The sequence below is a fragment of the uncultured Plantibacter sp. genome, from assembly GCF_963518075.1.
Lineage (GTDB): Bacteria > Actinomycetota > Actinomycetes > Actinomycetales > Microbacteriaceae > Plantibacter > Plantibacter flavus_A.
On record NZ_CAUQHZ010000003.1, the window covers coordinates 1 to 57170 of the forward strand.

The window sequence follows — 57170 nt, forward strand, 5'->3', positions numbered from 1 at the left end:
CCTTGAGTGAGACGTTACCGATGAGCTCGCGGTCGAGACGGTCCTTGACCATGCGTGCGGTGAGCTTGTGGCCCTTGACCTTGCCCATGAGCGGCGAGGTGTTGGTACCGATCGTCATCGAGATGGCCGGGTCGTCGACCGTGATGGCCGGCAGCGCGCGGACGTCCTCGGGGTCGGCCAGGGTGTCGCCGATCATGATGTCGGCGAAACCGGCGACGGCGACGATGTCGCCGGGGCCGGCGCTCTCGGCCGGGTAGCGGTCGAGCGCCTTCGTGATCATGAGCTCGGTGACGCGGACGTTGTGGACGTCGCCGTCGTGGCGGACCCAGGCGACCGTCTGGCCCTTCTTCAACGTGCCGTTGAAGATGCGCAGGAGCGCGAGGCGACCGAGGAACGGCGAGGCGTCGAGGTTCGTGACATGCGCCTGGAGCGGGTGCTCGTCGTCGTACTGCGGAGCCGGGATGTGCTCGAGGATGGCCTCGAAGAGTGGCTCGAGGTTCTCGCTGTCGGGCAGCTCGCCGTTGGCGGGCTTGGTGGACGACGCACGGCCGGCCTTACCCGAGGCGTACACGACCGGGACGTCGAGGATGGCGTCGAGGTCGAGGTCGGGGACGTCGTCGGCCATGTCGCTGGCGAGTCCGATGAGGAGGTCCTGGCTCTCGACGACGACCTCGTCGATGCGCGCATCGGGACGGTCGGTCTTGTTGACCAGGAGGATGACGGGCAGCTTGGCCTCGAGCGCCTTGCGGAGCACGAAGCGGGTCTGCGGGAGGGGGCCCTCGGACGCGTCGACGAGGAGGACGACGCCGTCGACCATGGACAGGCCGCGCTCGACCTCTCCACCGAAGTCGGCGTGACCCGGGGTGTCGATGACGTTGATCGTGATCGGGCCGTCGGTGGCGTGTTCGCCCTTGTACGAGATCGCCGTGTTCTTGGCGAGGATGGTGATGCCCTTTTCGCGCTCGAGCTCATTCGAGTCCATGGCGCGTTCTTCGAGGTGGGCGTGTTCGGCGAAAGAGTTGGTCTGTCGCAGCATGGCGTCGACGAGGGTCGTCTTGCCGTGGTCAACGTGGGCCACGATCGCGACATTGCGCAGATCGGAACGAGTGGCGAGCGCCATAAAAGGGTGGCTTCCTTCAAGTGGATGGGATTCGGGCACGATGGTGCCGACGGACCATCATACCGCAGGAGTTCTGGCCGGGGGCTGAACGGCGACGGGCACCGGCGGTTTCCCGCCGATGCCCGTCGAGGCTGCGTTCAGATCGAACGCGTGCTGATGCTTACTTCTTCCAGCCCACGTTCTTCCAGTCGATGGTCTCGAACTGGGTCGGCCCGTAGTTCACGAGGCCGGTCTTGACGCCGTAGGTGTACGGCACCGGGAACAGCGGCAGCGTGGTCGCGAGGGCGACGATCTTCTTGTCGATCTCCTTCGCGATCTCGAGGCGCTTGTCGGGGTCGAGCTCCGCGTTGGCGCTCGCCCAGAGCTCGCCGAGCGAATCGTCGGTGACGCCAGGGAAGTTCTGCCCGGAGTCGGCCGGGTAGAAGATCGACTCGGTGCTCGAGATCGGGAACGCGGTGCCCTGCCACGCGAAGCTCACGGCGTCGAAGTCGCGGGTCTCGGTGGTGACGTACTTCGTGAAGAAGTCGTCGGACGGGACGGTGTCGATCTGGAGGTCGAAGCCGGACTCCTTCACCATGGCCTGGACCTGCTGCGAGGTCTCGGCCGAGACCGGGTTGTCGGAGTCGATGACGTAGCGGACGGTCAGCTTCTTGCCGTCCTTCTCGCGGATGCCACCGCTGCCTTCCTTCCAACCGGCGTCGTCGAGCTGCTTCTTGGCGGCGTCGATGTCGTAGCCGAGCACCTTGGAGGCGTCGTCCTCGTAGCCGTCCTGGCCGGGAAGGAAGATGAGGTTGTTCAGCAGGTCGGTCGGTGCGTCGATCGCTGCGAGGCGGGCCTCGGCGATGGTCTGACGGTTGATCGACTTGGCGAACGCCTGGCGGACCTCGGGGTCGCTCAGGACCTCGGACGTGCCGTTCAGGGTGATGTGGTTGTACGTCGTTCCACGCGAACGCTGGATCTCGGCGTCACTGCGCTTCTTGGCCGTCTCGTAGTTGTCGGCGTTCGAGCCGATGCTGAAGACGTCGATCTCACTGTTCGAGAACGCCTGCGCGAGACCCGAGCGGGACACCTGCTTGAAGATGATGTTGTCGAGCTTCGGCTTGTCGCCCCACCACTTCGGGTTGGGCTCGAAGGTCACGACCGCGCCGGTCTGGTCGATCTTGCTGACGATGTACGGACCGCCGGAGACGTAGGTCGTGCCGTCGGCCGCATAGGGTCCGGTCGCCCAGAGGGTGTTGAAGGACTCCGGCGTCGCGCCGAGCCACTTCGGCCAGATGTTGCCGAGGATCGACGGCCAGTCCGCGTTCTTGTTCTTGAACGTGATGAGGACGTCCTGCGGGCTGTCGCCGGCGGTGACGGACTCGATGTCCTTCCACACGTTCGTGGCGGTAGGCGCGTAGGCGGGGTCGACGCCGTTCAGCGACTTCCAGGTCGCGGCGAAATCGTCGACGCTCATGGCGGTGCCGTCCGACCAGACGGCGTCCGGGTTGATCTTGATCTCGACGACCTGCGGGTCCTCGGTCTTCAGCTCGACGGAGGTCGCGAAGTCGGGGTTCGCCTCCCAGGTGCCGTCCTCCTTGATGTTGATGAACGACGGTGTGTACAGGTTGCTGAGGAACTGGTCGTCGACGGTGCCACTGTCGAGGTTGTAGAGGTTCCAGTTCGCGGGGATCGCGTCGACGGCGAGGTTGAGCGAACCGCCCTGGGCGATCTGGTCGGCGTCGGCGCGCTCCCAGCCGGTGCCGGACAGCTCGGCGGGCTTCGACGTCGAGCCGCCACCGCCTGAACCGCCTCCGGTGCAAGCCGTCAATGCGAGGGCGACGATCGAGACGCCGGCGAGGATCATCCCGCCGCGCCGCTTCGATCCCTGTGTTCTGGAACTCATCGAGATCCACCTTTCGTGACGTGTAACTGCGCAAGGCCGCACCGATGCGGAGCGGAAGGCGCGCAGGCCAATGTGGACCATCTTGCACCCGCTCCGGGGATCCCCCACAAGTGGGGATGAATTGTTACCGTTTCGATTTATCGGCAACACGTGCCGGAAACATACGTTTCGTTTCCTGAGAACACGCGTCGTTTTCTGATTCCAGACACTTGGGGGTTACAGTGTCTCCACCCCCACGAGGGGAGCACAGCTGACGGGACGACGCGGTCCCGCACAACGACTTCGCAAGGCTGGTACATGATCGGGTTCATTGCACGGCGGTTGGTCAACTACCTGTTCCTCTCCGCGATCGCCACCATGCTGGGCTACGTGCTCGTGAGCATGACGCTCCAGCCGTCGGCCCGGTTCCTCGGGAAGAACCCGCCCATCCCCCAGGCGTCCATCGATGCGGCGCTGGACAAGATGGGCGTGAACCCGAAGGTCCCGCTGCTCGAACGCCTCTGGGACTGGGTCACGCAACTGGTGACCACCGGCTCCCTCGGGATCAGCACGCGCGGCACCCAGGTCACCGCCGACATCTTCGAGCGCTCGGGCACGAGCCTCCGCCTCCTCGTCATCGGCACCATCCTCGGCGCGGTCATCGGCGTCGCCCTCGGCGTGTGGGGCGCGGTCCGCCAATACCGGGCCAGTGACCAGATCATCACCTACGCCTCGTTCACGATCCTCGCGATGCCCGTCTTCGTCATCGGCGTCGTGCTCATGATCCTCGCGACGTCCCTCAACCAGGCGGTCGGCACGAACGTCATCAACTTCACCGGCGAGTACACCGCCGGCCTCCAGGGCGGGTTCTGGACACAGTTCGGCGACCGGGCGATGCATCTGCTGTTGCCCACGATCACCCTCACCGTCGGCGCCGTCGCCTCGTACTCGCGGTACCAGCGCAGCGCCATGCTCGACGTGATGAGCGCCGACTACATCCGGACCGCGCGCTCGAAGGGCCGGACCCGCGGTTCCGCGATCATCCGGCACGGTGTCCGCGTCGCGCTCATCCCGATGTCGACGTTCTTCGCCTACTCCTTCGGGCTCATCCTCACCGGCGCGAGTGTGACGGAGAACGTCTTCAGCTGGCACGGCATGGGCGAGTACCTCCTCACGAGCGTCTCGAACTCGGACATCAACGCCGCCGCTGGGACCATCCTGTTCACCTCCATCCTCGTCCTGATCGCCGGAACGCTCTCCGACGTGATCTATGCGGCGCTCGACCCGAGAGTGCGGGTGTAACGACATGGCACTGACCGACCCCTCGACCCTCACCGTCGGCGACCCGGAGAAGATGGCGGACGCCCCCAAGCGTCCGCAGTCCCGCGGGCGCACGATCCTGCGGAAGGTGCTCGCCACGAAGCGCGCCCGCATCGGTGGCGGTGTCCTCCTCTTCATCATCCTCTGGGCGTTCATCGGCCCGCTGCTCTCCCCCTGGTCGTTCACCGACCAGGACGGCCTCGCCTTCAGCCAGCCGCCCTCGCTCGACCACTGGTTCGGTACCAACAACATCGGCCAGGACGTGTACGCACAGACGCTCGTCGGGCTGCAGAAGTCCATCGTCATCGGTCTGATCGTCGGCCCGGGCGCTGCGATCATCGCCGGACTCGTCGGGGCCATCGCCGGCTACGTCGGAGGCGTCTGGGACAAGGCGATCGTGTGGCTCATCGACCTCCTCCTCGTCATCCCCGGCTTCTTCCTCCTCGTGCTCCTGAGCCCGGCGTTCAAGTCGCTGTCCTGGCTCGCCCTCGTCGTCTTCCTCGTCCTGTTCGGCTGGATGGTGCTCGCGCGCGTCATCCGTGGGCAGACGATGTCGCTCCGCGAACGCGAGTACGTCAAGGCGGCCCGGTTCATGGGCGTCCCCGGGTTCACGATCATCCGTCGCCACATCATCCCGAACGTCGCGAGCCTCCTCATCATCGACGCGACGCTCGGCATCGGCGCGGCGATCCTGTCGGAGACGACCCTGAGCTTCTTCGGCTTCGGCGTGCAGGCGCCCGACGTCTCGCTCGGCACCCTGCTCGCCGCCGGTGCGAGTGCGGCCGTGACTCGGCCCTGGCTGTTCGTCTTCCCCGCAGCGATCCTCGTCATCACCGTGCTCGCCTCCAGCCTCCTCGGCGACGCCCTGCGCGACGCCATCGACCCGACCTCAGGAGCCAACCGTGACTGACCCCCAGGCGACCGCGCCGCTCCTCAAGGTCGACGACCTCACCGTCACCTTCCCCAACGCCGGCACGCCCGTGCATGCCGTCCGCGGTGTCTCCTACGAGGTGCGGCGTGGAGAGTTCCTCGGCATCGTCGGCGAGTCGGGCTCCGGCAAGAGCGTCTCCTCGATGGCCGTCATGGGGCTGCTCCCCACCAACGCGCAGGTGAGCGGCAGCATCCGCTACGACGGCGTCGAGCTGCTCGGCCAATCGGATAAGGAGCTGTCGAAGATCCGCGGGCGGGACATCGCCATGATCTTCCAGGATCCGCTCTCGGCGCTCACGCCCGTCTACACGATCGGTCAGCAGATCGCCGAAGGCCTCCGCCTCCACGACTCCGCGCTCTCGCAGCGCGCAGCAGAGACCCGGGCCGTCGAACTCTTGAAGATCGTCGGCATTCCGAACGCGGAGCGGCGTGCGAAGTCGTTCCCGCACGAGTTCTCCGGTGGCATGCGTCAGCGGGCCATGATCGCGATCGCCATCGCCAACGACCCGCAGCTGATCATCGCCGACGAGCCGACCACCGCACTCGACGTCACCATCCAGGCGCAGATCCTCGAGGTGCTCCAGAAGGCGAAGGACATCACCGGCGCCGCCGTGGTGCTCATCACGCACGACCTCGGTGTCGTCGCCGGCAACGCCGACCGGGTGGCCGTGATGTACGCGGGCCGGATCGTCGAGACGGCGCCCGTGGTCCCGCTGTTCCGCGAACCGCTCATGCCGTACACGATCGGTCTGTTGCGCTCCATGCCGAACATGGCGGCGAACCAGCAAGAGCGACTCGTCCCGCTCGAAGGACGCCCACCGCTGTTGACGACCGTGCCGACCGGCTGCCCCTTCGCCCCGCGCTGCCCGATCGCCGTGGCCGCGTGCCTCGAGGGCGAACCGGCGTTGCTCCCCGTCCTCGACGGGCCCGTCGAGGACCCGACGACCTCGGTCGATCACACCGCCGCGTGCATCCGCGCCGGCGAGATCGCCGACGGATCGCTGCGCCGCCCGGAGATCTTCCCTCGGCCGGACGAGGTGCCGGAGGAGCTCGTCGCGGAGGTCGCCCCGGAGACCGTCCTCGACGTCCGTGACCTGACCCGCGCCTTCCCGCTCACGAAGGGCGTCGTGTTCCGTCGCAACATCGGCACGGTCCGCGCGGTCGACGGGGTCTCGTTCAGTGTCCAGCGCGGGCGCACCCTCGGCCTGGTCGGCGAGTCCGGGTGCGGGAAGACGACGACGATCATGGAGATCCTCGAACTCGCCAGGACGCAGGGCGGCAGCATCCACGTGAACGGGGTCGACACCGCGACGCTGTCGAAGCCCGACCGCCGGAAGCTGCGCAGCGACATCCAGGTGGTGTTCCAGGACCCGATGGCCTCACTCGATCCGCGCATGACGATCGAGGACATCATCGGTGAACCGTTGACCGTCCACGGGGTCTCCCCCGCCGAGATCCGCTCCCGCGTCGGGGCCATGCTCGAACTCGTCGGCTTGGAGCCGTCCTTCGCCGGCCGATACCCGCACGAGTTCTCGGGTGGACAGCGACAGCGCATCGGCATCGCTCGGGCGCTCGTCGTCGAACCGAAGATCCTCGTGCTCGACGAGCCGGTCTCCGCGCTCGACGTCTCCGTCCAGGCCGGCGTCATCAATCTGCTCGAAGACCTCAAGCAGCGGCTCGGACTCTCGTACCTCTTCGTCGCCCACGACCTCGCCGTCGTCCGCCACATCGCCGACGACGTGGCGGTCATGTACCTCGGACGCATCGTCGAGTATGGACCGAGCGCCACGATCTTCGACGACCCGAAGCACCCGTACACGCAGGCGCTCCTGTCCGCGGTGCCGGTCCCGGACCCCGAGATCGAACGCAGTCGGCGGCGCATCCTGCTGAACGGCGACCTCCCCTCCCCCAGCGACGACCGGGTCGGCTGCAGTTTCCGGAGCCGGTGCCCGTTGTTCCAGCTGCTGCCGGCCGACAAGCAGGCGGTCTGCGAACGCGACGATCCACGAGAGCGCCCGGTCGACGGACGGCTCGTCGCGTGCCACCATGCGGAGAGCGACCGGCTCGTCACCGCCTGATCGAGCCGAGCGGCGCCCGAGGGTCGGCGGCCTGGAAGGATGGTGGACGTGAACGAAGCGACGAACGCCGGCAATCGGACCACCCTGCGGAGCACGAGCGGCTTCTGGATCCTCGGGGTCACCGCCATCCTCATGGTCTTCTTCATCATCGACGCCGTGAGCCGTGGAGCCTGGGGCTTCGCGGTCCAGGCGCTCCCGTGGGAGGTCCTCGTCGTGTGGCTGGTCTACCTCGTCCTCGTCCGTCCGTGCATCATCATCGAACCGTCGCAGCTGACGGTCGTGAACGTCGGGCGTATCCACGACATCCCCTGGTCGCGCATGGAGGAGGCGACGAGCCGCTACCAGCTCACGGTGCTCCTGCGGGACGGGCGGAAGATCACCAGCTGGGGCGCACCGAGCGCTGGGCTCGACCGCCCGTCGCTGATCGGCGGACGTGCCGGACGAAGCGGGGTCGACCATCAGGACCGCGCTGCAGGCGTCCGCCGACCCGGTCGTGCCGGAAACGAGGGTCCGACTGCCGTCGACCTCATCGACCGTGCCCACGAACGCTGGGGTCGGATCGACCCGAAGGACGACCGCCTCGCCACCTCTCGCTGGGACGTCGTCGCCCTGGGCGTCACGGCGGCACTCCTCGCCTGGGGCGTCGCCTCTGCGCTCCTCGTCTAGCGACCGGCGGACACCTCCCGCAACGCCGAAGGGCGGTGCCCCGGATCGCTCCGTGGCACCGCCCTTCGGCGTTCTGCGCGGGTTACAGCGCGAGCTCGATCCCGGCGCCGGGGATGGCGTCGAGGAGTTCGCGTGTGTACTGCTGCTTCGGGTTCTCGAAGACGTCGTCCGTGGTCGACGCCTCGACGATCTTCCCTTTCTGCATGACCGCGACGTTGTCGGCGATCACGCGCACGACCGCGAGGTCGTGGGTGATGAAGAGGTACGTCAGCTGCAGCTCCGACTGGAGGTCGGCGAGCAACTGCAGGATCTGCGCCTGGACGAGGACGTCGAGCGCGGACACCGCTTCGTCGAGGACGACGATCTCCGGCTTCAACGCGAGTGCGCGGGCGATCGCGATGCGCTGACGCTGTCCACCGGAGAGCTCGTTCGGGTACCGGGTCGCGACCGCCTGCGGCAGCGAGACCTGATCGAGGAGCTCCAGCACGCGCGCACGGCGGGAGGCCTTGTCGCCCACCTTGTGCGTGACGAGCGGTTCAGCGATCGTGTTCCCGATGTTCCGTAGCGGGTCGAGGGAGCCGTAGGGGTCCTGGAAGACCGGCTGCATCTTGCGGCGCAGCGCGAGGAGGCCCTTGCGATCGAGCCCCTCCATCACCTTGCCACCGATGCGGATACTGCCCGAGGTCGGAGTCTCCAGTTGGAGCAGCAGCTTCGCGACCGTGGACTTGCCCGAACCGGACTCGCCGACGAGCGCCATGGTGGTGCCCTTCGGGATCTGGAACGAGACACCGTCGACAGCCTTCAGCTCGCTCGCCTGACCTTTCTGTCCACGGATCTTGTACACCTTCTCCAAGTCGTCGACGACGATCGCCGGCTCGACCTTCGCGAGATCGAGCTGCGCGGCGGCACGGTGCTCCGCTGCCACGATGAGGTCGATCCCCTCGGAACCGGCCGGGGCCTCGTGCTCGAGCGTCTCCAGCGACCCGGTCGCGGACTGGATACGACGGGATGCGAGGCTCGGCGCCGCAGCGACAAGACGCTGGGTGTACGGGTGCACCGGGTTCTGCAGGATCTCGACCGACGGACCGGCCTCGACGATCTGCCCCTTGTACATGACGATGAGCTTCTCAGCGCGCTCGGCGGCGAGGCCGAGATCGTGCGTGATGAAGAGCAGCGCCGTGCCGCTGTCGCGGGTCAGGCTTTCGAGGTGGTCGAGGATCTTCCGCTGCACCGTGACGTCGAGCGCCGAGGTGGGCTCGTCCGCGATGAGCAGCTTCGGGCTCGAGGACAGACCGATACCGATGAGCACGCGCTGACGCATGCCGCCGGAGAACTGGTGCGGGAACTGCTTCAGGCGACGGTCGGCGTCGGACAGACCGGCCTGCTGGAGGACCTCGATCGCCTTGGCGCGAACGGCCTGCTTGCCCTGGGCGATGCCGTTGGCACGGATGGCCTCCTCGACCTGGAACCCGATGTTCCACACCGGGTTCAGGTTGGACATCGGGTCCTGGGGCACGAAACCGATCAGGCGTCCGCGGACGTCCTCGATCTCCTTGCGCGAGAGCTTGGAGAGGTCACGACCCTCGAAGAGGATCTCGCCGCCCGTGATCTTGCCGGTCCCGGGGAGCAGGTTGATGATGGCGTGCGCCGTCGTCGACTTCCCGGAACCCGATTCACCGACGATCGCGACCGTCTCACCGGGCATCATGGTGAAACTCGTCTTACGGATGGCCTGGACGGTGCCGCTCTGCGTCCGGAACCCGACCTCGAGGTCCTTGACCTCGAGGAGCGGCTGCCCGGTGCGTGCGCCGGCCGATGGGGTGTGGCTGCTCAACGGAGTGCCCTCGCCTTCGGGTCGAGTGCATCGCGCAGGACCTCGCCGAGCATGATGAAGCTGAGCACGGTGAGCGAGAGCGCGATGGACGGGTAGATGAGCACTTGCGGAGCGGTCCGGAGGTCGCGCTGGGCCTGCGAGATGTCCGCGCCCCACGAGATCGATTCCGAGCCGAGTCCGACGCCGAGGAACGAGAGCGTGGCTTCTGCGACGATGGCCGAGGCCAACGACAGCGTGATCACGACGATGACCGGGGCGATCGAGTTCGGCAGGACGTGGCGCACGAGGATCCGGAACCGCGAGACGCCGAGAGCGATGGAGGCCTGCACGTAGTCCGCGTTCTTCACTCGCAGGACCTCAGCACGAAGCACTCTCGCGACGCTCGGCCAGACGAACAGTCCGACCGCGAGGGAGATGGTCCAGACACTGCGATATGCGGCGAGAGCCGACATGACGACGACCGCGGCGAGGATGTACGGGATCGAGAAGAAGATGTCGCCGATGCGCGAGAGCACCGAGTCGACCCAGCCGCCGTAGAAGCCGGACAACGCACCGAAGCTGATGCCGAGCACGCAGACGATCGCGGTCACGATGAGCCCGACCGCGAGCGAGGTGTTGGCACCGAAGATGACCCGCGAGTAGATGTCGCAGCCCTGCTTCGTGAAGCCGAGCGGGTGTGCGAGCGACGGATCGCCGAGGCTGTTGTCGAGATTGCAGCTCCGTGGATCGACGTGTGAGAACAGGCCGGGCAACAGCGACACGACGACGACGAGCACGATGAGTACGGCCGAGATCCAGAACATCGGCTGACGGCGCATGTACGCCCAGGCGTCGGTCCAGAGGTTACTCGGCTTCTCGTCGACCTTGACAGCATCGATCACCGCAAGCGGCGTCTCCTCCAGCGGGGCGACGAAGTGCGTGGATGAACGCTTCATCTGTGGTTCCTGATCATGACTTGACATAGCGGATCCTCGGGTCGAGCACGGCGTACAGCAGGTCGACCAGCAGGTTGACGAGCAGATAGACGAGCACCATCACGGTCACGAAGGACACGACGGTGGGCCCTTCCCCGCGGATGATCGCCTGGTAGAGCGTGCGACCGACACCGGGCACGTTGAAGATGCCCTCGGTGACCGTCGCTCCGACGATGAGCACACCGAAGTCGACGGCCAGGTAGGTGACGACCGGGATCAGCGAGTTACGGAGGATGTGCACCGGGATGATGCGACGACGGCTGAGGCCCTTCGAGGCCGCGGTGCGCACGAAGTCGAGCGACTGGGTCTCGATCACGGCGCCGCGGGTCAGGCGGGTGATCTGCGCGAAGCTGATCGTCGCGAGTACGAGCGCCGGAAGTAACAGGTCCTGTATCGGCGCACCGGCACCGACGGTCACCCTGAACCAACCGAGTTGGATGCCGAAGACGAACTGCGCGATGAACGCCACCACGAAGACCGGCAGCGAGATGAGGATGAGGCTGACGACCAGGAAGGACGCATCGAAGATACCGCCCTTGCGGAGTCCCGAGACGAGCCCGATCGTGATGCCGGCGACCATCTCGAAGAAGACGGCGAGGACAGCGAGGCGGAGCGTGACCGGGAAGGTCTGCGCGAGGATCTCGGAGACCGGCTGCCCGGAGAACGAGGTACCGAGGTCGCCGGTGAGGATGCCGCCGAGGTACAGGAAGTACTGCACGATGAACGGCTTGTCGAGGTTGTACTCCGCGCGCAACTGTTCGAGGACGGCCGGGCTGGGGGTCCGGTCACCGAAGAGCGCGAGGATGGGATCGCCCGGGAGGGCGAACACCATGAAGTAGATGAGGAAGGTCGTACCGAGCAGGACCGGGATGGCCTGCAGGATACGGCGGAGGATGTAATTGCCCAAAGCGGGACTCCTGAACTCGTGAAAACTGGGTGGGCCCGGAAGAACCGGACCCACCCAGTTGTGCCGTCTACAAGATTACTTGGTGATCTCGTAGTAGAGGGGCACGGAGTTCCAACCGAACTCGACGTTCTGGACGCCTTCGCCGAAACCACCGCTCACGTTCTGGTACCAGAGCGGAATGGCGGGCAGGTCCTTGAACAGGACCTCCTGGGCCTCCTGGAACTTCTTGTTCGCGGCATCCAGGTCGGACTCGCTCGCACCCTCGCTCAGCAGCTTGTCGAACTCGGGGCTCGAGTAGTCGCCGTCGTTGGAGGAAGCGCCGGTCGCGTACAGCGGGCCGAGGAAGTTGTACAGACCCGGGTAGTCGGCCTGCCATCCGCTGCGGAACGCGGTCTGGATCTGACGGCTCGTGATGCTCTCGCGGAAGTCACCGAAGACGGCGACCGGAACACCGGAGGACTCGATGCCGAGCGTGTTCTTGATGTTGTTCGTCACCGCGTCGACCCAGGCCTGGTGCGGTCCGTCGGCGTTGTAGGCGATCTGGAAGGAGCCGTCCCACGGGGAGATGGCGTCAGCCTCGGCCCAGAGTTCCTTGGCCTTCTTGTCGTCGTTGGTCAGCACCTCGTTGCCGGGGATGTCCTTCGAGTAGCCGTCGATGACGGGCGAGGTGAAGTCGGTCGCCGGGGTGCGGGTGCCCTCGAAGATGACGTCGGTGATCTGCTTGCGGTTGATCGCGTAGGAGATCGCCTGACGACGCAGCTGACCCTCTTCGCCGCTGAAGTGCGGGAGGCGGGACGGGATGGTGAAGGACTGGAACACGGCAGCGGGCTGGTTCACAGCGCGGTCACCCAGGTCGTCCTGGAAGGTGGAGATGGCCGAGTCGGGGATCTGGTCCAGGACGTCGAGGTTGCCACCGAGCAGGTCGGCGTACGCCGCGTCGAAGCTGGCGTAGAAGTTGATCGTCACGCCGCCGTTCTTCGGCTTGCGGCCACCGTTGTACTCGTCGTTGGTGACAAGCGCGATGGACTCATTGTGCTTCCAGGCCTTTTCGCCGTCGAGCTTGTAGGGGCCGTTGCCGATCGGGTTCTGACCGAACTCGGCCGTGACCTTGCCAGCCTCGTCGAACGCCGACTTGGGCAGCGGGTAGAACGAGGAGTATCCGAGGCGCAGCGGGAAGTCAGAGCGAGCCTCGTTGAGCTCGACCGTGAAGGTCGTGTCGTCGACGACGTTGAGGCCGGTGAGGGGCTGGTCGGCGTCGTAGCTGAAGCCCTTGATGTCCTCGAAGAAGTAGCTGTTCTTGCGAGCGTTCGAGAGGAGCGCGGCGTCCTGCCAAGCGTTCACGAACGACTCGGCGTCGACCGGGTCACCGTTGGTGAACTTCTGGTCCGGCTTGATCTTGATCGTGAAGGTGATCGAGTCGTCGGTCTCGATCGACTCAGCCAGGTCGTTGACCGGCTTGCCCTTGGCGTCGTAGTAGACGAGGCCCGCGAAGATCTCGTCGAGGATCTTTCCGCCACCGACCTCGTTGGTGTCGCTGGGGATGAGGCCCGACTCCGGCTCGGAGCCGTTGGTCGTGATGATGGATGATGCGCTGCTGGTGCTCTCGCTGCTGGAACCGCCACCGGAACATCCGGTGAGGACGAGAGCCCCGGCTGCGATGATGGCGGCGGCAGAGCCGAACCGACTGAACTTCACAGTTCCTCCTTGGGGAAAGGGCAAGCAAAACCAGCGCATCGTGTGCGCTGGATCGCTCTTTGAATACTCTGACGATAAGCAGAAGCAGGACGGCGAGCAAACTGGGACGCCAAACGTTACACAGCGGTAACCCAATCGACGGATTGTTGCTCCGGAGTGCTTTTTCGTGCACGGATCCCGCCTGCCACGCACGAGAACGGTCGTGATCGCAAAACTCGTGCGGTCGCATCCACCTTCTGGATACGAATCGTAAGCCGTTTTGCTCCCGGCATCAGCCGAGTGGACGCGCAGATGCTATGCGGTGCGCTCGGAGCCACCAGCCAGCAGAATGGACCGGTGAGCGAGCAGAACACCACCGAGCGGGGACCAAACCTCCCCGAGGGCGCCGGAGACAGCCGTCGGTGGTGGGAGATCGGCATCGTGCTCGCGCTGAGCCTCGGGGCGTCGGCGGTGTACTCGATCATCTCGCTCATCGCGAAGCTCACCGCGGGGCCACCGCTCTCCGATCAGTCGGCGGCGATCAACACCACGCAGGCCACCCGGGAGTGGCTCGACTTCAGCTACCAGTTCCTCGGGCTGTTCTTCCAGCTCGCGCCGGTCGCCCTCGTCATCTACCTGCTCTGGCAGCCCGGACGCACCGGCTTCGCGCGGATGGGACTCGACCTCCGCTCCCCCGGACGCGACCTCGGCCGCGGTCTGCTCCTCGTCGCCGCGATCGGTGTCCCGGGCATCGGTGTGTACGCGTTGGGACGCGCCCTCGGCGTCACGGTCGCGGTCTCGACGTTCCCCGACACCATGTACTGGTGGACGATCCCGATGCTCGTCTTCTCCGCACTCCGCGCCGGCCTCCAGGAGGAGGTCATCATCATCGGCTACCTGTACACCAGGCTCCGCGAAATCGGGTGGGGGTGGTGGACGATCATCCTGTCGACCGCCGTCCTTCGCGGGAGCTATCACCTGTACCAGGGCATCGGGCCCTTCTTCGGCAACGTCGCCATGGGGATCGCGTTCGGCTGGTGCTACAAGCGCTGGGGTCGGGTGATGCCGTTGGTCGTGGCACACACGGTCATCGACATCATCTCGTTCGCGGGCTTCCCGCTCGCCGTGGCCTGGTGGCCGGAGATCTTCGCGGCGACGAAGTCGTCCTGACGACCCGTTCGCCGATCTGTCGGCGAGAATGAGCACTCCCTCGCCCACGAATGGGCGAGGGAGTGCTCATGGACCGGCTAGGCGAAGGCCTCGGGCGGCGGGCAGGCGCACACGAGGTTGCGGTCGCCGTAGGCCTGGTCGATGCGACGCACCGGCGGCCAGTACTTCGTGCGCACGAGCGTGTGCACGGGGTAGACGGCGAGCTCGCGCGAATACGCGTGCGTCCACTCCCCCTCGATGACCGACTGGGCCGTGTGCGGCGCCCCGACGAGCGGGTTGTCGTCGGCAGGCCACTCGCCCGCCGCGACGGCGTCCGCTTCCGCCTTGATCGCGATCATCGCGTCGACGAAGCGATCGACCTCCGTGAGGTCCTCGCTCTCGGTCGGCTCGACCATGAGCGTCCCCGCGACGGGGAACGACATCGTCGGCGCGTGGAAGCCGTAGTCGACGAGGCGCTTCGCCACGTCGTCGACGGAGATCCCGGTCGCCTCCTTGAGCGGACGGAGGTCGAGGATGCACTCGTGCGCCACGAGGTCGCTGTCGCCCGTGTACAGGACGGGATAGTGGTCGCGCAGTCGCGCAGCGATGTAGTTCGCCGCGAGCACCGCGGCCCCGGTCGCCTCGCGGAGCCCCTCCGAACCCATCATGCGGACGTACGCCCACGAGATCGGCAGGATGCTCGGGCTGCCGTAGGGAGCCGCCGAGATCGGACCGCCGGCGTGCACGACCGTCCCGCCGCCGAGCAGCGGGTGCTCGGCGCGCTGCGCCAGCGGGTGACCGGGCAGGAACGGCGCGAGGTGCGCCTTCGCCGCGACCGGCCCGACACCGGGGCCGCCACCGCCGTGCGGGATGCAGAACGTCTTGTGCAGGTTCAAGTGCGAGACGTCGCCGCCGAACTCCCCGAACCGCGCGTACCCGAGCAACGCGTTGAGGTTCGCACCGTCGACGTAGACCTGGCCGCCGGCGTCGTGCACGGCCTGGGTGATCGTCTTCACCTCGTGCTCGTACACGCCGTGGGTGGACGGGTAGGTGATCATGAGCGCGGCGAGGGACTCGGCGTTGGCCTCGATCTTCGCCCGGAGGTCGTCGAGGTCGACGTTGCCCTGCTCGTCGCACGCCACGACGACGACCCGCATGCCGGCGAGGACGGCCGAGGCCGCGTTCGTGCCGTGCGCGCTCGACGGGATGAGGCAGACCGTCCGCTGCTCGTCGCCGTTCGCGCGGTGGTAGCCGCGGATGGCGAGGAGACCGGCGAGCTCACCCTGGCTGCCGGCGTTCGGCTGGAGCGACACGGAGTCGTAACCGGTGACCTCGGCCAGCCAGGTCTCGAGCTGGTCGACGAGTTCGAGCGAGCCTGCGACATCCTCGCGCGGGGCGAACGGGTGCAGCCCGGCGAACTCGGGCCAGGTGACGGCCTCCATCTCGGTGGCGGCGTTGAGCTTCATCGTGCACGAACCGAGCGGGATCATCCCGCGGTCGAGCGCGTAGTCGCGGTCGGCCAGCTGCTTGAGGTACCGCATCATGGCGGTCTCCGAGTGGTGCGTGTTGAACACCGGGTGCGTGAGGTACTCGGTCTCGCGGGCGAGCGCGGCCGGGTACTCCGACACGGCGCTCGGTCCGAACGCCGAGGCGGACGACCCTTCGTCGAAGACGTATGCCGACGGCTCTCCGACGGTGGCGGTCCCAGCGGTCGTGAGCACCTCGACGAGCGTCGGGACGACGCTCTCGACCGCGCTCACCTCGTCGAAGCTCATCGAGACGGTCGTCTCGTCGACGGCCCACAGCAGGAGGCCGCGGTCGTGCGCGCCCGCCACCACCGCCGCGCTGTCGGCGACCCGCACCTGCAGGGTGTCGAAGTAGTGCTCCGTGAGCACCTCGACACCCGCCGACTCCAGCAGACGGGCTGCACTCGCGGTGGTCGCGTGCACCGACTGTGCGATCCGCTTGAGCCCGTCGGGCCCGTGGTACACGGCGTACATCGCGGCCATGACGGCCAAGAGGACCTGGGCCGTGCAGATGTTGCTCGTGGCCTTCTCGCGGCGGATGTGCTGCTCACGCGTCTGCAGCGTGAGCCGGTACGCGGGGTGACCCGCCGCGTCCTGGCTGACGCCGACGAGGCGACCGGGCATCTGGCGTTCGAGGCCCTTGCGGACCGCGAGGTACCCTGCATGCGGCCCGCCGAAGCCCATCGGCACACCGAAGCGCTGGCTCGTCCCGACCGCGATGTCCGCGCCGAGGGAACCGGGCGAGGAGATGAGCGTGAGGGCGAGGAGGTCGGCCGCGACGACCGACACGCCGCCGGCCGCCTTGACCGCCGCGAGGACCGCCGACGGATCCCATACGAGCCCGGAGGCGCCGGGGTACTGCACGAAGACGCCGAACGCCGCCGGGAGGTCCTCGGCCGAGGTGGTCGACAACGGCAGTTCGACGAGGTCGATGCCGACCGCTTCGGCGCGACTCCGGAGGAGCGCCTTCGTCTGCGGGTACGCGTCGGCGTCGACGATGAACGTCGCGTCGGCGAGCTTCGAGGCCCGGCGCGCGAGGAGCATGCCTTCGACGACCGCGGTGCTCTCGTCGAGCATCGAGGCGTTGGCCGTGTCGAGACCGGTGAGGTCGGCGACCATCGTCTGGAAGTTGATGAGCGCCTCGAGGCGGCCCTGCGAGATCTCGGGCTGGTACGGCGTGTAGGCCGTGTACCAGGAGGGGTTCTCGAGCACGTTCCGCTTGATGACCGCCGGCGTGATCGTGTCGAAGTAGCCGAGACCGATGAGGCTCCGGTTCACCGTGTTGCGGCCGGCGAGCTCTCGGAGTTCGGCGAGCGCCGCCCGCTCGGTCGCGGCGTCGGGGATGCTCGACGAGGCGAGTTCGGCGGCAGTGATCGCGGACGGGACGGCCGCGGCGAGCAGGGCGTCGACGCTGTCGTATCCGACGGCGGCGAGCATCGTCGCCTGGGCTGCGGTGTCGGTTCCGATATGCCGTTCTGCGAAGCGGTCCGCCATCACTCGCCCACCAGCGCGGCGTAGTCGTCCCAGCTGAGGAGCGTGTCGGGCAGCGCGTCGTACCGGACGGAGACGAGCCAGCCGGCACCGAACGGGTCGCTGTTGACGAGCGACGGGTCGTCGACGACGGCGTCGTTGGCCTCGACGACCTCGCCGTCGAGCGGGGCGAAGAGCTCGCCGACGGACTTCGTGGACTCGATCTCGCCGACCACGGTGCTGGCCGAGAGCGCCGCGCCGACGGCGGGGAGGTCCACGAAGACGACGTCACCGAGCTTCTCGGCGGCGTAGTCGGTGATCCCGATGACGGCGAGATCGCCCTCGACGCGGATCCACTCGTGCTCGGCGGTGTACTTGAGGGTGGTCTTGTCGGCCATGGGTTACTTCTCTCTCGAATAGAAGGGGAGCGTGGTGACGGTCGCGGGGATCCGCGTGCCGCGGACGTCGATGTCGAGCACGGTGCCCGGCTCGGCGTGGTCGGGGTGTACGTAGGCCATGGCGATCGGGTGCCCGAGGGTGGGCGACAGTGCCCCGCTCGTCACCTCGCCGACCGTCGTGTCGCCGGCGAGGACGCGGTAACCGGCACGACCGGCGCGACGCCCCTCGGAGACGAGGGCGACGAGGACCGGTGCACCGTCCGCCGGGCCTGCCTCGACGGCGTCGCGTCCGACGAACGTGCCGTGCTTCCCGAGCGCGACGACGCGACCGAGTCCGGCCTGGACCGGCAGCATGTCCGGACCGAGCTCGTGGCCGTAGAGCGGCATGCCGGCTTCGAGGCGGAGCGTGTCGCGACTGGCGAGGCCGGCGGGGACCAGCCCGAGCGGTGTCCCGGCGGCGACGATGGCGTTCCACAGCTCGACGGCGTCGGCCGCGTCGACGTACAGCTCGAACCCGTCCTCGCCGGTGTAGCCGGTGCGCCCGATGAAGACCGTGCCGTTCTCGAAAGAGGCACCGGTCGCGCGGTAGTACTTCACCTCGTCGAGGGAGGGCAGCTCGTCCAGGATGTGGAGCCCCTCGGTCGCCTGGAGGATGGCGCGGGAGGCGGGCCCCTGGACGGCGATGAGCGCGATCTCGTCGCTGCGGTCCATGACGACCACGTGCTCGAATGCCGCGGCGCGCTCGGTGAGCGCTGCGACGACGGCGTCGTGGTTGCCCGCGTTCGCGACGACGAGGTACTCGTGCTCGCCGTTGCGGTAGACGACGAGGTCGTCGACGATGCCGCCGGCCTCGTTCAGCAGCAGGGAGTACTTGGCCTGGAGCAGGTCGATGGCGGACAGCTTGCCCGCGAGCGCCTGGTCGAGGAAGTCGGCTGCGTCGTCGCCCACGACCTGGATCTCGGCCATGTGGGAGATGTCGAAAATGCCGGCGGCGGTGCGGACGGCGTGGTGCTCGGCGAGATCGCTCGAGTACCGTACGGGCATCTGCCATCCGGCGAAGTCCGTGAAACTCGCGCCGGCGGCTTCGTGGACGGCATGGAGCGGGCTGGTTCGTTCGAGGTCGGTCACGAGTTCTCCGGGGTCGCGTGGTGCGCTGCGGACACCAGACGGTGCCCGTTGGGAACTCCCCCTCTGTCATTGGCCTGAGAGCTTCACGAGTGCCGCTGCTGCGGACACTGCTTTCACCGTCGGCGAGCGCACCACGAACGTGCGCTGCTTTCCAGAGTGGCCAGTCCGATGCGGTACAGGACCTGAGAGATTGGCGGGGAGGCTTGCTCCTTCGGTGCCGGCGTACCGGCTCTCCCGCATCGTGTTCGCGGCCCGATGTTCGATTGAGCCGCCAGCATATCGCGAGTGGTCGCCTCGGCGCAGGACCTTGTTCGAGTCAGGTGTACACTAAGCCTGTATCGAGTACAGGTCATTTCTACCTGAAGTGCCGCCCGTGCTCCGGAACCCGGAGACCCCATGCAGCGATCCACGACTCCCGTGGAGCAGACGGACCCGCAGGTCGGCCTCGCGGTCTCGACCGTCATCTTCACGCTCCGGGCCGACGACGGGTTCGGCGCGACCGATCCGGCACCCGGCATCTGGCTCCCGCTCGTCCGGCGCATCCGTGAGCCCTACGACGGCCTCTGGGCGCTGCCGGGTGGTCCGCTCGGTGCCGCGGAATCCCTCGCGGACGCGGCCTCGTCGACCCTGGAGACGACCACCTCCCTCCGTCCGCGGTACTTGGAGCAGCTCTACGCGTTCGGCGACCTCGACCGCTCCCCCGCCGAGCGGGTCGTCTCGATCGTCTACTGGGCGCTCGTCGGGTCCGACGAGGCGAAGCGCACGCGGCTCGGCCAGAACGTCCGCTGGTTCCCGGCCGACGCACTCCCCCCGTTGGCGTTCGACCACCGCGACATCGTCGAGTACGCCCTGTGGCGGCTCCGCAACAAGCTGGAGTACAGCCACATCGCGCACGCCTTCCTCGGGGAGACCTTCACCCTCTCCGAACTCCGGGAGGTGCACGAGGCGGTGTTGCAGAAGCAACTCGACCCCGCGAACTTCCGACGCCAGGTCGAGTCCTCCGGTCTCGTCCTGCAGACCGACGAACTCCGTACCGGTGGGCGCCACCGCCCGGCGCGGCTCTACCGGTGGACCCAGCCCGTCAACCGACCGGAGACCCCGTCGCCCGGCCGGTCGACGAGCCGCAGGCCCACGACGTCCACCCCGACCACCACCCGTCAGCAGTCCGAGGAGCCAGCATGACCATCACCGCATCCGTCGACGACACCATCCAGCAGATCACCGAGGGTGCGTCCGACGGCGCGACCTGCGCGCCCGAACTCGCGGCCGGGCCCTGGGTGTTCGACCTGCAACCGCCGAGCTACGGCCCTGGAGCGTCGATGGGCGACGTCATCCCGACCGGTTCGCCTCGGCAAGGCCAGCTCCCGGCCGCCTACCGCGACGCCTCGAACGATGAGCTCCACCGCCGCATCGTGGCCGCGAAGCAGACGCTCGGAGACCGCGTCGTGATCCTCGGACACTTCTACCAGCGCGACGAGGTGGTCCAGCACGCCGACTACATCGGCGACTCCTTCCAGCTCGCGAACGCGGCCAAGGCCCGCACCGAGGCCGAGGCGATCGTGTTCTGCGGCGTGCACTTCATGGCCGAGACCGCCGACCTGCTGTCCGGTCCTGAGCAGGCCGTGATCCTCCCGAACCTCGCCGCCGGATGCTCGATGGCCGACATGGCGGACATCGACCAGGTCGAGGAGGCGTGGGAGGCCCTCGAGGCGCTCTACGGGACCGAGCCGGACGCCGACGGCCGGGTACCGGTCATCCCCGTCACCTACATGAACTCCTCGGCGGCGCTCAAGGGCTTCTGCGGTCGGCACGGCGGGATCGTCTGCACGTCCAGCAACGCGGAGACGGTCTTGCGGTGGGCCTTCGAGCGGGGACAGCGGGTGCTGTTCTTCCCGGATCAGCACCTGGGTCGGAACACCGCCAAGAAGCTGGGGGTGCCACTCGAGCACATGCCGATGTGGAACCCGAACCGCCCGCTCGGCGGTAACGAGGCGACCGACCTCGAGCAGGCCGAGGTCATCCTGTGGCACGGCTTCTGCTCGGTGCACAAGCGATTCACCGTCGATCAGATCGACCGCGCCCGGGCGCAGCACCCCGGCGTCCGGGTCATCGTGCACCCCGAGTGCCCGATGGCGGTCGTCGACGCGGCAGACGAAGCGGGGTCGACGGACTACATCCAGAAGGCCATCGCGGCGGCGCCGGACGGCACCACGTTCGCGATCGGCACCGAGATCAACATGGTGCAGCGCCTCGCCGCGCAGTACCCGCAGCACACCATCTTCTGCCTCGACGATGTGATCTGCCCCTGCTCGACGATGTACCGCATCCACCCCGGCTACCTGGCCTGGGTGCTCGAGGGACTCGTCGCGGGCGAGGTGCTCAACCGCATCACCGTGTCCGACGACGTGGCCGTCCCGGCGCGGCTGTCGCTCGAGCGCATGCTCGCCGCGAAGCCGCCGGTCGCCACCGGAACCCAGGCCGGCTGACATGGCGACGGTGCTCGTGGTCGGGAGCGGGATCGCCGGTCTCGTGGCCGCGATCCACGCGAGCGAACGGCACGACGTGGTGGTCGTCACCAAGGACGTCCTCGGCCAGAGCAATACGCGCTATGCCCAGGGTGGGATCGCCGGGGTCATGTTCGACGACGACCGCGTCGAGGACCACGTCCGGGACACGCTGCTGGCCGGCGCGGGGCTGTGCGACGAAGAGGCCGTGCGGGTGCTCTGCACCGAGGGGCCCGAACGGATCCGCGAGCTCATCGACTTCGGTGTGGCGTTCGACCGCGACGGCGACGCCTTCGCGAAGGGCCTCGAAGCGGCCCACTCCTACCCCCGGGTGCTGCACGCCGGCGGCGATGCGACCGGCGCGGCGATCGAGACGGCGCTCGTCGAGACGCTCGCAGCCCGGCGGGTCACCGTGCTGGAGCACACCGTCCTCGTCGACCTGGTGGTCACGGCAGGGACGGTCACCGGTGTGCACCTCCGGTCCTCCGAGCGCGGTGCGTTCACCGTCGACGCCGACCAGGTGATCCTCGCCACCGGCGGTGTCGGACAGCTCTACCCGTTCACGACCAACCCGGCGGTGGCGACCGGCGACGGCGCCGCTGCAGCACTCCGTGCCGGGGCGGTGCTGGCCGACGTGGAATTCGTCCAGTTCCACCCGACCGCACTCGCCGCACCCGGCAGTTTCCTCGTCTCCGAGGCCGTCCGCGGCGAGGGGGCCGTCCTCCGGGACGCGAACGGTGAACGCTTCATGCGGGCGCTCCACCCCGACGCCGAGCTGGCGCCCCGCGACGTGGTCGCCCGTGGGATCGCGCGGACCATGGCAGCGCAGGGTGGCGCGCCGGTGACGCTCGACGCCACCGCGCTCGGTGCGGACCGCCTCGCCGCGCGCTTCCCGGGGATCCACGAGCATCTCCGAGCCTCCGGCGTGGACTGGTCGCGCTCACCGGTCGCCGTCGCCCCGGCCGCACATTATTGGATGGGCGGCATCGCCACGGACCTCGACGGCCGGACAACCCTGCCCGGGCTCCTCGCCGTGGGCGAGGTCGCACGCACAGGCGTCCATGGTGCCAACCGCCTCGCCTCCAACTCGCTCCTCGAGGGTGCCGTCTTCGCGGCCCGCGCCGTCGCGGCGATCGATGCGGAACCGGGTCCGATCGCCGGTCGCCCGAGGCTCGGCGGTCAGCGGGTCGTCCTGGATCCCCGTGCGGCCGATGACGATCCCGGGCTCCGAGCGGATCCTATCGAGCCTTTCAGCCGGTCGGCGCTCCACGCCGTGATGTGGCGGGATGCCGGGCTGGTCCGTGACGCGCGTGGTCTCGAGCTCGCGCGCCGGACCCTGGACCGGTGGTCGACCGAACTCGACGACGTCGTCACCGCACCGCGGTCGGTCGGGGCCGCCGAGGACCGCAACCTCCTGCTGCTCGCCCGGGCCGTGGTCGCCGCTGCCCTCGCCCGCACCGAGTCGCGCGGTGCCCACGCCAGGGACGACCATCCCGGTGTCGATCCCGATCGGGCGTCGCCCATCGCGATCGTCCTCGCCACCTCGGGCGCCGCGTCCCAGCCCACCACCCACCCATCCGTGAACGGAACCGTGCTCGCACCATGCTGACCCCACACCTCATCGACACCACCGTCACCGCGGCCCTCGTCGAGGACGCCCCGTGGGGTGACCTCACGGCGGCGACCCTCATCCCGGAGGACGCCACGGCCTCGGCCTCCCTGGCCGCTCGAGAGGCGGGCGTCTTCAGCGGCTCGGCCGTGTTCGAAGCGGCGTTCCGACTGACCGACCCACGCATCACGGTCGCGTTCCTCGTCGCCGACGGCGAACGGTTCGCCGCGGGCGACACCATCGCCATGGTGTCGGGTCCGGCGCGTGCCGTCCTGACCGCCGAGCGCGTCGCCCTGAACTTCGTCCAGCGGATGAGCGGCATCGCGACCATCACCGCGGCTTACGTCGACGCCGTGTCGGACACCCGCGCCCGCATCGTCGACACCCGGAAGACGACCCCGGGCCTGCGCGTCTTCGAGCGCCATGCGGTGCGATCGGGCGGCGGACACAACCACCGCCATTCGCTCTCCGACGCGGTCATGGTCAAGGACAACCACCTGGCGGTCCTCCTCGAGCGCGGGCTGACGGTCACCGAGGCGCTGCTGCGGGCCCGCGAGGAGCTCCCGCACACGACGACCATCGAGGTCGAGGTCGACCGCCTGGACCAGATCGAGGCGGTACTCGCGGCGGGCGTCGACACGATCATGCTCGACAACTTCACCGTGGACGAGCTCCGCGAGGGCGTCGCGCTGATCGCCGGCCGCGCCATCGTCGAGGCGAGCGGGAACGTGACGCTGTCAACGGTGCGGGCCATCGCGGAGACCGGAGTGGACGTCATCTCCTCCGGTGCCCTCACGCACAGTGTCCGGTCCCTCGACCTCGGACTCGACGTCTCGGTCGACTGAGATGCTCTACCTCGACAACGCGGCGACGACGCCGGTGCGCCCGGAGGTGCTCGAGGCGATGTGGCCGTACCTGACGAGCACCTTCGGCAACCCGTCGAGCCATCACACCGTCGGCGAGGCGGCGGCCGGGGCGTTGCGGGACGCCCGGCGACGCGTCGCGACCGTGCTGGGCGTCCGACCTGGCGACGTGGTGTTCACCTCGGGTGGCACCGAAGCGGACAACCTCGCGGTCAAGGGCATCACTCTGGCGGCCCTCGATCGCGGACGCCATGTCGTCACCTCGGCGATCGAGCACGAGGCGGTCGCGGAATCGGTCGCATACCTCACGCGGTTCCACGGGGTCGAGGCGACCATCCTCCCGGTGGACGGGACCGGCCTGGTCGACCCGGCCGAACTCGCCGCGGCACTCCGGCCGGACACGGTGCTCGTCTCGGTGATGGCGGCCAACAACGAGATCGGCACGGTCCAGGACCTGTCGGCACTCGGGGCCGTCACGCGCGCCGCAGGCGTCCCGTTCCACACCGACGCCGTGCAGGCGGCAGGGTGGCTTCCCCTCGGACTCGACCGCCTCGGCGTGGACGCGCTGAGCCTCGCCGGTCACAAGCTCGGGGCGCCGAAGGGGGTCGGACTGCTCGCCGTTCGCGGGTCGCTGCCCCTGGAACCGCTGCTGCACGGTGGGGGGCAGGAACGCGGGCGCCGGAGCGGGACCGAACAGGTGGCCGCCGCCGTCGGGCTCGCGACGGCGCTGGAGCTCGCCGAGCGTGATCGGGTGGAAGCGGTCGACCGTGTCAGTGGATTGCGTGACGAGTTCATCGCGAGGGTCCTGAACGAGGTCCCGCGCGCTCGGTTGACGGGCCACCCCGAACGACGGCTGCCGGGTATCGCGTCGTTCGTGTTCCCCGGGACCTCGGGCGAGGCGGTCCTCCTCGAACTCGAACGGCGCGGCGTCGTCTCCTCGAGCGGCTCCGCGTGCGCCGCCGGCAGCGACGAGCCGTCGCCGGTCCTCCTCGCGATCGGCATCGCTCCGGAGGTCGCGCAGACCGCTGTGCGCCTCAGTTGGACCGCCGCCGTCACCGCGGCCGATCTGGACCGGACGGCGAGCGCCGTCGTCGCCTCGGTGGAGGCCGTCGCGGGCCTGCGCTGAACCCCACGACGACCGAGCGGACGGATCCGGCCGCGCGCTCGGTGCCGGGTGTCCGATGCCGGGTGTCTGGCGGCGCCCACCGACGGAGGCTGGGCTACGGTGGGATCCATGAGCACCGAGCAGGACGCGGCAGACCGCGCACGACGTCGACACGACAATGAGGACGCTGACGCCGTCACCCGGTTCCTCGCCGAACGTGACCCGGAGTACGACCTCCACACGGAGCGTCTGGTCGACCCCGAGGAGGTCATCCTCAAGGACTGGCTGCCGCACGCGACCCCGACCGACGGTGGCGCCCCAGCACCCTGAACGCGCCGTCGCACGCGCTAGCCGCCGACGCAGCGGAACACAAGTGGTTGCCGCGCAGGCATCGGTGCACGACGCTTGAATTGTGACCGACAGTCGGGATCAGAGACGGAGTTGACGATGGGATTCCTGGACAACGCCAAGGACGCTGCTGAGGCGACAGGCAAGAAGATCGGCGAGGCCGTCGACGACACCAAGGAGCGCATCAGCGACAAGCTGGACGAGGCCAAGGCCGACGCCAAGGTGAAGCAGGCGGAGGCCGACGTGAAGAAGGCCGAGGCCGAGCGCGACACCACCGAGGCCAAGAACGACTACAAGGAGCAGCTGCGCGACTGACGCGCCCCCTGAACGACGAGGACCCCGCCCGGCGAACGCCGCGGGGTCCTCGCTCATGTCCGGCGAGGGTCTCCACCGACGGCCCGGATGACGATCACCACTAGCGCTCGGTGACCTGCCCGGCCTCGACGACCCACCGCCGTTCGATCCGGACGGTGTCGAGCATGCGGCGGTCGTGCGTGACGAGCAGGAGTGTCCCGTCGTAGCCCTCGAGCGCCTCCTCGAGCTGTTCGATGGCCGCGAGGTCGAGGTGGTTCGTCGGCTCGTCCAAGACCAGCAGGTTGATCCCGGTGGCTTGGAGCACCGCGAGCCCGGCGCGGGTGCGCTCCCCCGGCGACAGCTCGTCGACGGGCCGGTTCACGTGGTCGGCCTTCAACCCGAACTTCGCCAGCAGCGTCCTGACCTCTCCCGGACTGAGGTCGGGCACGATCGCCTCGAAGCGGTCGGCGAGCGGCTCCGAGCCGACGAGCAAGGAGCGGGCCTGATCGATCTCGCCGATCCGCACACTGGAGCCGAGGCTCGCGCTGCCCGCATCGGGTTCGCGGCGACCGAGCAGCGTCGCGAGCAGGGTGGACTTGCCGGCGCCGTTGGGCCCCGTGATGCCGATGCGATCGCCCACGTTCACCTGGAGGGACAGGGGGCCGAGCTGGAAGTCGCCCTGCCGGACGACGGCCTCGGAGAGCGTGGCGACGACCGTGCTCGAGCGCGGTGCGCTGCCGATCGTGAACTGCAGCTGCCACTCCTTGCGCGGTTCCTCCACCTCGTCCAGCCGGGCGATGCGGCTCTCCATCTGCCGGACCTTCTGGGCCTGCTTCTCCGAGGACTCCGCCGAGGCCTTCCGCCGGATCTTGTCGTTGTCGGGTGCCTTCTTCATCGCGTTCCGCACGCCCTGGCTGGACCACTCCCGCTGCACCCGGGCACGACCGATGAGGTCGGCCTTCTTGTCGGCAAACTCGTCGTAGGCGTCGCGGGCGTGCCGCCTGGCGACCTCGCGCTCCTCGAGGTAGGCCTCGTATCCGCCCCCGAAGACACGGTTGCTCTGCTGCGCGAGGTCGAGTTCGAGGACGCGGGTGACGCAGCGGGCGAGGAATTCACGGTCGTGGCTGACGAGCACCACACCCCCGCGCAATCCCTGCACGAAGCGTTCGAGCCGCTCCAGACCGTCGAGGTCGAGGTCGTTGGTCGGTTCGTCGAGGAGGACGATGTCGAATCGCGACAGCAGCAGCGCCGCCAGTCCGACGCGAGCGGCCTGCCCGCCCGACAGTGAGGTCATCATCGTGGTCGTGACATCCGCGTCCAGGTCCAGCCCGAGGTCGGCGAGGACCGCGGGGATCCGCTCCTCGAGGTCGGCCGCCCCGCTCGCCAACCAGCGGTCGAGGGCGGCCGAATAGACGTCCGCGGGGTCCGTGCCTGCCTGCGGGGGTTCGGCGAGCGCGGCGGCGGCCGCGTCCATCGCCTCGGTCGCCGCAGCACAGCCGGTGCGCCGGGCGATGTAGGCGGCGACGCTCTCGCCGACGACGCGCTCGTGTTCCTGCGGGAGCGCGCCCACGAAGGCGTCTGAGGGCGACAGCGTGATCGTGCCGGCCTGCGGTTCGAGCGAGCCGCCGAGGAGCTGCAGCAGCGTCGACTTCCCCGCTCCGTTCATCCCGACGACGCCGATGACGTCGCCCGGCGCCACCGTCAGATCGAGGCCGTCGAACAGGGTGCGATGGCCGTGTCCTCCGGCCAGGCCTTGGGCCACGAGCGTTGCAGTCATGCAGCAATCGTCTCATTCAGAGGAGGCCTCGCCGAACGTTCATTTCGCGCCACGAGTCGGCGGAGTAGCGTATCGCATCAAGATAACGATTGGCTACGTCAGGAGCGCTAGCTGATCTAGCGACCCCCGAAGGTGGTACACAGAGAAGAGTTGCGGTTGATGTCGCCATTCTCGTTGGCTTCGCGCCCCTCCCACACGGAACGGGCCCTCATGCGCCTCGAACTCTCTCCACACGACCGAAGCCGTCAACTTGGTCGCACTCGCCCACGGCTCTTCGCCGCAGCGGCAGTCGTCACCGTCGGGCTCCTGGCCATCGGTGCCGGACCGGCGAACGCCGCGACCACGATCGACGGCCCGATCAACCTGGGCACGGCAGCCGACTACGGCGTCCTCGCCGCATCGGCCGTCACCAACACCGGCGCCACCACGATCAACGGCGACCTCGGGCTCAGCCCGGAGAGCTCCGTGACGGGCTTCCCGCCGGGCATCGTCAACGGCGTTCAGAACGTGACGAACGAGCCGGCCGCCCTCGCCAAGAACGATCTCCTCACCGCGATGGGTGTCGCTTCCAGTCTCACCCCGACCACGCAGGGCCTCGGCGACCTCACCGGCCTGAACCTCACCCCAGGCGTCTACTCCGGCGGCGTGATCTCCCTGTCCGGGAACCTGACGCTCACCGGTACGGCGGAGTCGGTCTGGGTCTTCCAGGCGGCGAGCAGGCTGGACACCTCCACCGGTGCGTCGATCATCCTCGCCGGCGGCGCGAGCGCCTGCAACGTGTTCTGGCGCGTCGGCAGCTCGGCCACGCTGAACGGCGGCGCTCCCTTCGTCGGCACGGTCCTCGCCGACACGTCCATCTCCACGGGATCTGGCACGGTCGTCGAAGGACGTCTCCTCGCGTCCACCGGCGCCGTGACGCTCATCAACACCGTCATCAACCGGCCGACCGGCTGCGACGACGGCAGCGGCTCCGAGGTCACGACGAGCCCGGAGATCACCTCCGCTCCGCTCCCCGGCGGCACCGTCGGCACGACGTACGACAGCACGGTCACCTCGACCGGCAGCCCCGACGCGACGTACACCGTCACCTCGGGTGGCCTGCCCCCGGGACTCGTCCTCGACAGCGTGACCGGTGGCGTGACCGGTACGCCGACGACGCCCGGGACCTATACGGTGACCATCACCGCGAGCAACGGCACCGCACCCGACGACTCCATCGAATCGACGATCGTCATCACGGAGGCCGTCCCGCCGGGCACTCCGCAGGTCCCCGGTCAGCCGGCGGTTCCGGCCGGAGACATCACGAGGCTCCCCGACACCGGGTTCCAGGGATCCACGCTCGCGATCGTGGCCGGCTCCCTGCTCGGCCTCGGCCTGCTCGCGGGTATCGCCTCGGTGATCGTGCGACGTCGTCGACGCGACCAGCTGGGTGGCTGACGCGACACTGGTCGGCAGCCTGACGCCGTGACCGTAGGCTGAGGGCATGGACCACAAGCAGCTGCGCTCCTTCGTCGCCTCCGCGGAGACCCTCCACTTCGCGAAGGCGGCCAAGGCGCTCGGTGTGCCGAGGAGCACCGTCGTCGCCGACGTCCGGAAGCTCGAGGAGAGCGTCGGAGCGGAACTGTTCGCCCGTGACGTGGAGTCCACGCAGCTGACGGACGCCGGCTACGCGTTCCTCATCGAGGCGCGTCGCCAACTCGACGCCTCTGCGGCAGCGGCAGCGAAGTCGGCTCCCGCGCCGGGTGGTAAGGCCAAGGCGAACAAGGGCAAGGGTCGCGCGCCCAAGGTCAAGGGCGAGCCGCTCCCGTACAAGAAGCGCCAGGGTCGCTGAGCGGTACGCGCCGTCGGCGGTCCTGCGTCTCCGACGCGGACTCGACGACCCGCACCGATTCGCCTCGCCGCTCCGCGTCGGCTCGGGCCGTCCGTGCGATCGACACGAGGGTCTCGACAGGGGTCGGCGCGGCCGAATCCACCACGACGCCGAGGTTCGCAGCACCGGCGAAACCGTCGAGCTGTTGCGTCACGGCCTCCCGGTAGCCGGCGGCGATCGGTGCCGCGAGGTCGTGCAGACCGGAGAGGCCGGTCGGCCCCGGTTCGACCGACGTGGCCACGAGGATCGTCCCGCTCCACACGCGGGTGCAGACGGACCCGGCCGGCAACTCCCGGAAGACCGCGGCGGCGAGCAGCGCCTCCAGCTCCCCCGCCGTCGCCATCCCGTAGGCGCGGCGGAGGTCGCCGTAGCCGTCGATGGCCACGACGAGGATCGTGAGACGACGATCGGACTGTTGCCCGTCGCGGAGTCGGGTCGCCTCGGCGATGAACGCGCGGCGCCCCACCGCGCGGACGCCCACCCGCTCCGAGGAGAGGCGCTGCTTGCGCTCCCAGGAACGCAGGAGGACGAGGCCAACGGCGACCGCGACGACGAACACGAGGTTCATGTAGGTCACGATGGGCGTGCTGAACAGCCGCTCGAAGATCTCCGAGTGAGGACCCGCCGCGAGGTAGACCGCGAGGCGCACGGCGGTGAACACGGCGTGCAGGATCATGACGACGACGAGCACCAGCGACGCCGGCGCCGTCCGCATGCGCCCCCGCCGTGCCTCGTACGCGACGAGCAACGACAGCATGATGAGCGAGATGAGCCGGGCGATGGTGCCGGCCCACTCCGGGTCGTCGGTGGGGTCGAGGACGGCGGAGATCGCCGTCACCCCGACGAAGAGGGTGCCGAGCAGCACGAGGCTGCGTCGACCGTTGAACAGCCGGCACCCGACCCACAGGGCGGCGATCGAGGCGACCATGGCGGCGTTGGCGACGGCGACGATCCACACCGAGTCGCCGTTGAGCGTGGCGGCGAGATAGCTGACCGCCGAGAGGAGGGTGGTGGCGAATCCGGACATCCAGGCCGCCAGATGGCGCCCGGCGAGGGTTCGCGCGCTGTCGAGTCCGTAGAAGATCCCGCACGCGGCGCAGACGATCACCGCCACCACCAGCATGCTCGCCAGATCGATCGTCACCCGTGGCCTCCCCCAGGCGCCCGTTCGGGTGGCGCCTCATCGAGCGTACCGCCGGAGCAGCACCTCGCTGACGGCAGGGGCTTCGGAACCATCAGGGAGCTGAACCGCGGTGACCGATGTGTCACCATCGACCCATGCGCGAATCGCCCGATCGACCCGTCGCCGTCCGCGCGACGGCATTCCGTGGCACGTCGAGATGGCGCCGACGGCCGCTGCGGTTCGTCGGGTACGACGCCCTCCTGCCGGACGGCTCCGTCAGGTTCGACGTGGATCTCGCCGCAGCCATGCCGGCCCACCCGGCGGATGCCTCGACCCGCGATACGAACGTCCACGACCGCTGCCCCGAGGTCGGTGGCGGTCCGTGGGTCGACGGGTTCGGGCGTGCCGTCGACGGGCCAGACGACGGCGGACCGCCGCTGAGCGCACGCCGCCGCGCGCGCCCGCGCCCCACCGATCTGCCCGACCGCCGCCCATCGGCGAAGGCCGGGAGACGCTGGCGCACCGGGTTCGGCGTGGCAGCGCTCGGCCTCGGTGCCCTGCTCGTCATCGGCCCGCTCCGCGACATTCCTCTGGGCTTCCTCGGGGCGGTCAGCGCCCTCGTCGGGGTCGCCGCCCTCGCGGGCTTGGTCCCTCGCGCCAGACGGTGGTGGTGACGGTGCGCTACGTCGACCATGAACCGGGAATGTGGTTCCTCGTCGAGCAGGAGGGTTCGCTCTACCTCCACGCGAGATACAGCTACAGCGCCCTCATCGACGATTCCGCGCTCATCCGACTGAACGACACCGAGCTCACCGCCTACCTCGCGGGCGACCACGATGTCCTGTCGGATCTCGCGACGCGTGTCCACAACAGCGCGCCCTATCGAGCTGAGTCGAAGTTCTTCAGTAGGGATCTGTACCGCAGCGCAGACGGCCCGCAGTATCGTGAAGCCGTCTCAGCGGCGATTGCCGATCACACGTGGATCGCGGAACAGCGGCGGAAGCGGTGACCACCACCGAGAACGCTCATTCCGTCGGCTGGAGCGCCTGTCGACGACGGAACGTGCGCTTTCGACGAGCTAGACGTTGAACCGGAACTCCACGACGTCGCCGTCCTGCATGACGTAGTCCTTGCCCTCCATGCGGGCCTTGCCCTTGGAACGGGCCTCGGCGACGGAGCCGGTCTCGACGAGGTCGTCGAACGAGATGACCTCGGCCTTGATGAAGCCCTTCTCGAAGTCCGTGTGGATGACGCCGGCCGCCTGGGGCGCCTTGGCACCCTGCGGGATCGTCCACGCGCGCGACTCCTTCGGGCCCGCCGTGAGGTAGGTCTGCAGCCCGAGCGTCGCGAAACCGATGCGTGCGAGCTGGTCGAGGCCGGACTCGGTCTGGCCGGTCGACTCGAGCATCTCGCGGGCGTCGTCCTCGTCGAGGTCGACGAGCTCCGACTCGAGCTTCGCATCGAGGAAGACGGCCTTCGCCGGCGCCACGAGCGCGGCCAGCTCGTCGAGCTTCGCCTGGTCCTGGAGGACCTCCTCGTCGACGTTGAAGACGTAGATGAACGGCTTGGCCGTGAGGAGACCGAGCTCCTTGATGGGCGCGAGGTCGATCTTCGTCGCCGAGAGCGGGGTGCCGGCGTTCAGCGCGTCCTGCGCCTCCTTCGCCGCCGCGAGGACGGAGGGGTCGAGCTTCTTGCCCTTGACCTCCTTCTCGAACCGGGTGACGGCCTTCTCGAGCGTCTCGAGGTCGGCGAGGATGAGCTCGGTGTTGATCGTCTCCATGTCGGAGGCCGGGTTCACGTCGCCGTCGACGTGCACGACGTCGGGGTCGGCGAAGCCGCGCACGACCTGCGCGATGGCGTCGGCCTCGCGGATGTTCGCGAGGAACTTGTTGCCGAGCCCCTCCCCCTCGCTCGCGCCCTTGACGATGCCGGCGATGTCGACGAAGGACACCGCGGCGGGCAGGATGCGCTCGCTGCCGAAGATCTCCGCGAGCTTGCCGAGCCGGGCGTCGGGCAGTTCGACCACGCCGACGTTCGGCTCGATCGTCGCGAACGGATAGTTCGCGGCGAGCACGTTGTTGCGCGTGAGCGCGTTGAACAGGGTGGACTTGCCGACGTTGGGCAGGCCGACGATGCCGAGAGTAAGAGCCACGAGGGTCTATCGTACTTGGCCGCGCGTCCCCGTGGGTCGCGCCTCCGCTCCGGGCACGGATCGGCACGGTCGATCGAGCGGCGTGCGGCGTGCCACCCGGGCGGTGTCGGACGCTGGTGCGAGGGTGAGGACGTGCCACTGGATTTCACCGCCATCGACTTCGAGACCGCGAACTCGTCATCCGCCTCCGCCTGCAGCGTGGGCCTCGTCAGGGTCCGAGACGGCATCGTCGTCGACCGCGCGGGCTGGCTCATCCAGCCCCCTGCCGGACACGACGCGTTCCTCGAGTGGAACACGCGCATCCACGGGATCGTCGCGACCGACGTCCTCGGTGCGCCCGGTTGGGCGGACCAGCTCGACACCCTCCTCGACTTCGCCCAGGGTGACGCGCTCGTCGCACACAACGCCGGCTTCGACATGGGCGTCATCCGCGGTGGCTGCGCAGCCACCGGCCTCGACTGCCCCGACCTCAGCTACCTGTGCAGTCTCAACGTCGCACGCAAGACGTATCAGCTCGACTCCTACCGACTTCCGGTGGCCGCTCTCGCCGCCGGGTTCGACGACTTCCAGCACCACGACGCCACCGGCGACGCCGAGGCCTCCGCGCACATCATCATCCACGCCGCCGCCCGCCACGGCGCCTCCTCGATCGCCGAACTCGCGCAGCTCACGAGCGTGAAGATCGGCCGGATCGGGACGGCCGTCGCCGCCTGAGCCCGCGGTCGCCGCGCGGCCTCCGAGCGATGTCGGCGGCCCGCGACACACTGAGGGCATGGACAGCGCACTCGCCCTCGGGATCGGCCTCCTCATCGGACTCGTCATCGGCGCAGCCGTGGCGGTCCTCCTGCTGCAGCGGCGCACCGGCACGGGATCGATCGACCCCGCGCTGCTCGAGGCCAGGCACACCGCCCAGCTCGCCGACCTCCGTGGCCAACAGGCGCAGCTCCTCGCCGACGCCTCCGCGAAGGAGGCGGAACTCCGCGCCGCACTGCGCGCCGAACTCGCCGCCCTCGACGCCACAGCCGACGGTCTCGGGCGTGAGCTGAACGCCCAGCGCGAGCAGTACCGCGAGCTCGCCGAACGCCACCGCGCCGACGCCGAACGACGATCGCGCCAGGAACACGAGGAGAGCCAGGTCCTGCAGGCCCTCGCGCCCGTGCAGCACAGCCTCGAACACATGCAGGCGAAGGTCGCGGAACTCGAGCAGCAGCGCAGCCGACAGCACGGCGAGCTCGCACAACAACTGAAGACGGCTTCGGAGTCCGAGGAACGCCTGCGGTCCACGACGGAGTCGCTCGCCTCGGCGCTCCGGAACAACGCGACCCGCGGCGTCTGGGGTGAGACCCAGCTCCGCAACGTCGTCGAAGCCGCGGGCCTCACGCAGCGCGTCGACTTCGACCTGCAGTCGAGCATCACCTCCGACAACGGCGTCGGCCGACCCGACATGGTCGTGCGACTCCCCGGCGGCAAGTCGATCGCGGTCGACGCGAAGGTGCCGTTCGCGCAGTACCTCGAAGCCAGCACCATCCCCGTCACCGCGACGGGCGAGGAGGCCGCGCGACGCACCGCCCTCCTCGCGCAGCACGTGAAGGCCGTGCGGTCGCACGTCGACGCCCTCGCGGCGAAGGGATACTGGCGCGGCCTCGAGTCGAGCCCGGAGTTCGTCATCTGCTTCATCCCGAGCGAGTCGCTCCTCGCCGCAGCGCTCGAGGCCGACGCGAGCCTGCTCGACTACGCCTTCGGCAAACGGGTCGCCCTCGCCTCCCCCGTCAACCTGTGGGCCGTCCTCAAGACAGTCGCGTTCACCTGGCAGCAGGACGTCCTCACCGAGGACGCGAAGCGACTGTTCGACCTCGGCAAGGAGCTCTACCAGCGGCTCTCGACGCTGTCGGACCACGCCGACCGCCTGCGCCGGTCCATCGAGAGCACGGTCACCAACTACAACCAGTTCGCCTCGTCGTTCGAGACCCGCGTGCTCGTCACGGCGCGCAAGCTCGACGCCCTCGACGAGGCGACGGTCATCGGTCAGGTGAGCCAGAGCGACGCCTCACCGAAGCGCCTCACCGCACCGGAGGCGCAGCCCTCGCCGGAGCCGTCCGATGCCGAGCCGAGCGAGCTCGAGGCCCGGCTCGCGCACCGGCTCCAGGGCTGACCGGCACGAACACCGCACGACGAAGCGCCCGGCCCACCGCGAGGTGGAACCGGGCGCTTCGCGCTACTGGAGGAGCGGCTACAGCCACTTCGCAGCGAGGTGGTCTGCCTCGACACGACGGATGGTGCCGGAACGCGACCGCAGCACGAGGCTCTCGGTGCGGATGATCGGACCCTTGCGCTGCACGCCGTCGACGAGTTCACCGTGGGTGACGCCCGTCGCGACGAAGTACGTGTTGTCGCCGCGGACGAGGTCGTTCGCGCCGAGGACACGGTCGAGGTCGTGACCGGCCGCGAGCGCACGCTCGCGTTCGGCGTCGTCCTTCGGCATGAGCTTGCCCTGGATGAGGCCACCGAGCGCCTTGACGGCACACGCGGTGATGATGCCCTCGGGCGTGCCGCCGATGCCGACGCACATGTCGATCCGTGAGTCGTAGCGCGCGGCGTTGATGCCACCCGCGACGTCGCCGTCGAGCAGCAGCCGCGTCCCGGCACCGGCCGCGCGGATCTCCTCGATGAGCTGCGCGTGGCGCGGTCGGTCGAGGACGGCGACGCGGATGTCCTCGGGCTGCTTGCCCTTGGCCTTCGCGAGCTCGCGGATGTTGTCGCCGATGGACTGGCTGATGTCGACGACACCGATGCCGTCGGCGCCGGTGACGATCTTGTCCATGTAGAACACCGCGGACGGGTCGAACATGCTGCCACGGTCGGACACGGCGATGACGGAGAGGGCGTTCTGCCGGCCGGCGGCGGTGAGGCTCGTGCCGTCGATCGGGTCGACCGCGATGTCGCAGGACGGGCCGCGGCCGTTGCCGACGTGCTCGCCGTTGAAGAGCATGGGCGCTTCGTCCTTCTCGCCCTCGCCGATGACGACCACGCCGTCGAAGTTGACGGTGCCGAGGAAGGCGCGCATGGCGTCGACCGCCGCACCGTCGGCGGCGTTCTTGTCGCCTCGCCCGATGAACGGCGCCGCCCGGATCGCGGCGGCCTCCGTCGCTCTCACGAGCTCCATGGCGAGGTTGCGGTCGGGCTGCAGATAGTGGGAGCCGGTTTCAGGCTGGGTCACTGGATCCTCCATGGATCGCTCGCCTCGTGGGACACGACGCTTCGGTGGATGAGGGTTTCAGCCTATCGAACCGGGCGGGGAAGGCCGGTGGGCGTGTCTCGATCGAGGCGCTTCCGTGACCTCGTCAGCGGGCTCCCGGGACCGACGACGACGGACTCGACCATGACACCGCCGTCCCCTTCGACCCGGACTCCGGCGAGTTCGGCTCCGGCGGCGAGCGCGGTCGACGTGACAGCACTGAGCAGCAGCCAGGCGTCGTCGCGGCAGAGTTCGTCGAGTGGGACCTCGCGGTCGAGATCGGTCCCTGCCTCGATAAGCCGCGCCCGTTCCTCCGGCGACTGCGGTGCGAAGCGCGCCGTCATCCAGCCACCGAGGGCCCGGACCGCGGCAGCCGTGAGGATGCCCTCCGGGGCCCCGCCCACGCCGAGGAGCAGATCGAGGTCGCCGTCGGTGGCCGCGGCACGCAGGGACAGGGCGACGTCGCCGTCCATGAAGCTCACGAGCTCCGCACCGGCGGCGGTCACGGCATGGGCCGTCGCCGCGTTCCGGGGGCGGTCCTGGACCGCGACCCGGAGCTGCTCGACCGGCCGCCCCACACGCGCGGCGAGCCGGTCGAGGGTCACCGCGATCGGGTCGCCGAGCGACAGCTCGCGTCCCCCACCGGCCGCGACGAGCTTCTCGAGGTAGTACGCCGGGCCGATGTCGAACATCGCACCGCGCGGGGCGATGGCGATCACGGCGACGGAGTCCGGCTTCCCGGCGGCCGCGAGCTTGGTGCCGTCCACGGGGTCGACGGCGAGGTCGATCGCCGGCCCCGCACCCGTGCCGAAGCGTTCGCCCACGAAGAGCATGGGCGCCTGGTCCTTCTCCCCCTCCCCCACGACGACGCGCCCGTCGACCGGGAGCGATTCGAGCGCCCGGCGGAGCGCGTCGACGGCGACCCCGTCGATGCGCATGCCGTCGCCGCCACCCACGAGACCGGCGACGGCGGCAGCGGCGGCCCGCGTGGCGTCGAGGAAGCCGTCGAGGAGGTCGGTGTCCGGAGTGCGCTCGATCATGTCCCCATCGTGCCGTATGCCTCGGAGCCCGAGTCACTAGACTTCAAGGCGAATCGTCCCCACGCAAGGAGAAGACATGCCCGTCGCCACCCCGGAACAGTACGCAGCGATGCTCGACAAGGCGAAGTCGAACGGGTTCGCGTACCCGGCGTTCAACGTCTCGAGCAGCCAGACCATCAACTCCGTCCTCCAGGGCCTCACCGAGGCCGGTTCCGACGGCATCATCCAGGTCACCACGGGCGGCGCCGACTACTTCGCCGGCCACACCGTGAAGAACCGCGCCGCCGGCGCGATCGCCTTCGCGAAGTTCGCCACCGAGGTCGCCAAGAACTACCCCGTCACCGTCGCGCTCCACACCGACCACTGCCCGAAGGACGCGCTCGACGGCTTCGTCATGCCGCTCATCGCCGCCTCCGAAGAAGAGGTCAAGGCCGGTCGCAACCCGATCTTCCAGTCCCACATGTGGGACGGCTCGGCGGTCCCGCTCACGGAGAACCTCGAGATCGCGACCGAGATGCTGAAGCGCACCAAGGCCATCAACGCCATCCTCGAGGTCGAGATCGGCGTCGTCGGCGGCGAAGAGGACGGCGTCAGCCACGACATCAACGAGCACCTGTACACCACCCTCGACGACGCCATCGCGACCGTCGAGGCGCTCGGCCTCGGCGAGCAGGGGCGCTACATGGCCGCCCTCACCTTCGGTAACGTGCACGGCGTCTACAAGCCCGGCAACGTCAAGCTCCAGCCCGAGCTGCTGAAGACCATCCAGGACGGCCTCACCGCCAAGTACGGCCACGGCCCCAAGCCGCTCGACCTCGTGTTCCACGGTGGGTCGGGTTCCACCGACGCCGAGATCGCCGAGGCCGTCGCGAACGGTGTCGTCAAGATGAACATCGACACCGACACGCAGTACGCGTTCACCCGCTCGATCGCCGGCTACATGCTCTCGAACTACGAGGGCGTGCTGAAGCTCGACGGCGAGGTCGGCAACAAGAAGCTCTACGACCCCCGTGCCTGGGGCAAGGTCGCCGAGTCGGCGATGGCCGCTCGCGTCGTGGAGTCGACGAAGCAGCTCGGCTCGTACGGCACCAGCACCTCCTAGTCACCTGCACGAACAGAACGGGCCCGGCATCGCTGCCGGGCCCGTTCTTCGTGTGTGGATGACTACGGCTGCTGCGAGCGGACGTACTCCATGAACGCCGGGTCGGCGCCCATGGCCACGGCGAGACAGATCACCACGACCAGGTTCGCCGCGACACCGGCGACGAGCGGGATCCAGAAGGTCAATCGACCCGCGCGGAGCGACCGGCTCGACAGGATGATGGCGCCCACCCACAGGGCGATCTGGAGACCGAGCGCCAGGATGCCCATGGCGCTCGCGAGACCGTCCGAGGAGTACCCCGAGACACCCATCTGCACGAGTGCGGGGCGGATCAGGCCCGGGAGGTCGAGCAGGCCCGGCATGGTCACGATCAGGCCGACGAGGCCGAGTCCGAGCAGGATCGACGTCGCGATCCGGTCTCCGGCGACAGGTCGTCTAGCGGCCACGGTCGGAGCGCCCGGCTGCATCACCCCAGGCTCATGCGCCTGCTCGCGCGTCTGCTCGCGGAGGGTCGGCTCCTGCTGCTGCCGTGGCTGCCGTTCGACGGGGACGACCGGCGCGATGCCGAGCTCCTCCGCCCGCTGCTCGTCGATGGGCTCGGCGATCCGGGCACGCTGCTCCTCGGGGGACGCGTACTCACCGAACTGCGGACGGGGGCGGGATTCGCTCATGGTCGACGCCCTCCCAGGGCGCGCGGATCGGTCGTGCCGGCAAGGTCTTTGCGCAGCTCCTTCGGCAGGGAGAACATGAGGTCCTCCTCGGCCGTCTTGACTTCCTGCACCGCGCCGTAGCCGGCTCCGGAGAGTTCTTCCAGGACCTCGTCGACGAGGACCTCCGGCACGGAGGCGCCGCTGGTGACACCGACCGTGACGACGCCGTCGAGCCAGGCCTGCTGGATCTCGTGTGCGTAGTCGACGCGGTAGGCGGCCTTCGCGCCGTATTCGAGGGCGACCTCCACGAGGCGCACCGAGTTCGAGGAGTTCGCCGACCCGACCACGATTACGAGGTCGGCGTCCTGGGCTACTTTCTTGATGGCCACCTGACGGTTCTGGGTCGCGTAGCAGATGTCGTCGCTCGGCGGATCCTGGAGCTTCGGGAACCGCTCGCGCAGGCGGCGGACCGTCTCCATGGTCTCGTCCACCGACAGCGTGGTCTGCGAGAGCCACACGACCTTGTCGGGGTCGGCGACGACGAGGTCGTCGACGGCTTCCGGGCTCGTCACGAGCGTGACGTGGTCGGGCGCCTCACCGGCCGTGCCCTCGACCTCCTCGTGCCCCTCGTGTCCGATGAGCAGGATCTCGTAGTCGTCGCGGGCGAAGCGCACGGCCTCGCGGTGGACCTTCGTGACGAGCGGGCAGGTGGCGTCGATCGCGAGCAGCCCGCGGTCGGCGGCGGCATCGACCACGGCTGGCGAGACGCCATGCGCACTGAAGACGATGTGCGCGCCGGACGGCACCTCGTCGACCTCTTCCACGAACACGGCGCCCTGGGCCTCGAGCTGATCGACGACGTGCACGTTGTGGACGATCTGCTTCCGGACGTACACCGGCGCGCCGTAGTGCTCGAGCGCCTTCTCGACGGCGACGACCGCGCGGTCCACGCCGGCGCAGTAACCGCGCGGGGCTGCCAGCAGGACGCGCTTCTCCCCGGCGACGGGGAGGTCTGCGAGACGTCCGGCGATACGTCGGAGCCTCGGCATGCCGAGGCCGATGGCTGGGGCGTCGCGGAGATCGGTCACGTGTGGATTCTACGCGGCAGCGCTCGGGAGTCGGCCGTGAACGGCCGGGTGGTCCGCGACCGCCGCGCCGTCGGTGCTCGCGGCTAGGCTTGAGGGATGAGCGATGCACCGGCCACCATGGAAGCCCCCTGGCCGGTCGCGCTCCTCGGCACGAAGCTCCGCGACTACATCGACCGCCTCGGCACGGTCTGGGTCGAGGGCGAGATCACGCAGTGGGGCGCCTCGGGCGGCAACGTCTACGGCAAGCTCAAAGACCTCGAGATCGATGCGACGGTCGGGTTCACCATCTGGTCGTCCGTCCGCGCGAAGATCCCCGCCGACCTCAAACAGGGCGACCACGTGGTCGCGTTGGTCAAGCCGAACTACTGGCTCAAGGGCGGCACACTCACCATGCAGGTCATGGCGATGAAGCACGTCGGCATCGGCGACCTCCTCGAGCGACTCGAGCGACTCCGTCGGCAGCTCGCCGAGGAGGGGCTCTTCGACGCGTCGCGCAAACGGCCGCTCCCGTTCCTCCCGCAGTGCATCGGGCTGGTCACCGGCAAGGACTCCGACGCCGAGAAGGACGTCCTGCGCAACGCGGAACTGCGCTGGCCCTCGGTCCGGTTCCGCGTCGTCCACGCCGCCGTCCAGGGCGACCGCACCCCCGGCGACGTCGTGAGCGCTCTGCAGACGCTCGACGCCGACCCCGAGGTCGACGTCATCATCGTCGCGCGCGGCGGTGGCGACTTCCAGAACCTCCTCGGGTTCAGCGACGAACGCGTGGTCCGTGCCGCGGCCGCCTGCACCACACCCCTTGTGAGCGCCATCGGCCACGAGGCGGACCGCCCGTTGCTCGACGACGTCGCCGACCTCCGTGCCTCCACACCGACCGATGCCGCCAAGCGGGTCGTCCCCGACGTCGCGGAGGAGTTCGCACGGGTGCAGCAGGCCCGCGTCAGGTTGTCCTCCCGGGTGACCTCGTTGCTGGGTCACGAGATCGACCGACTCGCGACGCTCCGCACCCGACCCGCGCTCGCCGACCCGTCCTGGATCGTCGACTCACGGGCGGACGAGCTGACCCGAACGGTCGCCAGGGGTGCCGAGCTCATCGACCGCGCCGTCGAGCGCTCCCAGCGCGAGGTGACGGAACTCCGCGCACACCTCCGCGCCCTGTCGCCGCAGCGCACGCTCGACCGCGGCTACGCCATCGTCCAACGAGCGGACCCGGAGGCCGGCGTCCCGGGTGGCGCGGTCATCCGTGCCGAGGGCGACGCGCCCGCCGGGACGGAGCTCCTGGTCACCCTCGCCTCCGGCGCGATCGGCGCCTCCAGTACCGGCCCGGCCACGGCTGCCGCCCGGACCGACGACGAATAGGATAGAAGCATGCCAACCCCCTCCGATGTCCAGGAGCTCAGCTATGAGCAGGCACGCGACGAGCTCGTGCGTGTCGTGTCCGAGCTGGAGCAGGGCTCGGCGTCGCTCGAGGACTCCCTCCGCCTCTGGGAGCGCGGCGAACAGCTCGCCCAGCGCTGCGAGGAGTGGCTGATCGGCGCGAAGGCACGGCTGGACGCGGCACGCGCCGCCCAGCTCGGATCCGGCACTCCGGACGCATCGCGGTGAAGGACACCAAGCCGCCGCGCGTCGTTGCCGAGCTCGGCCGCCCCGAGACGCCGCAGGAGACCGCCGACCGCAAGGCGGAGAACTCCCGCCTGTACCGCTCGCGCAAGACCGTCAACAATCTCGTCCTGTCGCTCCTGGCCACGGTCGGCCTCGTGGTCGTGATCGTGCTCGCCGTGCCCCGAGGTGAAGCCCCGGAGCGCCCGACCGTCGACTACGCGCAGCTCGCCGGCCAGGCGCAGCCCGACCTCCCCGTCCCGCTCCTCACCCCCGAGCTCGGCGACGACTGGGGCAGCAACTACGCCGACGTCCGCACCGCAGCGTCACCGGTCGCCGGCACACCCGACATCCGCTCCTGGAACGTCGGACTCATCTCCCCCGACGACGAGTTCGTCGGCCTCGTGCAAGGCGTCGACGCCAACGACACCTGGCTCCTCGCCGAGCTCGACGAAGCCCGCCCCACCGGAACCGTCACGATCGACGGCGTCGAGTGGGTCGAATACGCGAACGGCAGCGGCTCCGACGACGGCAACGTCGCGTACGCCCTGTCGACCGTCGCCGGTCGGAGCACGATCGCCGTGTTCGGCACGGCGAAGCCCGAGTACGTCCTCGATGTCGCACGCTCCGTGCGCACCGGGGTCACCGCCAACCTCGACGCGCCGTCGGGCGCCCCTGCAGAAACGGACTCAGAATGACCCAGAAGCGCCCCGGTGCCGTCTGGCGCGAGATGCAGCGCGGTAACGCGCGGTTCGTCGCCGGTCAGCCCGCCCACCCCCGCCAGGACGTCGAACGCCGCGCCACGCTCGCGCACTCCCAGGCCCCGGAGGCGGTCATCTTCGGCTGCTCCGACTCCCGCCTCGCGGCCGAGATCATCTTCGACAAAGGGCTCGGCGACCTCTTCGTCGTCCGCAACGCCGGTCAGATCGTCTCCGACTCGGTGCTCGGCACCCTGGAGTACGCCGTCGGTGTCCTGCAGGTCCCGCTCATCCTCGTGCTCGCGCACGACGAGTGCGGCGCCGTCCGCGCGGCCATCGACTCGCAGATCGAGGACGCCACCCCGCTCCCCCCGTACATCGACCAGCTGATCCAGCAGATCGTCCCAGCCGTGAGCGCTGTCGCCGGCCCCGCACCGATCGACGCCGCCTCCGTCGACACCTCCGAGGTCGGACGACGCCACCTCCGCCGCACCGTCATGGAGGTCGTCTCGCGCTCCGAGCTCATCAGCGACGCCGTGGCGGCCGGGACGGTCGCCATCATCGGCGCGAACTACAAGCTCCTCGAGGGCACCGCCGTCGCCGACATCGTGATCGGCGACGTCACCGTCCCCGAATGACCTCCACCCCGCTCACCGACCGGTCGAGCGCAGCACCACCGCAATCGCACGAAGGAGAACGAACAGCGTGGTAGACACCTCAGCAACCGAGTACCGCATCGAACACGACACCATGGGTGAGGTGCGGGTCCCCGCGAACGCCCTCTACGGTGCGCAGACGCAGCGGGCGGTCGAGAACTTCCCGATCTCGGGCAGCGGGCTCGAGTCGGCGCAGATCGCCTCATTGGCCCGGATCAAGAAGTCCGCGGCACTCGCCAACGCCAAGCTCGGCGTCCTCGACCAGGGTGTCGCCGACGCGATCGCCGCAGCGGCCGACGAGGTCATCACCGGCGCGCACGACGCGCAGTTCCCGGTCGACACCTACCAGACCGGCAGCGGCACCTCGTCGAACATGAACATGAACGAGGTTCTGGCGACGCTCGCGAGCGCGCGCCTCGGCAGCCCGGTGCACCCCAACGACCACGTCAACGCCTCGCAGTCCTCGAACGACGTCTTCCCGACCTCCGTGCACATCGCCGTCACGAGCGCCCTCATCGACGACCTCATCCCGGCCCTCGACCACCTGGCCGTCTCGCTGGAACGCAAGGCCGAGCTGTGGAAGACCGCCGTGAAGCCGGGCCGGACGCACCTCATGGACGCCACGCCGGTCACCCTCGGCCAGGAGTTCGGTGGCTACGCGCGCCAGATGCGTCTCGGCATCGAGCGTGTGCGTACGGCACTCCCCCGGGTCGCAGAGGTCCCGCTCGGCGGGACCGCGACGGGCACCGGCATCAACACGCCGAAGGGCTTCCCCCAGCTCGTCATCGAGCTGCTCGCGCAGGAGACCGAACTGCCCATCACCGAGGCGCAGGACCACTTCGAGGCCCAGGGCGCACGCGACGGACTCGTCGACACCTCGGGAGCCCTCCGGGTCATCGCGGTCAGCCTCACGAAGATCTGCAACGACCTCCGCTGGATGGGCTCCGGCCCGAACACCGGTCTCGGCGAGCTGCACATCCCCGACCTCCAGCCGGGATCCTCGATCATGCCAGGCAAGGTGAACCCCGTGATCCCGGAGGCCGTCCTGATGGTCGGCGCACGGGTCGTCGGCAACGACGCGACCATCGCCTGGGCCGGCGCGTCGGGCTCCTTCGAGCTCAACGTCGCGATCCCGGTCATGGGCACGGCGCTCCTCGAGAGCATCCGTCTCCTCTCGAACGCGACCCGGGTCCTCGCCGACAAGACCGTCGACGGCCTCGAGGCCAACCTCGACCGCGCTGCGGCACTCGCCGGCTCCTCGCCGTCGATCGTCACCCCGCTGAACAAGATCATCGGCTACGAGTCGGCGGCGAAGATCGCCAAGCACTCCGTCGCCAAGGGTCTCACCGTCCGCGAGGCCGTCGTCGACCTCGGCTTCGTCGAACGTGGCGAGATCACGGAGGAGCAGCTCGACACGGCGCTCGACGTCCTCTCGATGACGCACCCCGGCTGAGTCGACCCGCTCGTCGAAACACCGAACGGCCCCGGAACCCTCGCGGTTCCGGGGCCGTCTCCGTTCGTGTGGTCATGCCGTGGCGGCGACCGCGCTCCAGCAGCCGAGGAGCAGGAACGGGCCGAACGGGATGCGGGTGCGCCAGCCAGCGGAGCCACCACGTGAGCGTGCGAGAAGCACGACGACCACACCCGCGAGGCCGGCCGAAAAGACCGACACCACCGCGAAGAGCAGCACCGCGGACGTCCCGAAGCAGCCGACCGCGAGGCCGAGCAGCGCGCCGAGCTTCACGTCCCCCATGCCCAGCCCGCCGAAGAGGGCGCATGCGTACAGGACGGCGCCGACCGCGGACCCCATCAGGAGCGGTTCGAGCGGGGCCACCTGACGCACTGCGGCATCGATGGCCGTGAGCGGCACCGCGACGGTGAGCGCCGGCAGCACGAGACGGTTCGGGAGCCGCCGCTCCGCGACGTCGCTACGCACGAGCGGCGGCGTGATGCAGGCGAGCCAGACTAGCACGATGACGACCGGACGCGGGCCGGGGCCGAGCAGGGCAACGGTGACGGCTACGAGCAGCAGCGTCGAGCCGGCCATCGCCGCGGTGGCGACACGCGGGCGGAGCCGCCTGCCGGTGGAGGTCGGTCGCGAGGGCATCCCGTCAGGATAGGAGGATCATCGTGCCGGCCTCCGGCGTTCTCCACAGGCGGCCGGAGGCGGCGGAGCGAGCCTCGCCGGCCCGCTCCGCCGACGGCCGCTAGGCCAGCTCGTTCCCTTCGAGCATCTCGGTCACGAGTGCCGCGATGGCCGACCGCTCCGAGCGCGTCAGCGTGACGTGCGCGAACAGCGGGTGCCCCTTGAGCGTCTCGATCACCGAGGCGACGCCGTCGTGGCGGCCGACGCGCAGGTTGTCGCGCTGGGCGACGTCGTGCGTGAGGACGACCCGCGAGTTCTGCCCGATCCGGCTGAGGACCGTGAGGAGCACGTTGCGTTCGAGCGACTGCGCCTCATCGACGATCACGAAGGCGTCGTGGAGCGAACGGCCTCGGATGTGCGTCAGCGGCAGCACCTCGAGGATGCCCCGCTCCACGACCTCGTCGAGCACGTTCTGCGAGACGACCGCGCCGAGCGTGTCGAAGATCGCCTGTCCCCAGGGGTTCATCTTCTCGCCCTGGTCGCCGGGCAGGTACCCGAGCTCCTGGCCGCCGACCGCGTACAGCGGCCGGAACACCATGATCTTCTTGTGCGCCTGTCGCTCGAGGACGGCCTCCAGGCCCGCGCAGAGGGCGAGCGCGGACTTCCCCGTCCCGGCTCGACCTCCCAGCGAGAGGATCCCGATCTCGGGGTCGAGCAGGAGGTCGATCGCGAGCCGCTGCTCGGCCGAGCGTCCGTGCAGACCGAAGACGTCGCGGTCGCCACGGACGAGCTTGTAGCTGCGCTTGCCCGTGACCCGCCCGAGTGCGGATCCCCGGTCGGAGTGGATCACGAGGCCCGTGTTGATCGGCAGGTCCTCGATGATCGGCGTCGTCCCCTCCTCGCGCTCCCACAGCGTGCTCATGTCCTCGGAGCCGAGGGTGATCTCGGACATGCCCGTCCAGCCCGAGTCGACCGCGAGTTCCGCCCGGTACTCCTCCGCCTGGAGACCGATGGAGGCCGCCTTGACGCGCAGCGGCAGGTCCTTGGACACCACCGTGACCGTCAGGCCGTCGTTCGCCAGGTTCAGCGCGACTGCGAGGATGCGCGAGTCGTTGTCGCCGAGCTGGAGACCGGACGGCAGCGAGGCCATGCTCGAGTGGTTGAGTTCGACCCGCAGGGATCCGCCGTCACCGACCGGGATCGGGAAGTCGAGGCGTTCGTGCTCGATGCGGAGCTCGTCGAGGATGCGGAGTGCCTGACGTGCGAAGTAGCCGATCTCGGGGTCGTTGCGCTTGCCCTCGAGCTCGCTGATGACGACGACCGGGATGACGACGGCGTGCTCGGCGAACCGGAAGAGCGCCTTGGGGTCCGACAGCAGCACGGAGGTGTCGAGCACGTAGGTGATCTCGGCCTGCGCCTGATCTCCCCCGCTCACCGTGTGGTCGGCAGGTCGTCGGCTCGGTCTCGTCGACGCATCCCGCGTCTCGATGCCGGCTGACGTGTTCTGGATTTCTCGCGAGGCCACAACCACTCCCACCCCGAGCATCTGATGCTCGGATCACTGTGCGAAACGGCCGCCTGCAGGGTTTCGAGCCGAACTTGTGTGGCCGTCTCGACCGGGCTCCATGCCCGATGAGATGAACGTACGTCCGGCCACCGACATCGATGCGACGACACGCCCCGTGTCCTGTTACGGGGAGGTGAACAGATGGGGGCCGTCTCCTGGACCGCCGGTGGTCGGACGGCGGCTCAGTAGCTCGCGGCCGTCGCGAACGAGAGCAGCGCACCGCGCAGTCGGTCCAGCGTCTGCCGACTGGTACCGGCGTGCACGCTGAGCCGCACGGCCCCGGCGCGGATCGTCGCGGTGACGCCGTGGTTCTCGAGCGAGGTCCACAGCGTGTCGAGGACGGACTCCTCCGGCTCCAGGACGACGATGCCCGCGCGATCGTGCTCGTCTCGCGAGGAGACCACCGCGACACCGAACTCGTCCGCGAGCTCGATCACCTCGGCCGTGAGCTCGGCGATCGCGGCGTGCACCGTCGCGGTCCCGACGGCGACCGTGTCTTCCAGCGACGCGGCGAACCGCGCCGCCGCGAGCGGGTCGGGCCTGGTGATCGAGTATGCGCGCACGGATCGGCTCGGTGCCGGGGTCGCGCTGAACGGCCAGGCCTCGTCGGTGCCGGTCACGCCCGAGAACACCGGCTCGAGCCGCTCGACGGCGCGGTCGCTCAGGGCCAGGAATCCGGTGCCCCAGCCTGCGCGCATCCACTTCTGCCCGCCCGAGGCGACCACGTCGGCGACGGCGTAGGGGGCGTCGACCACGCCGAAGCCCTGGATGGCGTCGACGATCAGGAGGCGGTCGCCGATCACCTCGCGGACGGCTTCGAGGTCGCAGACGTATCCGGTGCGGTAGTCGACGAGGCTCACGGCCACGGCGGTGACGGTGTCGTCGAGCTGTTCGCGCACGCTCTCGGCCGTCACGTGTCCGCGTCGCGTCTCGAGCCATTTCGGCTTGAGCACGTGCCGGTGCTCGGCGGCCCGCTCCGCCGCGAGCGGCAGCGTGGGGTATTCCAAGCGGGAGAGCAGGACCGTGCCGCTCAGGCCGAACATCGCGTGCATGAGGCCCTGCGAGGTGTTGGGCTGGGCGACGACCTGGTCGGCACGGAACCCGGTGAGCGTCCCGACGGCGGTACGCATCCGTTCGTCTTGCCCGTCGACCGCGCCGAGCGTGCCGGGCGTCGCACTCGCGAGCACGTCGTTCCAGCGGGCGGCCTCGAGGACGACGGACGCGGCCAACGGACCGACACTGCCGTAGTTGAGATAGCCGTCGACCTCACCGAATCCTGCTTGGAAGGTCTCCAACCGGGACGCCGTCTCCGGCTCGTCCGGCTCCGAGGCGGGCGTGGACCGGCTCATCCGCCGAACCGCCGCTGCCGCCTGGAGAAGTCGCGGAGGGCGCGGAGGAAGTCGACCTCGCGGAGGTCGGGCCCGAGCGCCTCGACGAAGTAGAACTCGCTGTGGGCGCTCTGCCAGAGCATGAAGTCGCTCATCCGCTGTTCGCCGCTGGTGCGGATGACGAGGTCGGGGTCGGGCTGGCCTCCCGTGTAGAGGTGCTCACCGATGAGGTCGGGGGTGAGCAGCGCCGCGAGGTCTTCCAGGCTCCGACCCTCGAGGTGGTGCTTGGCGACGATCGCGCGCATCGCGTCCACGATCTCGGTGCGACCGCCGTAGCCGACCGCGAGGTTGATGTGCATGCCGGCACGGTCGGCCGTGCGCTCCTCAGCACTCGTCAACGCCGTGCGCAGCGACTCCGGGAGACCGTCGCTCGAACCGACGTGCTTCACTCGCCAGTCACGGTAGTGCGACAGCCCCTCGGCGAGGTCGGCGATGATGTCGACGAGGTCGTCCAGCTCGTCCGGCGCGCGGTTCACCAGGTTGTCGCTCGACAGCAGGTACAGGGTGACGACGCCGATGCCGAGATCGTCGCACCAGGTCAGGAACTCACGCATCTTCGCCGCACCGGCCCGGTGGCCGTGCGCCGCGGTGTCGTACCCGAGCTGCTTGGCCCACCGCCGGTTGCCGTCGATGATCATCGCGACATGGTGCGGCAGCGTCTGCGGAGTGAGCGCCTTCCGGAGGCGCCGTGCGTAGACGCCGTACAGGAAGCCGTCCACCGGTGCGGAATGCCTCGTCATCACCCTGCAACGCTAGTGCAGTTTCCTGCATCGCTCCCAGTACGGGTTCCGTGCCACCCCGTATCCTGGACCCATGACGAGTGGAGATCCCGAGCTGCCGAAGCTGCCGTTGCTCGAGGTCGCCGCCGACGATGCCGCCGCACCGGAGGAGGTCAAACCGACCTGGCGCGGATGGCTGCACGCCGGGATCTTCCCCATCTCGATCGTCGCCGGGATCGTCCTCGTCGTGCTCGCACAGGGTGCGGCCGCGAAGTGGAGTTCGACGGTGTTCGTGCTCACCTCGATGCTGCTCTTCGGGAACTCGGCGCTCTACCACCGGTTCTCCTGGCGCCCCTCGGTCAAGCTCCTCCTCAAGCGGATCGACCACGCCAACATCTTCCTGTTGATCGCCGGCACCTACACACCGCTCGCCGTGCTCGCGCTACCACCGGCGCAGGGCAACCTCCTGCTCGTGCTCGTCTGGGGCGGCGCGCTCCTCGGCATCGGTTTCCGCGTGTTCTGGATCAACGCCCCGCGGTGGCTGTACGTCCCGCTCTACCTGGCACTCGGGTGGGGTGCGGTCGCGTACCTCGGCGACATCGCCCGCGGCAACTTCGTCACGATGGTGCTCGTCGCCGCCGGTGGCCTGTTCTACACGGTCGGCGCGGTCATGTACGCGATGAAGCGCCCGAACCCCTGGCCGGGGCGATTCGGGTTCCACGAGCTCTTCCACCTGTGCACGGTGCTCGCGTTCCTCTGCCACTGGACCGGGATCCTGCTGATCGCGATCGCCCCGGTCTACAACCGCTGACGACCCGTGGCCCGGCGCGCGGCGAGGCGTCGCGGTGGTGGTGTCAGCGGGCCGACCGGTCCGACGGCGGGCGAGGGTCGTCCTCGACGCCTGCGGGGGCCGCGTCACCGGTGTCGCTCCCCGCGCGGTCCGCGGCTGCCCGCTCGGCGACCTCGGCCTGGAGCCGCTCGTCGATCTCCGCGCGGTAGTTGACCCGGCGCACGCGACGCACCATGTCGATGACGAGGAAGACGACGATGCCGGCGATGGCGAAGGTGATCACGAAGCCCCACGGTCCCGGCGTCACCTGGTTCTCGTCGAACGCCGGCGAGGGCGACGGCGACGGCGTGACCGCCAACAGGACCTCGGTGAACAGGTGGTGCATCATGCGGTTCCTTCGCTGGTGTCGATGCCGTCGAACAGCTCCGACTCTGGAGTGGTCGACGCGACGTGCGACGTGACCAGTTGGTAGTCCTCGAACGGCCATGCGGCACGGAGGACGTCGTTGGGCCAGAAGAAGAACGGTGAGTCCGGCGGCACCTGGCTGCCGTGCGCCCGGAGCGCGGCGTCGCGAGCCTCGAAGAAGTCGCCGACGGGCACGTGCGTCGTCGCGAGATCGGGCCGGCCGGCCATCCACTCCCGCATCTCGGCCAGTCGCTCGACCGCCGGGTCGTCGGGGTGGTGCTCCAGCAGGTAGGCGTACACGGCCTCGAGCCGGGCGGGGCTGAACGAGCGGTCGTAGTACAGCTTGTCGACGCGCCAGGGCTCACCCGCTTCGGGATAGCGCGTGGGATCGGCCGCCGCTTCGAACGCGGCGACGCTCACCTCGTGGCACCGGATGTGGTCGGGGTGCGGGTAGCCGCCGTTCTCGTCGTAGGTGATGATGACCTGCGGCCGGAAGGAACGGACGATGCGCACGAGCACACCGGTCGAGACCTCGAGGGGGATGTCGGCGAAGCTCGCGGGTGGGACCGTGCCGTCATCGCGGGCCATCCCGCTGTCCTGATAGCCGAGCCACCGGTGCTCGATGTCGAGGATCTCCTGCGCCGCGGCCATCTCGAGGCGACGGTATCCGGGGAGGTCGCGCTCGATCATCGCGACGTCGGCGAGTGCGGGGTTCTGGAGGTCGCCGCGTTCGCCACCCGTGCAGCTGACGACCATGACCTCGGCGCCGAGGCTCCGGTAGTGCGCGAGGGTCGCCGCCCCCTTGCTCGACTCGTCGTCGGGGTGCGCGTGCACGGCGAGCAGTCTCATGGTCATGGTGCTCCGCCTTCCGGCTGGTCTGCGCGAGGGGACCGCTTCGCGACTCGTGACGTGACGACGCGGTCGGGACTCCGCATCCAGGAAGAGGCAATACGCTTGAGGTGTCGACCTCGAGGCGTCTCGCACTCCTGGTCCAGCTTAACCGTTCGAACCGGAGCCCGTGACGTGACCTCTCCCCTGCAGGATGCCGGCCCTCAGGACGCCATCGCGGCGCGCTACGGACGCACCCCTGGCAACCGTGCCCGCGACCGCCGCCTGATCTGGCTGGCCGCCGCAGCGTTCGCCGTCGTCTTCGTCGCCTGGGTCGTGTGGGCCGGTCTCGACGGCAGTCGGCCGAGCATCGAGTCGCGCAACACGGCGCACGAGATCGTCGATGACACGATGGTCAGCGTGTCCTTCGAGGTCACCGGTCCGCAGGACACCCCCATGGCCTGCTCGGTCCAGGCGCTCAACGAGCAGTTCGCGGTCGTCGGATGGAAGGTCGTCGAGCTGCCGCCGTCCGAGCAGCGCACCCGCACCTTCACGGAGAGCGTCCGCACCACGGAGCTCAGCAACACCGGCGTCGTCGACACCTGCTGGGTGGTCGAGCACCGCTCCTGACCCTCGAGGGCGTCGGCGCGCGAGCCACACTCCCGCGCCGATCGTGCGATACTCGAAGCCAGTACTTCATACGCCCCGGCATTCCGCCGGGGCGTCTGGCATATGACGGGCGTTTCGGCCGTCGTGTGCGGACCCACCATGCAAAGGAGTTCCATCGTGTCCGAGCAGATCCAGGAGACGTTCCTCACCCAGCAGGCCTTCGACCGGCTGCAGGCGGAACTCGAACACCTCAGCACGACGGGCCGCGAGGAGATCGCCAAGCGCATCGAAGCGGCTCGCGAAGAGGGCGACCTCAAGGAGAACGGCGGCTACCACGCCGCGAAGGACGAGCAGGGCAAGCAGGAGGCCCGCATCCGGACGCTCACGCAGATGTTGCGCGACGCCAAGGTGAGCGAGGCACCGCAGTCCACCGGTGTCGTGGAGTCCGGCACCGTCATCACGGCGGTCGTCGCGGGCGGCGAGGAGCGCTTCCTGCTCGGCAGCCGCGAGATCGCGGGCAACACCGACCTCGACGTCTACAGCGAAGGCAGCCCGCTCGGTGCCGCCATCCTCGGTCTGAAGATCGGTGACAAGACCACCTACGAGGCGCCGAACGGCAAGGAGATCACCGTGTCGATCAGCGCGGTGGAGACCTACACCGGTTCCTGATCCGGCACGTCGCGTCGTTCGCGACCGACCAGACGCAGCAGGGCCCCGCCGACACGGCGGGGCCCTGCTGCGTTCCGGCAGTCGGATCAGTCGTCGACGATCTGCGGGTCGTACCCCGCCTCGCGGAGCGTCTGCACGACGAGGTCGCGGTGGTCGGGACCGCGCGTCTCGATGCTGAGCTCGAGTTCGACGTCGCTGATCTGCAGGCCGTGTCCGTGTCGGGTGTGCAGCACCTCGATGACGTTCGCATTGGCCTGCGCGACGAGCTCCGCCGTCCGTGCGAGCTGGCCCGGCCGGTCGGGCAGTGGGATGCGCAGGGTCAGGTAGCGGTCAGAGGCCGCGAGTCCGTGACTTACGACCCGCTGCAGCAGGAGGGGGTCGATGTTGCCGCCGGAGAGGATGGTGACCGTCGTGCCGGTCGGCTCGATCTTCCCGGCCAGGATCGCCGCGACACCGGCGGCTCCGGCAGGTTCGACGACGAGCTTGGCGCGCTCGAGGAGGACCACGATGGCCCGGGCGAGGTCGTCCTCGCTGACGGTGACGACCTCGTCGACGAGCGCGCTGATCATCTCGAAGTTGAGCTCACCGGGACGGGCCACGGCGATGCCGTCGGCGATGGTCGGCTGCACGGCGATGGTCGTCGGGGTTCCGGCTTCCAGCGACACCGGGTACGCGGCCGCGTTCGCCGCCTGGACGCCGATCACCCGGATGGTGCGTCCTTCGAGGGCCGCGCGCTGCTTCATGACCCCCGCGACACCCGAGATGAGCCCGCCGCCGCCGATCGGCACGATGACCGTCTCGACGTCGGGGACCTCCTCGAGGATCTCGAGACCGAGCGTGCCCTGCCCGGTGATGACGTCCGGGTGGTCGAACGGCGGGATGAGGATGGCACCGGTCTCCGCGGCGAACTCGGCGGCGGCGATCAGCGGTTCCGCCACCGTGTGGCCGCGCAGGATGACGTGCGCACCGTAGTCGCGCGTGGCGGCGAGCTTCGGGAGCGGGACGCCGACGGGCATGAAGATGGTCGCGGTGATGCCGAGCTCGCGGGCGGCGAAGGCGACGCCCTGCGCGTGGTTGCCCGCCGAGGCGGCGACGACGCCGCGCGCCCGCTCCTCGGGGGTGAGGCTCGACATGCGGTTGTACGCGCCGCGGATCTTGTAGGAGCCGGTGCGCTGGAGGTTCTCGCACTTGAGATGCACGGGCACGCCGAGGACGTCGGCGAGGTAGCGGGAACTCTCCATCGGCGTGCGCTGGACGGTGCCGACGAGGGTGTCCCTGGCTCGCTCGAACGCGGCGAGCGACGGGCCGGGGAACACGGGTGTGGTGGTCGTTGTATCGGTCATGGTGTGCGGGGTCCTGGACTTTCTGGGGACGAGGTCTCTCGGAGGTCTTCGCTGGGGTGCTGGGGCTCCTGATCGCCTGGGCGATCCTGCGGCTCGTGGGACGAGCGGGAGCCCGGACGGATTCGCCTGGGGCTCGGGACGGTCTGCCAGATGGCGCCGTCGGTACCCGGTTCCGGCGGCGCACTGCCGCCGGTCCGCCACGTGCCGCTGGCGATGGTGTGGACCATCACGTTGATCACGGCCACCACGGGCACCGCGAACAGGGCGCCGGGGATGCCGGCGACGAGCGTGCCGCCCGCGACGGCGAGGACGACGGCGAGAGGGTGCACCTTGACGGCCGTACCCATGATGAGCGGCTGCAGGACATGCCCCTCGAGCTGCTGGACGAGGAGCACGACACCGAGCATGAGCAGCGCGATGACCGGACCGTTGTAGACGAGCGCGAGGAAGACGGCCACGGCTCCGGTCACGACGGCACCGACGATCGGCACGAACGAGCCGAGGAACACGAGCACGGCGACCGGGATCGCGAGCGGGACGCCGAGGAAGAACGCGCCGAGTCCGATACCGACCGCATCGATCGAGGCCACGAGGATCTGCGTGCGGACGTAGTTGCCGAGCGTCCGCCATCCTGCGCGACCGGCGCTGTCGACGGCGGGGCGTGCCCGCTGCGGGAAGACGCGCACCGTCCAACGCCAGATCGTCCGACCGTCGATGAGCATGAACAGCAGACAGAAGAGCGTCAGGAAGACGCCCGTCGCGACATGGCCGAGCGTCGAACCGATCGACAGGGCGCCTGAGAGCAGGACCTGGCTGTCCTGCTGGAGCGAGTCGAACGCCTGGGCGATGAAGTCGTTGAGCTGCGTCTCGGTCACGTGCAACGGGCTGGCGAGCAGGAAGGCCTTGAAATCGCCGTAGGCGGTCATGGTGCGGGCCTGCACGGAGGCGAACTGCGAGGTGATCTGCGAGATGGCGAGGAAGATCAGTCCGCTCACCACGGAGAGCGTGCCGACCATCGCGAGTGCGATGGCGAGGCCCTTCGGCCAGCGGTGACGCACCAGGACGTCGACGAGAGGCTTCAGCAGCGCGGAGACGAGGACGGCGATGAGGAGCGGGATGACGATGAGGCGGAGCTGCACGACGAGGAAGACGAGCAGCGCGACGACCGCGGCCACCAGCAGGATCCGCCAGGACCACGCTGCGGCCACGCGCATGCCGCGCGGGACGCTGCTCGATCCGCTCAGGTCCGGTTCGCGCACGGGCGAGGCCGCTTCGGGGAGGAAGCGTCCCCACCAGGTCTTCGGAGTGTCGTCCGCCATTGCTCAAGTGTAGGGCTGGCACATGCCGGTGAGCGCATGCGGACACCGGTGGGCGGCGGCGCCTCCGCAGTGCACGGCGGGTGTCCGACGCCGGTGCTAGCGTCGGGCCGTGTCCGCTTCCCTCTCCCCCGCCCTCGCCCGACGGATCGCACTCGGTGCGCAGGGACTCGGCGCCCCGCAGCGCACGACCCCGGCGGGTACCCGCACCCTGCGCTCGACGATCGACCGGCTGGGGCTCCTGCAGATCGACTCTGTCAACGTGTTCGAGCGCAGTCACTACCTGCCGCTGTTCGCGAGGCTCGGCGGGTACGACAAGACACTGCTCGATCGCTTGACGCTCGGAGCCGACGCGCCCTACCTCGAGTACTGGGCGCATGAGGCGGCCTTCATCCCCCGCGACTCGTGGCCGCTGTTCCGGTGGCGGATGGACGCGCACCGCGCGAAGCATGCCGGCGACGAGACCACCTGGGCGAGCCAGAACACGGAGATGTTGGACTGGGTGCGAGCACTCCTCCGCGTCGAGGGGCCACTGAAGGCGAGTGAGATCGAACACGACGCGAACGTCCGACGTGGACCCTGGTGGGGATGGTCCGATGTGAAGCGGGCGTTGGAGGTCCTGTTCCTCTACGGCGAAGTGGTCACGGCCGGTCGCGACCGGTTCGAACGCCGGTACGCATTGGCCGAGCAGGTGCTCCCGCAGCACCTCCTCGACCTCGACATCGACCGGGCCGATGCGATCCGTGCGCTCGTCGAGCAGGCCGCCGCAGCCCACGGCGTCGCGACCGTCGCCGACCTCGCGGACTACTTCCGGATCAAGCCGCAGACCGCGGTCCGCCGGGCGGTCGACGAGCTCGTGGACGCCGGTGTCCTCGAACCCGTGACCGTGGCCGGCTGGGAGCGACGCGGCGGGCCGCAGGAGGCATGGTTGCACCGCGACGCCCGTCGGCCGCGGCGGATCGAGGGGGCCGCGCTGCTCAGCCCGTTCGACCCGGTCGTCTGGTTCCGCGAGCGTGCCCTCCGCATGTTCGGGCTCCACTACCGGATCGAGATCTACACGCCGGAGCCCAAGCGGGTCTACGGCTACTACGTGCTCCCGGTCCTCATCGACGGCGAGATCGTCGCGCGCGTCGACCTGAAGAGCGACCGTCAGGCCGGGGTCCTGCGGGTCCAGTCCGCCTGGTTCGAGCGTGGACACCAGGATGCCGTCGTCAGGGGGCTTCGTCCCGTCGACGATGACGCGATCGCGGGACGCCTGGCGGAGCTCCTCGGCCAGACGGCCCACTGGCAGGGACTCGATGCGGTGGTCGTCGTCGACCGCGGGACGCTGGCGGCACCGTTGGCGCACGCCGTCGGTACCCGGCTCCTCCCACTCACGCCGGACATGGGCACCACTCCCCATGCTCAGCCTGCACAATCACTCTCAGGAGATACACAACAACTATAGGATTGGCGGGCACCTTCATGGTCCGAAACGAGGGGAACCCGCCCATGAGCAACGACGACACCACACCACAGCAACCAGGCCCGCCGAACCCGGGCGAGCAGCAGCACCAGCCGTCCCAGGGCGACCAGCAGCCCTCGTACCAGCAGGGTCAGGAGCAGCCCAACCCGTACCAGTCCGGACAGCAGCAGACGCCGAACCCGTACCAGGCGGGCCAGCAGCAGACCCCGAACCCGTACCAGCAGGGTCAGCAGAACCCGTACCAGTCCGGACAGCAGCAGACCCCGAATCCGTACCAGCAGGGTCAGCAGAACCCGTACCAGTCCGGACAGCAGCAGACTCCGAACCAGGCACCCCCGGCTCCCTACGGTCAGCAGACCGGACAGCAGACCGGCGCGCAGAACCCGTACCAGCAGGGCCAGCAGCCCAACGGCCAGTACGCGACGGCGCAGAACCCGTACGCGACCGGCGCTCCGAAGCAACCGATGGACCCGAAGCAGAAGAAGCGGATCATCCTGTGGTCGTCGATCGCCGGTGGCGCACTCGTGCTCATCGCTGCAGCCGCCATCACCATCGGTGTGCTGAACACCACGGCGTTCGGCCCGCAGGCGAAGGTCGAGGAATACCTCAAGGCCATCGCCGCCGGAGACGCGAAGCTCGCGACGAGCCTCGTCGCGCCGGACCCGTCGATCGTCGGCAGCACCGACGACGAGTCTGCAGAGCCCGAAGCCACGCCGGACCCCTCCGCGTCGGCCGATCCCGACGCCGAAGCGGCAGCCCCCGAACCCGTCAAGCCGACCGCACTGCTCACCAACGAGGTCCTCAAGGGCGCCGACGAGCGCATCAAGAACCCCGAGGTCGGCCGGGTCTACAACCGCAACGGCGAGGCACGCGTGCAGGTCACGTACGAACTCGGTGGCAAGAAGTACGAGGACTCGGTCACGCTCGAGAGCGAAGGCAAGCAATTCCTGTTCTTCGACCAGTGGAAGCTCGCCAGCTCCCTCGTCGGCAGCATCAACGTCTACACCGGTCTCGGTGGCACGGCGTTCAGCGTCAACGGCGTCAACTTCGACGGCGCGTCCGACGAGAGCCTGTTCGCCTATCCGGCCATCTACACGGTCGCTCCGCCGGAGAGCAAGTTCCTGCAGGGCGATGCCCAGACCATCACGCTGAGCTCGTACAGCGCCGGCGAGGGTTCGGCCTTCATCGACATCGACGTGACCGCCACCGAGGCGCTCACAACCGAGGTCACGAAGCA

General features: G+C 69.1%; 53 protein-coding genes and 1 riboswitch (1 of these 54 running past the window's edge). Of the genes, 29 read left to right on the forward strand and 24 right to left on the reverse strand.

Features of this window, described 5'->3' with window-relative positions; genetic code table 11:
- Positions 1-1120, reverse strand: a 1120-nt coding sequence (locus RWN05_RS05230; RefSeq protein ID WP_314138822.1) for a GTP-binding protein, incomplete at its 3' end; no start/stop codon positions are given.
- Positions 1121-1280: 160 nt separating this feature from the next.
- Positions 1281-3005 (reverse strand): ABC transporter family substrate-binding protein, encoded by a 1725-nt coding sequence (locus RWN05_RS05235; protein WP_158596550.1) that lies wholly within the window; start codon positions 3003-3005, stop codon positions 1281-1283.
- A gap of 297 nt (positions 3006-3302) precedes the next feature.
- On the opposite strand from RWN05_RS05235, the gene RWN05_RS05240 reads away from it, so the two are divergent.
- Genes RWN05_RS05240 through RWN05_RS05255 form a run of 4 tightly spaced genes read left to right on the forward strand, consistent with a single transcriptional unit; the run spans position 3303 to position 7978 of the window.
- Positions 3303-4286, forward strand: coding sequence for an ABC transporter permease (locus tag RWN05_RS05240; protein WP_064296413.1), 984 nt, complete (start codon positions 3303-3305; stop codon positions 4284-4286).
- Positions 4287-4290: 4 nt separating this feature from the next.
- A complete protein-coding gene (locus tag RWN05_RS05245) occupies positions 4291-5214 on the forward strand; it encodes an ABC transporter permease (RefSeq protein ID WP_079002099.1) in 924 nt (307 codons plus the stop codon).
- Positions 5207-7312: an ABC transporter ATP-binding protein gene (locus RWN05_RS05250; protein ID WP_079002097.1), complete on the forward strand. Its 2106-nt coding sequence runs from the start codon at positions 5207-5209 to the stop codon at positions 7310-7312. The genes RWN05_RS05245 and RWN05_RS05250 overlap by 8 nt, the downstream gene beginning before the upstream one ends.
- Before the next feature lie 48 nt (positions 7313-7360).
- Entirely contained in the window at positions 7361-7978 is a 618-nt protein-coding gene (locus RWN05_RS05255) for a hypothetical protein (protein WP_153303413.1), read from the forward strand.
- Between the two features lie 82 nt (positions 7979-8060).
- On the opposite strand, the gene RWN05_RS05260 is transcribed toward RWN05_RS05255, so the two are convergent.
- The 4 genes from RWN05_RS05260 to RWN05_RS05275 form a co-directional block, all read right to left on the reverse strand.
- Positions 8061-9812: an ABC transporter ATP-binding protein gene (locus RWN05_RS05260; RefSeq protein ID WP_079002093.1), complete on the reverse strand. Its 1752-nt coding sequence runs from the start codon at positions 9810-9812 to the stop codon at positions 8061-8063.
- Positions 9809-10747 (reverse strand): ABC transporter permease, encoded by a 939-nt coding sequence (locus RWN05_RS05265; protein WP_079002091.1) that lies wholly within the window; start codon positions 10745-10747, stop codon positions 9809-9811. Before RWN05_RS05265 ends, RWN05_RS05260 begins: the two co-directional genes overlap by 4 nt.
- 13 nt (positions 10748-10760) lie before the next feature.
- Complete coding sequence (locus RWN05_RS05270) at positions 10761-11693, reverse strand: ABC transporter permease (RefSeq protein ID WP_153303412.1); 933 nt, start codon at positions 11691-11693, stop codon at positions 10761-10763.
- A gap of 75 nt (positions 11694-11768) precedes the next feature.
- Complete coding sequence (locus tag RWN05_RS05275) at positions 11769-13388, reverse strand: ABC transporter substrate-binding protein (protein WP_240555714.1); 1620 nt, start codon at positions 13386-13388, stop codon at positions 11769-11771.
- Positions 13389-13724: 336 nt separating this feature from the next.
- On the opposite strand from RWN05_RS05275, the gene RWN05_RS05280 reads away from it, so the two are divergent.
- On the forward strand, positions 13725-14537 hold the full coding sequence (locus RWN05_RS05280; RefSeq protein ID WP_240555712.1) for a CPBP family intramembrane glutamic endopeptidase: 813 nt from the start codon (positions 13725-13727) through the stop codon (positions 14535-14537).
- A gap of 77 nt (positions 14538-14614) precedes the next feature.
- Here the strand turns inward: RWN05_RS05280 and gcvP are convergent, their stop codons facing one another.
- Genes gcvP through gcvT form a run of 3 tightly spaced genes read right to left on the reverse strand, consistent with a single transcriptional unit; the run spans position 14615 to position 19038 of the window.
- Positions 14615-17536 (reverse strand): aminomethyl-transferring glycine dehydrogenase, encoded by a 2922-nt coding sequence (gene gcvP, locus RWN05_RS05285; RefSeq protein WP_079002087.1) that lies wholly within the window; start codon positions 17534-17536, stop codon positions 14615-14617.
- Positions 17536-17910, reverse strand: coding sequence for a glycine cleavage system protein GcvH (gene gcvH, locus RWN05_RS05290; RefSeq protein WP_064296422.1), 375 nt, complete (start codon positions 17908-17910; stop codon positions 17536-17538). Before gcvH ends, gcvP begins: the two co-directional genes overlap by 1 nt.
- A 3-nt stretch (positions 17911-17913) precedes the next feature.
- Positions 17914-19038, reverse strand: coding sequence for a glycine cleavage system aminomethyltransferase GcvT (gene gcvT, locus RWN05_RS05295; protein ID WP_314138828.1), 1125 nt, complete (start codon positions 19036-19038; stop codon positions 17914-17916).
- Positions 19039-19199: 161 nt separating this feature from the next.
- A riboswitch (glycine riboswitch) is annotated at positions 19200-19285 on the reverse strand.
- A 149-nt stretch (positions 19286-19434) separates the two neighbouring features.
- Between gcvT and RWN05_RS05300 the strand changes: the two genes are divergently transcribed.
- The 7 genes from RWN05_RS05300 to RWN05_RS05330 all read left to right on the forward strand — a co-directional run bounded on the left by RWN05_RS05300 (position 19435) and on the right by RWN05_RS05330 (position 25782).
- On the forward strand, positions 19435-20220 hold the full coding sequence (locus RWN05_RS05300) for an NrtR DNA-binding winged helix domain-containing protein (RefSeq protein WP_079002083.1): 786 nt from the start codon (positions 19435-19437) through the stop codon (positions 20218-20220).
- The gene (nadA, locus tag RWN05_RS05305) at positions 20217-21524 is read left to right on the forward strand and encodes a quinolinate synthase NadA (RefSeq protein ID WP_079002081.1); all 1308 of its coding nucleotides are present in this window, start codon (positions 20217-20219) and stop codon (positions 21522-21524) included. Before RWN05_RS05300 ends, nadA begins: the two co-directional genes overlap by 4 nt.
- Position 21525: 1 nt before the next feature.
- On the forward strand, positions 21526-23151 hold the full coding sequence (nadB, locus tag RWN05_RS05310) for an L-aspartate oxidase (protein ID WP_314138832.1): 1626 nt from the start codon (positions 21526-21528) through the stop codon (positions 23149-23151).
- Complete coding sequence (nadC, locus tag RWN05_RS05315) at positions 23145-23996, forward strand: carboxylating nicotinate-nucleotide diphosphorylase (RefSeq protein ID WP_079002077.1); 852 nt, start codon at positions 23145-23147, stop codon at positions 23994-23996. The genes nadB and nadC overlap by 7 nt, the downstream gene beginning before the upstream one ends.
- 1 nt (position 23997) lies before the next feature.
- On the forward strand, positions 23998-25140 hold the full coding sequence (locus tag RWN05_RS05320; RefSeq protein ID WP_314138835.1) for a cysteine desulfurase family protein: 1143 nt from the start codon (positions 23998-24000) through the stop codon (positions 25138-25140).
- Positions 25141-25248: 108 nt separating this feature from the next.
- Positions 25249-25449, forward strand: coding sequence for a hypothetical protein (locus RWN05_RS05325; RefSeq protein WP_064296429.1), 201 nt, complete (start codon positions 25249-25251; stop codon positions 25447-25449).
- A gap of 117 nt (positions 25450-25566) precedes the next feature.
- Positions 25567-25782 (forward strand): hypothetical protein, encoded by a 216-nt coding sequence (locus tag RWN05_RS05330; protein WP_064296430.1) that lies wholly within the window; start codon positions 25567-25569, stop codon positions 25780-25782.
- A 100-nt stretch (positions 25783-25882) separates the two neighbouring features.
- Here RWN05_RS05330 and RWN05_RS05335 read toward each other — a convergent pair whose 3' ends face one another.
- Positions 25883-27538 (reverse strand): ABC-F family ATP-binding cassette domain-containing protein, encoded by a 1656-nt coding sequence (locus tag RWN05_RS05335; protein WP_314138839.1) that lies wholly within the window; start codon positions 27536-27538, stop codon positions 25883-25885.
- Positions 27539-27748: 210 nt separating this feature from the next.
- On the opposite strand from RWN05_RS05335, the gene RWN05_RS05340 reads away from it, so the two are divergent.
- Positions 27749-28975 carry an ice-binding family protein gene (locus RWN05_RS05340; protein WP_314138841.1) on the forward strand — a complete coding sequence of 409 codons (1227 nt, stop codon included), beginning with the start codon at positions 27749-27751 and terminating at the stop codon, positions 28973-28975.
- 46 nt (positions 28976-29021) lie between these two features.
- Positions 29022-29369: a LysR family transcriptional regulator gene (locus RWN05_RS05345; protein ID WP_064296432.1), complete on the forward strand. Its 348-nt coding sequence runs from the start codon at positions 29022-29024 to the stop codon at positions 29367-29369.
- On the opposite strand, the gene RWN05_RS05350 is transcribed toward RWN05_RS05345, so the two are convergent.
- Positions 29326-30552: a hypothetical protein gene (locus RWN05_RS05350; protein ID WP_314138842.1), complete on the reverse strand. Its 1227-nt coding sequence runs from the start codon at positions 30550-30552 to the stop codon at positions 29326-29328. The two genes, RWN05_RS05345 and RWN05_RS05350, sit on opposite strands and share 44 nt — an antisense overlap.
- Positions 30553-30686: 134 nt before the next feature.
- Here RWN05_RS05350 and RWN05_RS05355 point away from each other — a divergent pair, with 134 nt between their 5' ends.
- Entirely contained in the window at positions 30687-31205 is a 519-nt protein-coding gene (locus RWN05_RS05355; protein WP_314138844.1) for a hypothetical protein, read from the forward strand.
- Between the two features lie 29 nt (positions 31206-31234).
- Complete coding sequence (locus RWN05_RS05360) at positions 31235-31540, forward strand: hypothetical protein (RefSeq protein WP_314138845.1); 306 nt, start codon at positions 31235-31237, stop codon at positions 31538-31540.
- A gap of 69 nt (positions 31541-31609) precedes the next feature.
- Here the strand turns inward: RWN05_RS05360 and ychF are convergent, their stop codons facing one another.
- Complete coding sequence (ychF, locus tag RWN05_RS05365; protein WP_064296436.1) at positions 31610-32683, reverse strand: redox-regulated ATPase YchF; 1074 nt, start codon at positions 32681-32683, stop codon at positions 31610-31612.
- Between the two features lie 132 nt (positions 32684-32815).
- Here ychF and RWN05_RS05370 point away from each other — a divergent pair, with 132 nt between their 5' ends.
- Positions 32816-33397 (forward strand): exonuclease domain-containing protein, encoded by a 582-nt coding sequence (locus RWN05_RS05370; protein ID WP_064296572.1) that lies wholly within the window; start codon positions 32816-32818, stop codon positions 33395-33397.
- A gap of 58 nt (positions 33398-33455) precedes the next feature.
- The gene (gene rmuC, locus RWN05_RS05375) at positions 33456-34835 is read left to right on the forward strand and encodes a DNA recombination protein RmuC (RefSeq protein WP_314138846.1); all 1380 of its coding nucleotides are present in this window, start codon (positions 33456-33458) and stop codon (positions 34833-34835) included.
- A gap of 78 nt (positions 34836-34913) precedes the next feature.
- On the opposite strand, the gene glpX is transcribed toward rmuC, so the two are convergent.
- Entirely contained in the window at positions 34914-35912 is a 999-nt protein-coding gene (glpX, locus tag RWN05_RS05380; protein ID WP_064296437.1) for a class II fructose-bisphosphatase, read from the reverse strand.
- 50 nt (positions 35913-35962) lie between these two features.
- Positions 35963-36958: a fructose-bisphosphatase class II gene (locus RWN05_RS05385; protein ID WP_314138847.1), complete on the reverse strand. Its 996-nt coding sequence runs from the start codon at positions 36956-36958 to the stop codon at positions 35963-35965.
- 76 nt (positions 36959-37034) lie between these two features.
- On the opposite strand from RWN05_RS05385, the gene fbaA reads away from it, so the two are divergent.
- The gene (fbaA, locus tag RWN05_RS05390; RefSeq protein WP_064296439.1) at positions 37035-38060 is read left to right on the forward strand and encodes a class II fructose-bisphosphate aldolase; all 1026 of its coding nucleotides are present in this window, start codon (positions 37035-37037) and stop codon (positions 38058-38060) included.
- 62 nt (positions 38061-38122) lie between these two features.
- Here fbaA and RWN05_RS05395 read toward each other — a convergent pair whose 3' ends face one another.
- A complete protein-coding gene (locus RWN05_RS05395) occupies positions 38123-38731 on the reverse strand; it encodes a DUF6264 family protein (RefSeq protein WP_064296440.1) in 609 nt (202 codons plus the stop codon).
- Complete coding sequence (locus tag RWN05_RS05400; RefSeq protein WP_071261248.1) at positions 38728-39759, reverse strand: 4-hydroxy-3-methylbut-2-enyl diphosphate reductase; 1032 nt, start codon at positions 39757-39759, stop codon at positions 38728-38730. Before RWN05_RS05400 ends, RWN05_RS05395 begins: the two co-directional genes overlap by 4 nt.
- A gap of 135 nt (positions 39760-39894) precedes the next feature.
- Here RWN05_RS05400 and xseA point away from each other — a divergent pair, with 135 nt between their 5' ends.
- The 5 genes from xseA to RWN05_RS05425 all read left to right on the forward strand — a co-directional run bounded on the left by xseA (position 39895) and on the right by RWN05_RS05425 (position 44201).
- Positions 39895-41154, forward strand: coding sequence for an exodeoxyribonuclease VII large subunit (xseA, locus tag RWN05_RS05405; protein ID WP_064296441.1), 1260 nt, complete (start codon positions 39895-39897; stop codon positions 41152-41154).
- Positions 41155-41163: 9 nt separating this feature from the next.
- Complete coding sequence (locus tag RWN05_RS05410; protein ID WP_064296575.1) at positions 41164-41400, forward strand: exodeoxyribonuclease VII small subunit; 237 nt, start codon at positions 41164-41166, stop codon at positions 41398-41400.
- On the forward strand, positions 41397-42092 hold the full coding sequence (locus RWN05_RS05415; protein WP_167620449.1) for a DUF4245 domain-containing protein: 696 nt from the start codon (positions 41397-41399) through the stop codon (positions 42090-42092). The genes RWN05_RS05410 and RWN05_RS05415 overlap by 4 nt, the downstream gene beginning before the upstream one ends.
- Positions 42089-42730: a carbonic anhydrase gene (locus RWN05_RS05420; protein ID WP_064296442.1), complete on the forward strand. Its 642-nt coding sequence runs from the start codon at positions 42089-42091 to the stop codon at positions 42728-42730. The genes RWN05_RS05415 and RWN05_RS05420 overlap by 4 nt, the downstream gene beginning before the upstream one ends.
- A gap of 67 nt (positions 42731-42797) precedes the next feature.
- The gene (locus RWN05_RS05425) at positions 42798-44201 is read left to right on the forward strand and encodes a class II fumarate hydratase (RefSeq protein ID WP_314138852.1); all 1404 of its coding nucleotides are present in this window, start codon (positions 42798-42800) and stop codon (positions 44199-44201) included.
- Positions 44202-44273: 72 nt separating this feature from the next.
- Here the strand turns inward: RWN05_RS05425 and RWN05_RS05430 are convergent, their stop codons facing one another.
- The 4 genes from RWN05_RS05430 to RWN05_RS05445 form a co-directional block, all read right to left on the reverse strand.
- A complete protein-coding gene (locus RWN05_RS05430; RefSeq protein WP_314138853.1) occupies positions 44274-44855 on the reverse strand; it encodes an A24 family peptidase in 582 nt (193 codons plus the stop codon).
- A gap of 100 nt (positions 44856-44955) precedes the next feature.
- Positions 44956-46380 (reverse strand): PhoH family protein, encoded by a 1425-nt coding sequence (locus RWN05_RS05435; RefSeq protein WP_399542881.1) that lies wholly within the window; start codon positions 46378-46380, stop codon positions 44956-44958.
- 203 nt (positions 46381-46583) lie between these two features.
- Complete coding sequence (locus RWN05_RS05440) at positions 46584-47750, reverse strand: aminotransferase class V-fold PLP-dependent enzyme (protein ID WP_314138856.1); 1167 nt, start codon at positions 47748-47750, stop codon at positions 46584-46586.
- Entirely contained in the window at positions 47747-48529 is a 783-nt protein-coding gene (locus RWN05_RS05445) for an isoprenyl transferase (RefSeq protein ID WP_064296447.1), read from the reverse strand. Before RWN05_RS05445 ends, RWN05_RS05440 begins: the two co-directional genes overlap by 4 nt.
- Before the next feature lie 73 nt (positions 48530-48602).
- On the opposite strand from RWN05_RS05445, the gene RWN05_RS05450 reads away from it, so the two are divergent.
- Positions 48603-49319, forward strand: a complete 717-nt coding sequence (locus RWN05_RS05450; protein ID WP_314138858.1) for a hemolysin III family protein — start codon at positions 48603-48605, stop codon at positions 49317-49319.
- A 43-nt stretch (positions 49320-49362) separates the two neighbouring features.
- On the opposite strand, the gene RWN05_RS05455 is transcribed toward RWN05_RS05450, so the two are convergent.
- Together RWN05_RS05455 and mca are read right to left on the reverse strand one after the other, a co-directional pair.
- Positions 49363-49686 carry a hypothetical protein gene (locus tag RWN05_RS05455; RefSeq protein WP_079002042.1) on the reverse strand — a complete coding sequence of 108 codons (324 nt, stop codon included), beginning with the start codon at positions 49684-49686 and terminating at the stop codon, positions 49363-49365.
- Positions 49683-50558, reverse strand: a complete 876-nt coding sequence (gene mca / locus RWN05_RS05460) for a mycothiol conjugate amidase Mca (protein ID WP_314138861.1) — start codon at positions 50556-50558, stop codon at positions 49683-49685. Before mca ends, RWN05_RS05455 begins: the two co-directional genes overlap by 4 nt.
- A gap of 168 nt (positions 50559-50726) precedes the next feature.
- Between mca and RWN05_RS05465 the strand changes: the two genes are divergently transcribed.
- A complete protein-coding gene (locus tag RWN05_RS05465) occupies positions 50727-51161 on the forward strand; it encodes a DUF4307 domain-containing protein (protein ID WP_167620448.1) in 435 nt (144 codons plus the stop codon).
- Between the two features lie 156 nt (positions 51162-51317).
- The gene (gene greA / locus RWN05_RS05470) at positions 51318-51809 is read left to right on the forward strand and encodes a transcription elongation factor GreA (RefSeq protein ID WP_240555708.1); all 492 of its coding nucleotides are present in this window, start codon (positions 51318-51320) and stop codon (positions 51807-51809) included.
- An 86-nt stretch (positions 51810-51895) separates the two neighbouring features.
- Here greA and ilvA read toward each other — a convergent pair whose 3' ends face one another.
- Together ilvA and RWN05_RS05480 are read right to left on the reverse strand one after the other, a co-directional pair.
- Positions 51896-53152 carry a threonine ammonia-lyase gene (gene ilvA / locus RWN05_RS05475; protein WP_064296452.1) on the reverse strand — a complete coding sequence of 419 codons (1257 nt, stop codon included), beginning with the start codon at positions 53150-53152 and terminating at the stop codon, positions 51896-51898.
- A complete protein-coding gene (locus tag RWN05_RS05480) occupies positions 53149-54471 on the reverse strand; it encodes an AI-2E family transporter (protein ID WP_071261075.1) in 1323 nt (440 codons plus the stop codon). The genes ilvA and RWN05_RS05480 overlap by 4 nt, the downstream gene beginning before the upstream one ends.
- Before the next feature lie 109 nt (positions 54472-54580).
- On the opposite strand from RWN05_RS05480, the gene RWN05_RS05485 reads away from it, so the two are divergent.
- Both RWN05_RS05485 and RWN05_RS05490 read left to right on the forward strand, forming a co-directional pair.
- Positions 54581-55915 carry a DNA glycosylase AlkZ-like family protein gene (locus tag RWN05_RS05485; protein WP_314138863.1) on the forward strand — a complete coding sequence of 445 codons (1335 nt, stop codon included), beginning with the start codon at positions 54581-54583 and terminating at the stop codon, positions 55913-55915.
- Between the two features lie 44 nt (positions 55916-55959).
- A protein-coding gene (locus RWN05_RS05490; RefSeq protein WP_314138864.1) for a hypothetical protein crosses the window boundary here: on the forward strand, positions 55960-57170 show its 5' portion. The gene runs 331 nt beyond the window's last position; the window shows 1211 of its 1542 coding nt (coding positions 1-1211); the start codon lies at positions 55960-55962; its stop codon lies beyond the right edge, outside the window.

Coding starts and splice junctions, on each gene's coding strand:
- glpX (WP_064296437.1), bottom strand. CDS start 35,912: ATGGAGGATCCAGTGACCCAGCCTGAAACCGGCTCCCACTATCTGCAG.
- RWN05_RS05240 (WP_064296413.1), top strand. CDS start 3,303: ATGATCGGGTTCATTGCACGGCGGTTGGTCAACTACCTGTTCCTCTCC.
- RWN05_RS05420 (WP_064296442.1), top strand. CDS start 42,089: ATGACCCAGAAGCGCCCCGGTGCCGTCTGGCGCGAGATGCAGCGCGGT.
- RWN05_RS05410 (WP_064296575.1), top strand. CDS start 41,164: ATGCCAACCCCCTCCGATGTCCAGGAGCTCAGCTATGAGCAGGCACGC.
- RWN05_RS05355 (WP_314138844.1), top strand. CDS start 30,687: ATGCGCGAATCGCCCGATCGACCCGTCGCCGTCCGCGCGACGGCATTC.
- RWN05_RS05245 (WP_079002099.1), top strand. CDS start 4,291: ATGGCACTGACCGACCCCTCGACCCTCACCGTCGGCGACCCGGAGAAG.
- RWN05_RS05235 (WP_158596550.1), bottom strand. CDS start 3,005: ATGAGTTCCAGAACACAGGGATCGAAGCGGCGCGGCGGGATGATCCTC.
- RWN05_RS05395 (WP_064296440.1), bottom strand. CDS start 38,731: ATGAGCGAATCCCGCCCCCGTCCGCAGTTCGGTGAGTACGCGTCCCCC.
- RWN05_RS05450 (WP_314138858.1), top strand. CDS start 48,603: ATGACGAGTGGAGATCCCGAGCTGCCGAAGCTGCCGTTGCTCGAGGTC.
- RWN05_RS05480 (WP_071261075.1), bottom strand. CDS start 54,471: ATGGCGGACGACACTCCGAAGACCTGGTGGGGACGCTTCCTCCCCGAA.
- nadA (WP_079002081.1), top strand. CDS start 20,217: ATGACCATCACCGCATCCGTCGACGACACCATCCAGCAGATCACCGAG.
- RWN05_RS05340 (WP_314138841.1), top strand. CDS start 27,749: ATGCGCCTCGAACTCTCTCCACACGACCGAAGCCGTCAACTTGGTCGC.
- RWN05_RS05360 (WP_314138845.1), top strand. CDS start 31,235: ATGTGGTTCCTCGTCGAGCAGGAGGGTTCGCTCTACCTCCACGCGAGA.
- RWN05_RS05385 (WP_314138847.1), bottom strand. CDS start 36,958: ATGATCGAGCGCACTCCGGACACCGACCTCCTCGACGGCTTCCTCGAC.
- mca (WP_314138861.1), bottom strand. CDS start 50,558: ATGACCATGAGACTGCTCGCCGTGCACGCGCACCCCGACGACGAGTCG.
- nadB (WP_314138832.1), top strand. CDS start 21,526: ATGGCGACGGTGCTCGTGGTCGGGAGCGGGATCGCCGGTCTCGTGGCC.
- RWN05_RS05455 (WP_079002042.1), bottom strand. CDS start 49,686: ATGATGCACCACCTGTTCACCGAGGTCCTGTTGGCGGTCACGCCGTCG.
- nadC (WP_079002077.1), top strand. CDS start 23,145: ATGCTGACCCCACACCTCATCGACACCACCGTCACCGCGGCCCTCGTC.
- RWN05_RS05430 (WP_314138853.1), bottom strand. CDS start 44,855: ATGCCCTCGCGACCGACCTCCACCGGCAGGCGGCTCCGCCCGCGTGTC.
- RWN05_RS05445 (WP_064296447.1), bottom strand. CDS start 48,529: ATGACGAGGCATTCCGCACCGGTGGACGGCTTCCTGTACGGCGTCTAC.
- RWN05_RS05300 (WP_079002083.1), top strand. CDS start 19,435: ATGCAGCGATCCACGACTCCCGTGGAGCAGACGGACCCGCAGGTCGGC.
- RWN05_RS05435 (WP_399542881.1), bottom strand. CDS start 46,380: ATGCTCGGGGTGGGAGTGGTTGTGGCCTCGCGAGAAATCCAGAACACG.
- RWN05_RS05400 (WP_071261248.1), bottom strand. CDS start 39,759: ATGCCGAGGCTCCGACGTATCGCCGGACGTCTCGCAGACCTCCCCGTC.
- xseA (WP_064296441.1), top strand. CDS start 39,895: ATGAGCGATGCACCGGCCACCATGGAAGCCCCCTGGCCGGTCGCGCTC.
- RWN05_RS05345 (WP_064296432.1), top strand. CDS start 29,022: ATGGACCACAAGCAGCTGCGCTCCTTCGTCGCCTCCGCGGAGACCCTC.
- ilvA (WP_064296452.1), bottom strand. CDS start 53,152: ATGACCGATACAACGACCACCACACCCGTGTTCCCCGGCCCGTCGCTC.
- rmuC (WP_314138846.1), top strand. CDS start 33,456: ATGGACAGCGCACTCGCCCTCGGGATCGGCCTCCTCATCGGACTCGTC.
- gcvH (WP_064296422.1), bottom strand. CDS start 17,910: ATGGCCGACAAGACCACCCTCAAGTACACCGCCGAGCACGAGTGGATC.
- RWN05_RS05335 (WP_314138839.1), bottom strand. CDS start 27,538: ATGACTGCAACGCTCGTGGCCCAAGGCCTGGCCGGAGGACACGGCCAT.
- RWN05_RS05440 (WP_314138856.1), bottom strand. CDS start 47,750: ATGAGCCGGTCCACGCCCGCCTCGGAGCCGGACGAGCCGGAGACGGCG.
- RWN05_RS05265 (WP_079002091.1), bottom strand. CDS start 10,747: ATGAAGCGTTCATCCACGCACTTCGTCGCCCCGCTGGAGGAGACGCCG.
- RWN05_RS05330 (WP_064296430.1), top strand. CDS start 25,567: ATGGGATTCCTGGACAACGCCAAGGACGCTGCTGAGGCGACAGGCAAG.
- fbaA (WP_064296439.1), top strand. CDS start 37,035: ATGCCCGTCGCCACCCCGGAACAGTACGCAGCGATGCTCGACAAGGCG.
- RWN05_RS05325 (WP_064296429.1), top strand. CDS start 25,249: ATGAGCACCGAGCAGGACGCGGCAGACCGCGCACGACGTCGACACGAC.
- gcvP (WP_079002087.1), bottom strand. CDS start 17,536: ATGGCGGACCGCTTCGCAGAACGGCATATCGGAACCGACACCGCAGCC.
- RWN05_RS05320 (WP_314138835.1), top strand. CDS start 23,998: ATGCTCTACCTCGACAACGCGGCGACGACGCCGGTGCGCCCGGAGGTG.